This is a genomic window from Actinocatenispora comari (genome assembly GCF_017312725.1).
Taxonomy (GTDB): Bacteria; Actinomycetota; Actinomycetes; order Mycobacteriales; family Micromonosporaceae; genus Actinocatenispora; species Actinocatenispora comari.
The window spans coordinates 55770-96832 of the sequence record NZ_BOPO01000096.1 but is presented as its reverse complement, the minus strand read 5'-3'; the positions used below and the strand labels follow the sequence as shown (position 1 = coordinate 96832).

The window sequence follows — 41063 nt, the reverse complement described above, 5'->3', positions numbered from 1 at the left end:
CCCGGTGTCGGGCTGGGACCCGGTGTCGGGCTGGGACCCGGTGTCGGGCTGGGACCCGGTGTCGGGCTGGGACCCGGTGTCGGGCTGGGACCCGGTGTCGGGCTGGGACTCGGTGCCGAGCTCGGATTCGGTGTTGGGCTGGGACTCGGTGTCGGGCTCGGATTCGGTGCCGGATTCGGGCGCGGTGCTGGATTCCACGCTCGACCTGGACAGCGGGCCGGCCACGAACTCCGAGCCGGATTCGACCTCTGGACTGGATTCGGATCCGGCACTTGGTTCGGCCGCGGCGACTGGCTCGCGGTCGGTACCCGACTCGGGCGCAGTGCGCGGCGCCGAAACACCGTCCGATTCGGGTTCGGTGCGCAGCGCCGGACCGGTGCCCGAGTCGGGTGCAGCGTGCGGCGCCGAAGCGGCGTCCGGATCGCTGTCCGTACTGGGCTCGGGTTGGTGGCCGGATTCCGGCGCTGACACGGGTTCCGGCTGGTCGGCGGGGCTGCCGTCGGCTTTCGTCCCGTCCGCCTCGGGCCCGGTCTCGGCGCTGTCCTGCTCGGCCGGTTCGCGGTCCGCCGTGCTCACCTGGATCTCGGGCTCGGCCGGATCGGCCTCGGCAGCGGCGACGTCAACACCGGAACCGGCGGCCCCTGCGTCGTCGTGGGAACCGCTCGCCCGCCCGGCGGTACCAGAACCGTGCGTGCCAGAACCGCCCGTGCCAGCGCCGTGCGTGGCCGTGCCGTTCGTGGTAGCGCTGACCGGGGGTTCGGCCGGGTCGGGGCCCCCGGTATCGACGCCACGGCTGCCGTCCTCGGGCGCGGCGTCACCGGTGCCGGCCCCGGAATCGGCGGCACCGCGGTGATATCCAGGGTCGGTGCCATCGGCGTGGTCGTCGGCATCTCTGGCGGCAGCGTCGCGGCCGGGATCGCCGGCACCGCCGTGGCCACCGGGATCCGGGGCGCCGGCGTCGGTGGTGGCGGTGCCGTCCGCGGGTTCGGCGGGATCGGTGTGGGGGTTCGGGTCGGAGTTGCCTGACGCGGGGTGATCTTTCGTGTTCTGTTCGACCGGGGCGTTTATATCCGACGCGGGCGAAGCGTCCGAAGAATGGTCGTTAGGGTGTGTGCAATCTCCCGTCACAAGCCCCTCCCGCTGCCTCCCCGGCGCACCTGCGCGAGACTACTGGACGAGTACCGCGTGACAGCCGGCGCCGGGGCCGGCGTCGTGGATCGCCGATTCGGGCAGGCGCACCGCCGCACCGACCGGCCTGGCAGAAAAGTCATTGTCGCCGGTGGCCCACGCTGCCGGGAGCGAACTGGAGGACCGGGGCGTGGAGTTCGACGTCACCATCGAGATCCCCAAGGGTCAGCGCAACAAGTACGAGGTGGATCACGCCACCGGCCGCATCCGGCTGGACCGCACCCTGTTCACCGCGACCCAGTACCCGGCCGACTACGGGTTCGTCGAGCTGACCCTGGGCCAGGACGGTGACCCGCTGGACGCGCTGGTGCTGCTGCGGGAGCCGACGTTCCCGGGTTGCCTGATCCGGTGCCGGGCGATCGGCATGTTCCGGATGACCGACGAGAGCGGCCCGGACGACAAGCTGCTCTGCGTGCCGGCCGGCGACCCGCGCCAGGACCACCTGCGCGACGTGCATCACATGCCGGAGTTCGAGAAGCTGGAGATCCAGCACTTCTTCGAGGTCTACAAGGACCTGGAGCCGGGCAAGAGCGTCGAGGGCGCCGACTGGGTCGGCCGGGTCGAGGCGGAGGCCGAGATCGAGCGCTCCTTCACCCGGTACAAGGAGGCGGTGGCGGCCGGCGAGTACCACGACCCGGGCGTGCACCCGTTCCCCGGCGTCTGAGCCGCACACCCAGCGTCGAAGCCCCGTCGGCACCCCGGCGGGGCTTCGCCGTCTCCACCGGCCGGCACCTCGGCGCCAGCTGCGCCGGTCAGCGTCGCCGCGCCGGCCGCGCCGGCCGCGCCGGTCAGCGTCGCGGCGCCGCCTCCGCCGGGCGCGGTGCCGTCTCCCTGGCCAGGGTCGCGGCGCGGGTGCGGACGATGCCCGCGAGGGCGCCCAGAATGAGCAGCGCGCCGGCGCCCTCGACCAGCCGCAGCGCGCCGGGCAGCCCGTGCCCGATGCCCGCGGCGAGGATCCCGCACCCGGCCAGTACGACGAGCGCCACCGGGGCCGTCCGCCGCACCGCGCCGAGTACCAGCAGGGCGAGCAGCCCGACGTAGAAGACGACCGGGGCGAGCGTGTAGCAGACCAGCTGCACGCCGGGCACCGCGAACATCGCGTCGTACCGGTTGTTCATCGCGGCTTCGGTCGGAACGAACCCGGCGATCAGGTCGAGCACCATCTGCGCGCCGGTGAGTACCGCGCCGGCCAGGGCGACCGTGGTGGCGGCGACCAGCGCGCCGGAACCGCGGCCGGTGAACCGTCCGGGCCCGACGAGGCGGGCCAGGCCGACGCAGCCGATCGCGAACATGGCGAACGCGACGATCCACAGCGAGTGCGCGGTGGTCCAGGCGGCGCCGGGGCCGTGCGTGGTGCGTACCCGCATGACGACCCAGCCGAAGAACCAGGCGGCCGGTGCGGCGACGAGGACGGTGAGCGCGAACTGGCGCGGCGCGCCGGTGCCGGGCGGCGGTGTGGTACCGGACGTGCCGGCTGAGGGCGTTCCGGCGGTGGGGATCCGGGGGGTGGCGGTCATGGCAGGAAGCGTAGGAACGTCGGGGTCGTCACCGATATCGGTGACGACCCCGAAATGCGCCGGTGCCGGAATCCGGTGATCCCCTGAGCGGTCGCTGGGGACCTGCGGCCCCTACTCGGCTGTGTCCTCCTTGAGGTTGCGCACCGCGAGGTCGCCGTCGGCGTACTGGCGGCGGATCACCTTCTTGTCGAACTTGCCGACCGTCGTCTTCGGTACCTCGGCGAGGAACGTCCAGCGTTCGGGCAGCTGCCAGCGCGGGATGCGGTCGGCGAGGAAGTCGCGCAGCTCCTCGGGGGTGGCGGTGGTGCCGTCCCGCAGGACGACCGAGGCGAGCGGGCGTTCCTCCCACCTGGCGTCGGGGACACCGACGACCGCGGCCTCCAGTACCGCCGGGTGCGCCATCAGGTGGTTCTCCAGCTCGACCGAGCTGATCCACTCGCCGCCGGACTTGATCACGTCCTTGGCCCGGTCGGTCAGGGTCAGGAACCCGTCGGCGGTCAGCGTGCCGACGTCGCCGGTGCGCAGCCAGCCGTCGTCGAAGCGGTCGGGGTCGGGCTCGTCGGAGTCGAGGTAGCGGCCGGTGATCCACGGCCCGGCGACCTCCAGCTCGCCGACCGTCTCGCCGTCGCGGGGCGCGACGCTGCCGTCCGGCGCGACGATCCGGGCCTGCACGGAGGCGGGGATCTGGCCCTGGCTCAGCCGGTACCGCCAGAACTCGTCGCCGGTGGCACCGGCCGGCGGCCGGGCGATGGAGCCGAGCGGTGAGGTCTCGGTCATGCCCCAGGCGTGCACGATCCGGATGCCGTGCTCGTCGAACCCGCGCATCAGCGACTCCGGGCAGGCGGAGCCGCCGACGACGACCTCCTTGAGCGTGGACGTGTCGGTGGGGTGCGCGTTCAGGTACGCGAGCAGGCCGGTCCAGATCGACGGCACCGCGGCGCCGTGCGTGGGTTTGGCGGCGGCGATCATCGCGGCGAGCGGTTCCGGGGTGAGGAACCGGTCGGGCATCAGCAGGCCGGCGCCGGTCATGAACGCCGCGTGCGGCATGCCCCAGGCCATCACGTGGAACATCGGCACCACGACCAGCGACCGGGTGGCGGGCGCGAAGCCGAACGACTGCGCCGAGGCGATCTGCATGGAGTGCAGCCAGATCGAGCGGTGCGAGTAGGCGACGCCCTTGGGCAGCCCGACCGTACCGGAGCTGTAGCAGATGGCCGCCGCGTCGGTCTCGTCCCCGTCGTACTGCCAGCCGAACGTGTCCGGCTGCGAGCCGACGAGCTCGTCGAACCGGTGTACCGGTTTGCCGGCGGCGGCCAGCGGTTCGGGGTCGCCGTCCCCGACCACCACCACGTGCTCCACTGTGGACAGTTTCGGCAGGATCGGTGCCAGTGCCGGGATCAGCGTGCTGTCGACCAGGACGACCTTGTCGGCGACCTGGTTCGCCGAGTACGCCAGATGGTCGGCGGGGAGCCGGATGTTGAGCGGGTGCAGCACCGCGCCCATCGCCGGCACCGCCAGGTAGGCGGCCAGGTGCACGTCGTTGTTCCAGCAGAACGTGGCGACCCGGTCGTCGCCGCGCACACCGAGCTCGCGCAGCCCGTGCGCGAGTCGCGCGGCCAGCCGGCCGATCTCGGCGTTGGTGGTGGTCCGCGCCGCCGTACCGGTCCAGGTCAGGATCTCGGTGTCGGCATGCACCGTGCTGCCGTAGTCAAGGACGTGGCTCAGCCGAAGCGGCCACTCCTGCATCGTGCTCCGCATGATCACACGCTAGTGGCCGCCGTCACAATTCGGTACCCGTCGATGCGTCCCGTTCGCCGGCGAACGGTCGGTGCGGAAATTGCGTCGCGCGATCCCGGCCGGTACGGACAGGATTCCGGCGTGGCCGTGATCCCGTGGCGTCGCTGGGCGCTGGATGTGACCCCGCTGCGTACCTCCCGGGACTTCCGGCTCACGTACCTGGCAGCGGGCGTGTCCTTCCTGGGCTCGATGGTCACCTACATCGCCATCCCGTACCAGGTGGCGACGCTCACCGACTCGCCGCTGCTGGTCGGGCTGCTCGGCATCGTCGAGTTCGCGCCGCTGCTGGTCACCGCGCTGCTGGGCGGCGCCCTCGCCGACTACCTGGACCGGCGCAAGCTGGTACTCGGCGCCGAGGTCGGTTTCACCCTGCTCACCGCGATCCTGGTCGGCAACGCGCTGCTGCCCTCGCCACAGCTGTGGCTGCTCTACGCGATCGCCGCGATCAGCGCCACCCTCGACGGCCTGCAACGGCCGGCGCTGGACTCGATGATGCCGCGGCTGGTGCGCCCGGACGAGCTGCCCGCCGCCAGCGCGCTGAACTCGATGCGCAGCACCGTCGGTTCGCTGATCGGCCCGCTGCTGGGCGGCGCGCTGATCGCCTGGGTCGGCCTGCCCGCCGCGTACGGGCTGGACCTGCTCACGTTCGCGGTGTCGCTGGGCTGCCTGCTCGCGGTGCGCGCGGTACCGCCGCCACCGGACGCCGACCGCCCCAGCGTGCGCGGCGTCATCACCGGCCTGCGGTACGCGGCGAGCCGCAAGGAACTGCTCGGCACCTACCTGGTGGACATCAACGCGATGTTCTTCGGCATGCCGCTCGCGCTGTACCCGTTCGTCGCCGACCGGCTGGGCGGGCCGACCGTGCTCGGCATGCTGTACACGGCCGAGTCGGTCGGCGGGCTGGTCGCCTCGGTCAGCTCCGGCTGGACCGGCCGGGTGCACCGGCACGGCATGATGATCATCGTCGCGGCGGCGGCCTGGGGGCTCGCGATCGCCGGGTTCGGCCTGGCGCCGACGCTGTGGCTGGCGCTGCTGTGCCTCGCGGTGGCAGGCGCCGCGGACCAGATCAGCGGCATGTTCCGCGGGATCGTCTGGAACCAGACGATCCCGGACCACCTGCGCGGCCGGCTCGCCGGCGTCGAGATGCTCAGCTACACCAGCGGGCCGTCGCTGGGCAACCTGCGCGGCGGCGTGGTCGCCCGGTTCACCGGCGTCACCGGGTCCATCGTCTCCGGCGGCGTGCTGTGCGTGCTGACCACCATCGCGCTGGCGGTCGCGCTGCCCGCGTTCCGCCGGTACGACGGGCGCGACGGCCTGGCCCACAAGCAGCAGGTCGACGCCGCCCGCGCTGCCCGCACCGCAGCCCCTGTGCCCGACTGAACCGGCCGGCCAGCGCCCGCCCGCGCCGACCGAGCCGGTTCGGACGCGGTGACGCGGTTCGGACGCTGTGACGCGGTTCGGACGCGGTGACGCGGTTCGGCGGGCGAGGCGCGCGAACGGCCGACCGGTGAGTGCGCCGCCCGCTCGCGCGCCGCGCCGGTCGCTCGGGTCAGTCGGCCGGGGCGACCGCCCGGGGCAGGCGGGCGGTCGGCCGGGGCAGGCGTCGGGCCGGTCGGCCGGGGCAGGCGTCGGGGCGGTCGCCCTGTCAGGCGGCGGGGCGGTGGCGCGGCGGGCGCAGCGGTACGACGGTGCCGTCCGGTTCCGGGAGCTGGCGGCGTCGGTCCTCCGGTTCCGGTGTCCGGTGTGCCACGTCCGGTTCGGCGGGTCGCCGCTGGCCCGGCCGGGGTGGGTGCCAGTCGTGGCCGTCCCGGCTGTCGTGCGGCAGCCCGAGCAGCTGGGCCACCGCGAGCAGCACCGCGAACGCCGCGATGAACACCAGCGCGGTCATCGGGCACCGCCGAGCGGTCGGGCCCACGTCTCGCCGACCAGGTCGTACCCGAAGCTGTGGTGCTTCTCGGCGTCGACCAGCTCGAACCCGGCCCGGGTGTAGATCCGCCGGGCGGAGGTGAGCACGTCGTTGGTCCACAGCACCATCCGGCGGTACCCGGCCTCGGTGGCGAACCGCACGCACTCGTCGACGAGCCGCCCGCCGACGCCGAGCCCCCGCGCGGACGGTTCGACCAGTAGCAGCCGCAGCTTCGCGGTGTCCGGCTCGTCGGCCCGGACGCAGAACACGCAGCCGACCGGTACGCCGTCGAGCTCGGCGATCCAGGCGGCCTCCCGCGCCGGGTCCCGGTGCTCGGCGTAGTCGGCGACGATTCGCAGCACCAGCGCCTCGTAGGAGGCGTCCCAGCCGTACTCGGCGGCGTACAGCGCGCCGTTGCGGGACACCACCCAGCCGAGGTCACCTGGTTCCGGCGCCCGCAGCCGTACCGTGGCGCCGCCGCCCGCCCGGCGTTCTCCGCCGTCCGCTCGGCGATCGCCCGCGCGGGGCTCGCCGTCGCCGAGCACGTCGCGGACCGTACCCATGGCGGCCAGCATGCGCCGCTGGGCCGGTTCCGGCAGTCGCTCGAGCAGCGCACCGATCTGCTCGGACGAGCGGCGACTGAGCTCCCCGTACGTCTCCCGGCCGGTACCGGTGAGCCGCACCACCTGGCGCCGCGCGTCGGCCGCGGAGCGTTCCCGCTCGACCAGCCCGGCCTGGCTCAGCTTGGTCACCAGCCGGGTCAGGTACCCGGCATCCAGGCCGAGCCGCTGCCGCACCTCGATCAGGTCGACCTGGTCGGCCTGCCCCAGCTCGAACAGCACCCGGGCCTCGGTCAGCGTGTACGGCAGGTGCAGGTGATCGGCCTCCAGCAGACCGAGCAGGGCGGTGTAGAACCGGTTGAACGCACGTACCTCGGCGACGCGCTGCTGCGACGAGTCGATCATGTCCGCTCCCGTGCTCCGGAGGTCTTTGACTCAGTCAAACACTTCCGCCGGGCGGCCGCAACCACTTCGTGCCGCCCGTGCGCCATCGCGTACACTCACCAGCGCTGCCGCCTTAGCTCAGTCGGCCAGAGCGACGCACTCGTAATGCGTAGGTCGTGGGTTCGATTCCCACAGGCGGCTCACGTTGCAGGGCAAGAGAAAGCGCCCCACCGGAGGTGTCCTCCGGTGGGGCGCTCTCGTCGCGGCGGCATCCGTGCCTGCTCGGCGCACGCCGCCGGGCGCCAGGGCAGCTCGGTCGGATCAGTTCGGGCACCGATCGGGCTGCGGGCTGCTGGTGTGCGGCAGCCAGCCGACCTTGCACACGATGCTGACGACCTTGGGCAGGTTGTTGTCGGCGGTGAGCCGGGAGTTGAAGCCGAAGAACAACCCGATGCGACCCTGCGCGTCGGCATGTACGGCGATGCCCTCCGGCTCGGCCTTCAGGCCCGCCAGCGTCGTCGCCAACGCGGCGGTATGGGCATGCTGGCTGATCGTCGCCTGGGTAGCGGACCCCTGCGAGCCGACACTGTCGAGATCCAGCTCGAACAGCTGGGTCGAATCGGTGCAATCGGCCTCGCCCGGCAGGCACTTCCCGTTCAGCACGTAGTAGTACTGGCCGTAGAGGACGAAACCCTGGGCGAAGCTGGTCTGCGGGATGGACACCCGCAGCAGGGCCGGATCGTGCACGTCGTTCCAGTCGTACACGGCGACCCGGAACGAGGACAGCGACGCGTTCCAGTACCGAATGGCCAGCCGCTGGTGCACCGGGTCGGACGACACCGAGATGTGGTAGTTGCCGACGAAATGGGCGACCAGCCCGGCGGGGCGGGTCGTCGTCGTGATCGCGTTCGGCCGGTACGGGAAGCTGTCGATCTCGGTGCCGAAGATCTCCGTCTCGTTCGACGCGGCACAGGTGTGCTGCCCCGCGCACGGTCCGCTGGCCGGGCCGTCCGGATCGCCCTCCAGCCAGATCTGGGACTGCGACCCGACCGGCACGACGCCGATCGAGCCGTGGCCGGCGTACGGAACGGTCATGCTGTCGATCACCTGGCCGGCGTCGCTGCCCGTCAGCGGGATCCGGTTGATGACCAGGGTGTCGGTGTAGGCCTCGAACGTCCCGTGCGCCGTGTAGGAGCTGTAGACGTTGTGGTTCTGGACGACGAACAGGTAGTGGTGGACGTCGTCGAAGGCGAAGGCCTGCACCGGACCACCCCAGTAGGGGTGCTGCATCTTCTGCTTCAGGAGTACCGGTTGCCGGGCGACCTCGGCGCTGAGATCGAAGCTGTGTGAGGCGGGCAGGGTGTCCGCGACGGCCACGCTGGACGTGCTGACCAGGGCGCATACCGCAAGGCACGCGATGAGGGCCGATCGCCCGACGAACCGACGGGAGCGCCGCGCGCTCCGCTGACCGAACATCTCGTTCTCCCTACTGCTCGGTGGCGCATGGTGGACGGTGCTCTCCGGTCACCTCCAGACCCCCTCCGGCTCGTCGTGTCGCCGGCCGGTCAGCAGCCCGGCCAACCGGTCGACGGTCACCTCCTCCAGGGCCAGCACGACCGCGCCGTGCGAGCCGGACAGCGTCCCCGGCTCCTCCGGTACGGCCACGGTCAGGCAGCCGGCCCGGACCGCGGACGTGATCCCGTTCAGCGAGTCCTCGATCGCAATCCCGTGCCCGGGGTCGACGCCGAGCGCCGCGGCGGCGGTCAGGTAGGGCTCCGGGTGCGGTTTGGGATGCTCGACCTCGTCACCGCAGACGGAGAACTCGAACATGCCGGCCGGGATCTGGGCGAGCGTCACGTCCACCAGGGCGCGGTAACTGGTGGTCACCAGCGCGGTCGGAATTCCCCGGGCCCGAACGGACTCGACCAGGCTCCGGGCTCCCGGTCGCCACGGCACGCCGGCGGCGAACAGCGCACACGTGCGGTCGAGCAGCCAGGTGGCCAAGCGCTGATCGTCCTCGTCGGTCCCGAGATCGTCCTGCACGATCCGGACCGTGCGGAGCAGGTTGCTTCCGACCAGCAGTTGTCGAGCCGTCGGCGACAGTTCGCCGCCGAGTTCGTGCGCCAGTTCGGCGAGGCTGACGTCCCAGATCCGTTCGCTGTCGAACAGGGTGCCGTCCATGTCGAACAGGACGGCGTCGATCCCGGTGTCGTTCACGATCGTTCCTCGACCCTGCCGATGACGGCGGCCGGGTAGTCGGTGGTCACGCCATCGGCGCCCCAGGCCCTGGCGCGTTCGACGTCGGCCCGGGTCGGGGCCGGCCACACGCAGTACTCCAGGCCGCGACGGTGCGCCCGGGCGATGAGCTCGGGAGTGGTGCCCTTCCAGCCGACTCCGAGCCAGGCGACGCCGAGTTCGACGGCCTGCTCGATGAGGTGGTCGGACCCGGAATCGGACAGCAGCGCGCACCGCAGATCGTCGAACGCCGCCAGCAACGGGGTGAGGTGACGGGCATGAAAGCTCATCGGCTGGATTCGCCGGCGCAGGTCGGGGCGCTCGGTCAGGATCCGCTGCAGTTCGGCCACCGCGGCGTCGGCCTTGATCTCGGCCAGAATGGTGACGTCGATGGCATTGATCGCCTCGTAGAGAGTCGGTACGTGTTCACCGTCGCCGGCGTCCAGGCGTTGCAGTTCGGCCAGCGTCAGGTCCGCCACGGCGCCGTGTCCGTCGGTCGTACGGTCGACGGCGGCGTCGTGCATCAGCACGACCTCACCGTCCAGGCTGAGACGGAGGTCGAGTTCGACCTCGTCGACGCCGTCGGCGACGGCACGACGGTAGGACGCGAGGGTGTTTTCCGGCATGTAGCCCATGGCGCCGCGATGCCCGGTGATCCGAAAGCTTCGAAGGTCGGTCACCCAGCGCCACCGACAAGCTTGTCGTACATCGGCTTGATCTTCTTCTCGCCGGCTCTGAGCTGCCGGGCGACGTCGTCCAGGACCTCCTGCGACGGGCGGTTGTCGCCGTAGATCTTCTGCAGCCCGCCGTAGATGATCGGCGAGGCGTTCTGCACGTACGCATCCACCTCGTCCAGCTGGCCGGCATGCGCGAGCTGCGCCACGGCCACGCCCCGGTTCGGGTCCTTCTGCATGGCCTTCCGGTAGTCCGGCTGGTTCACCGCCGCCTTCACGACGGGCAGGTAGCCGGTACCCAACGACCAGGCGGCCGACGATTCCGGCGAGGACAGGAACTTGATCACTTCCCAGGCGGCCTGCTTGCGTTCCTTCGGCACGCCCTTGAAGATCGAGAATCCCGCACCGCCGGTCGGGACACCGCGAGTCACCTGAGTCGGCAACGGGCTGCAGCCGACCTCGAACTTCGCCGCCTCGTAGGTGCCGGCCAGGGCGCCGGTGGAGTTCATGTAGGCGCCGACCAGACCGTTGTTGAAGTTCGTGCCGTACTCGCTGGCCAGGATGGCCATCTTGTCCTGGAAGATCAGCTTGCGCATGAACTCCGCGCACTCGACCGCGCCGCCCTTGTTCACCACGACGTCGAGACCGTGCGAAATCCGACCGCCGAACTCCCAGACGCTCGCCTCGAACTCCCAGCTGTCTCCACCGGACAGCTCGGTCACCTTCGCCGACTTGCCCGCGGCCTTCTGCCGGACCAGCGCCGGCCCCCACTCGCGCAGTTCGGTCCAGGTTCGTGGGCCGCGGTCGGGCAGTCCGGCCTTGGCGAACAGATCCTTGTTGTAGTACATGATCGGCGTACTGCGCGCGAACGAGATCCAGTACGGCCGATTCCTGATCACGCCCGCGTCGTACAGGTTCGGATGGAACGACGAGCTGAACTTCTCGTCCGCGTAGTCGCCGAGATCCTCCAGCGTCTCGTTCAGGAAGAAGATCTGCCAGGCGGTCTGCCCGAAGGCCATGATGTCCGGTACGGCCTTGGCCCGGAGCGCCGCGGTCACCTTCGAGGTCGCGTCGAAATAGTTTCCCTGGTACTGCGCCTGTGCATAGATCTCGTCCTGCGAATCGTTGAACTTCTCCACCAGGCCGTCGAGCACTTTCCCGGCCGAGGCGTTCCACGAGCTCCAGAGAACGACCTTCTGCTTGCGCTTGTCGTACTTCTTCGGCACCTTGACGTCGACCTGAGCGAAGCCGCTCCCGCCGCCGTGCGAACATCCTGCGAGGGCCGGCGCCAGGAGCGTTCCGGCGCCGACGAGTCCGAGCAGCGATCGGCGGCTCAGCGTCGCGCCGGACCCCTGCGAGAGTCTCTGTCCTGACATCGGTCGAAAGTCCTTTCCGTAATGGCCGCGCCGCGGGCTGGTGTCAGCCTTTGACGGCGCCGCCGGAGAAGCCGGCAACGATGTAGCGCTGGGCGAGCAGGAAGACGATGAGCATCGGCGCGGCGACCATGACGGTGCCGGCCATGATGGCGCCCCAGTCGTTGTAGCCCTCCTGCGATTTCAGGTAGAGCAGCCCGATCGGAAGCGTGCGCATCTGGGTGGTGGTCGTGATGATGAGCGGCCAGATGAAGTCGTTCCACACCTCGATCACGGAGATCAGGCTGACGGTGATCATCATCGGGCGGGACATCGGGATGACCATTCGTACGAGAATCCGCAGATGGCTCGCGCCGTCCACCCGGGCGGCTTCGAACACCTCCCGCGGCAGTGCCAGCATCTGTTGGCGCAGCAGGAACATTCCGAATGCCGATCCGGCGCCGGGGACGATCAGGCCCGCATACGTGTCCACCCAGCCGAGGTCGGAGGCGGTCAGGTAGTTGGTCAGCAGGGTGACCGTGCCCGGTGTCATCAGGGCGCCGAGCAGCAGCAGGAAGATGAACCGCTTGAACGGGAAGGGCAGGAACGTGAAGGCGTAGGCCGAGCCCGTTGCCAGCACCATCTTGATCGCGGTGCCCACCGCGGTGACGATCATCGAGTTGACGAAGAAGGATCCGAACGGCGCGTCGTGCCAGGCGTTCGTGAAGTTCGACCAGTGCAGGTGATGCGGGATCCACTGCAACGGATACCGGTAGATCTCGCCGCTCGGTTTGACCGCCGAGCTGAACAACCAGTACACGGGCATGATGAACACGGCGGCGATCAGCACCAACGCCGCGTAGAGCAGGATCCGGCGCACGGGGAAACGATGGGCGGCCTGCGGTCGGGTGGATGTTTCGACCCTCATTGGTAGGTCACTCTCCGCTCGCCGTATCGGGCAATCAGAATGGTGATCGTCAGCAGGATGACCAGCATGACCATGGCGGCCGCGGCGGCCAGACCGGCATTCGAGGCCTGGAATGCCTGCTGATAGATGAACCAGCTCAGCGTGGTCGACGACTGTCCTGGCCCGCCGCCCGTCATCACCGCGGTGACGTCGTACGCCTGGAACGCGCCGATGATCGAGGTCACGACGAGGAAGTAGGTGACCGGCGACAGCAGCGGGAACGTCACGTGCCGGAACCGCTGCCAGCCGTTCGCGCCGTCCAGGGTGGCGGCCTCGAACAGATCGGCCGGCAGGTTCTGCATTCCGGCGACGTAGATGATCGCGCAGAATCCGATGCCCTTCCAGGCGTAGACCATCACCAGCGCATAGAGCGAGTAGTGCGAACTGGTCGTCCACTGTGGCGACGAGATTCCCAGCGGATCGAGAAGGGCTCGCAGCAATCCGAAGCTCGGGTCGAGCATGAACAGCCACAGTGCCGCGATGGCCGCACCGGAGATGATGTGCGGTGCGAAACTGATGGTGCGCACCAGCCCACGGCCGCGCAGTCGCTGGTTGAGCACCAGCGACGTGGCCAGCCCGCCGACGATGGCACCCACCACGATGAGCACGACGAACTTCAGCGTGTTCAGCAGGACGTGGCCGAAGTCCGCACTGGTGAAAAGCTGGCGGTACTCGTCGAGACCGACCCAGGTCGGGGTCGGGGAAATCATGTCCCACGAGGTGAAGCTCAGATAGAGGTTGTAGATCACCGGCCAGTACGAGAAGACCAGAATGAGCGCCAGGTTGGGGCCGACGAGAGCGGCGAACAGCAGGTACTCCTTGCCGTGGCGACGCAGCGCGCGGCGCAGTCGCCGGCGGGGCGTCCGGCCCGGGGAAGTCGACCGCGAGGACGGTCGAGCGCGGCCCGTCAAGACCCCGGTCACCGGCCGACCAGCCAGGGTCGTCTGTGGTCGGCCGGCTCCATCATCGGTGCTCCTTGGTTCATGCAACGCCCTCGCTATCGCTCATCTGATCGATTCGTTTGGCGTCGGACGCACCGATTAACACACGTGGTCCCAGGGCACGGCAAGGTATGGGTCGGGCTGTCGCAACAACCGTGCCGTAGAGTGCTCATATGAGCGAACCGATGCACGGCGCAGGCGTACCGAGAGTGGACGGTCGGCGACTGCGCGGTAAGCACAGCCAGGCGCTGCTGATGGCCCGGGTCGCGCGACTCGCCTACCTGGAGCAACGCACCAAGGTGCAGATCGCCGAGGAGCTCGGCCTCTCCCGGTTCCAGGTCGGGCGGCTGCTCGACCGGGCACGGGCCACCGGGCTGGTTCGCATCGAGATCGGGCTGCCCGACGACATCGGGTTCGACCTGTCCGGCCAGCTGCAGGACCGCTTCGGGCTGCGCTACTGCGCGGTGACCGAGGCGCCCGACGAGTCGCTCCACTCCCTGCGTACCAGCGTCGGCCAGGCCGCCACGTCGTTGCTGGAAGAGCTCGTCGCCGACCGGGACGTGCTGGGCATCTCGTCGACCCGGGCCCTGATGGGACTGGCGGAGCCGCCGCACGGTTTCAGCCGGTGCCCGGTCGTGCAGATCACCGGTGCGGTGTCACGCACCGACGCCTGGGACGTGATGGAGGCCGTGCGGCGGTTCACCCGGGTCGGCGGCGGCCCCGCCTACCTGTACTACGCGCCGATGGTCTGCCCCGACAGCGCGGACTCCAGCATCTACTCCAAGCAGCCCGACTTCGTTCGCTGCCAGCGCCTGTTCGGGGACCTGACGGTGTGCGCCATCGGCATCGGCGCCTGGGGGGACGGGCTGTCGACGGTCTACGAGGCCGCCTCGGAACACGACCGCCGGATCGCCCACGAGGCCAGGGCGGTCGCCGAGGTGGTCGGCCTGCTGCTCGACGAGGACGGCCGGCGGGTGAAGACACCGCTCGACGGGAGAATGATCGGCATCTCGGAGGCGCAGCTGCGGTCCGTGCCGACCCGGATCGGCGTCGCGTTCGACGCCCGCAAGACCGAGGCGGTCCGCGCCACGCTCAAGTCCGGGCTGATCAACGGCATCGTGCTGGACCGTGGCCTGGCCGAGGCGATCCTCGTCGAGGAGACCTGACCACCGGGCCCCGAGCGTTGCTCGGTAGCCGGGTGTCGAGTCCTGCCGGTGGCCGCTCGCCGAACGCGGCCGGCGGGTCGTCGACGTCGATCCCCAGTACCCGCATGTCGCCGAATCTACCGAACGGGCGATCCGGCGGTTCGGGCCCGCGCGGGTGGTGGAAACGCGTCGCGGCGTGCGCCGGGAATCCGGGTCGGGTCAGCGGCGCAGCATTTTGGCGATGAATTGCCCGATGGCCAGATAGATGATCGCGGCGAGCCCGTAGTTGAGCACCAGACCGATCTTGGCGTCGTCCGGTGTGAACACGTCGCCGAATCCGAGCACGAGCACTCGGGCCAGGTCGTAGACGAACTGTACGAATCCGTTTCCCTGGTTCGCGTCGGCCAACGAGAAAAGGACGTGCAGGCCGAAGATCACCGCAACCACGCAGGTGAGGCCGACCACGACGCGGGCGACGACCGCGGCTCCGTCGCCTGGTCGACGTCGTGCCGGCGGCCCGTACTGGTACGGCCCGGGCGGCTGCGGGCCGGCCTGATATCCCTGTGGTGGGTCGTCTCGCCGATAGTCGTGGTAGGACATGGTCGGCGAGTGTAGTTGGCGGCCGAGGCGGGCGAAACCCTACGAACGAAACACATTGAACGAGTGTCTTTCCGCTGTTCCGGAATGACGTTCGGTGGTGATGAATAGACGGCTGTCGATGCATTCAATGGGCCGGCGATGCAACTGCCTTTCGCCCTTCGGAGCAATTCCGTTACACGTTTTCCGTGCTCCGGTTTCCGGCCCGGGTCACCGCCGCTGCGGCGTGCCGACCGGGCCGGTGAGCGGCAGCCGCACCACCGCCCGGCGGGCGACCCCTCCGCGGCGAGACGCGCCGTCCGCCGGCCCACCGGTACGAACGGGGGAACCCGTGCGGGTGGGTGACCCGGCGGCGTGGTGCGAGGTTCCGTACCGGGTGTGTCCGGATGCGGGTGAGGGCAGGCACAAACGTTCGCGATCACGGAGCGCCGCCCCTACGTTCGTTGCTGTGCGTAGCGATCGACAACGACTGATGCGAGGTACGGCAGTCGCGACCGGGGCCCTGGCCGTGGTCGTCGGATTGCTTGGAGCCTGTGGGAAGGGCGAGTCGCCGGACACCAAAGCGGCAGCTCACCCGACCGCGCAGGCCACCAAGCAGTCCCAGCAGCCGTCACCGAGCGTGTCCCCCAGCAGTAAGAAGCCGACCCGAGCGCAGCAGCCGGCGAGTCGCGACAAGAAGCGCGTCACCAACCCCAAGGTGACGATGATCGGCGACTCGATCACGGTGCGTTCGACGCCGTCCCTGCAGGCGGCCCTACCCGGGATCACCATCGACGGCCAGGTCGGCCGGCAGCTGACCACCGCGCCCGGGCTGGTGCAGCAGCACCTGTCCGCGATGGGCCCGAACGACGTCCTGGTGATCGCCCTCGGTACCAACGGCAACGGCGGCCTCTCCGACTTCAACACCGCGATCAGCGAGGCCGGCAACCGCAAGGTCGTGTTGGTGAACACCGACTGCGACCGGCCGTGGACGGCGTCGATGAACCAGGCGATCCAGCAGGCGGTCAGCAGCCACTCCAACGTGAGCCTGGCCGACTGGCACGCCACCATCGCCGGCAAGGAAGGCGCGCTGCTGGTCGACGGGGTCCACCCGGGTACCCAGGGGCAGCAGCTGTTCGCCCGGACCGTGGCGAACGCGGTGCACAAGGCGGTCAGCTGACCCAGCGCCGGTGCGGAGCCCACGCCGGCCCCGCACCGGCCGCGGAGTCGGCCCGGCAGGTATCTTCGGCCCGTCATGACCTTGCGGGTTGGCGCACCTGCGCCCGGCGGACGAGCCGACCACCGACCCGCCTCACCACGAGCTGGGACGGCTGATGGATCACCTGACGGAGCGGATGCGGTACCGGCTGCTCACCGGGCCGGACGACAACGACTTCTGCGCCCGGGTCAGCGCCGCCCTGGACGAGGGCTACGAGCTGTACGGATCACCGTCGATCACCGCCCGCGCGGACGGTCAGGTGGTGGCCGCGCAGGCCGTGGTGCTCCCCGCGTACGAGGCGGTACGGATCCGCAAGAGCCCGGCCAGCGCCGACCCGGTGAGCTGACCCGCCGCACCGCCGCGACCCGCGGCCGCGCCGGAACCCGCCACGAACCGCAGCCGCGCCGGAACCCGCCGCGGGCCGGTCGGGCCCGCCGGCGGGACTACTCGTACTGCTGCTCGTAGGCCTGGCGGGAGCCGCAGACGCTGGCCCGGCTGCACGAGCACCGGCTGCCGTCGGCGTCCAGCCGGACGTTGACCGCGTCGCGCGGCACGCTGTGCCCGACGACCCGCCCCGGCCCCTGCTCGGTCTCGACCCGGCTGCCGACCGCCGGCGCCGTCTCCTGGAACCGCTGGTACAGCGGGTGCTCGTACTTCAGGCAGCACATCAGCCGGCCGCAGGCGCCGGAGATCCGCAGCGGGTTGAGCGGCAGGTCCTGGTCCTTCGCCATCCGGATGGTGACCGGCTCGAAGTCGCGCAGGAACGTGGCGCAGCACAGGTCGCGGCCGCAGGAACCGATGCCGCCCTGTACCCGGGCGGAGTCGCGGGCGGACAGCTGGCGCAGCTCGACCCGGCAGCGCAGGGTCGCGCCCAGGTCGCGGACCAGCGACCGGAAGTCGACCCGGTGCGGCGCGGTGAAGTAGATGGTGGTGTGCGCGCCGTCCTCGACCGACTCGGTGGACGGCGCGGGCCCGGTCAGGTGGTCGACCGCGACCACCTTCATCGGCAGCTCGTGCTCGCGGATCAGCTTCTTCGCGGCGACCTTCGCGTCCGCCTTGCGCCGCCGTACCAGCGCGTCCCGGTCCAGGTCGGCGTCGCCGGCCGGCCCCGCGAGGCGCGGGAAGCCCGTCGTGTCCTCGCTGACCCACTGCGGTGCCCACACGCACTCGGCGACCTCGGTACCGTCCTCGGTCGGTACCAGCACCTTGTCGCCGACCTGCGGCGTGAACTCGCCGGGGTCGAGGTAGTAGAGCCGGCCGTACCGGTTGAAACTGACCGCACAGAGCATGCCCACCCGAGCACCCTACGACGCCGGACGCCCGCCGCGGGGAACCGGAACGGGTACTCCGTCCGGGTGAACGCGCGTCACCGCGCCGGCGCCGGAAAGTTACCCGTAACGTCGGTGGAAGGATGTTTTCGCCGAAAGGGCCGCAGTTCGTACCAAGGGTTCGTAGCAGGCCCACAGGGGGTGCAGGTCGGCCGGGCCGCCCGAGCGGCGCACGATTCGGGTGAGCCCGGCCTTCCGCTTCCCCACCGCCCGCGCCGAAGCTCGGTAGCGCCGCGCGGCCCCTGGTTGCGCCGCGCCATACCGCTTCTTCGCCGCCGCACGCGCCGGCGTCGGCGACGGTCGGCCGCGCCCCGTCGGACGGCACCCGCCCCGAGCCGGCGGTCGCGACTACCCGCGGGGGCCGAACGGCTCGGTGCCGAACTCCTGCTCGGCCAGCTTCTGCCGGGCCCAGTCGGCCGCCGTCCGGGCCTGCTGGCAGGCGCCCAGCACGGTACGGGACAGGTCCCGCGCGGTGAGCGTGCGCAGCGCCGCGTCCGCGATCCGTACGTCGTGGAACGCGCCGTCGGCGCCGACCACGATCTCCACCAGCCCGTCGCCCGAGCGGATGGTCACGTCGGCGTGCGCGACCCGGTCGGCGAGCTCGGCGCGGCGCCGCTCCAGCTGCCGGTAGTGCGTCACCGCCTCCTCGATCCACGTCTCGTCGATCTCGCGCGGCGGGGCACCCGCCGCGCGCTCGTGGTCAGTCGTGGCCGGCATGGAACGCTCCCGAGTCGGTACCGGTGTCGTGGTCCGGGGTGCGCGCGGTCGGCAGCGCCGGCCGCGGGTCGGTGGTGGCCGGGCGCAGGTCCCGGCCGGCGGCGAGCACGGGTCGCAGCGCGGCGAAGCAGGCGCTGGCGAGGTCGGCGGCCGCGACGGCGGCGGCCGCGGCATGATCGAGCACGTCCGCGGTACCGGGATCGGTCCCGACGGGTCCGGCACGCAGCGTGACCGCGGCCGGCGAGTTGCCGTACCGCAGGAAGAAGCCGACCAGCGCCGCCCGCAGGTCGCCGTACCAGCGGGCCAGCGCGGCGCCGTACTCGGCGGTGGCGAGCAGTTGCGCCGGCAGGTCGTCGCTCAGCGTCGTCGACACCGCCGCCCACACCGCCTGGTACGCGCGTTGCCCGGCGCCGGCCCAGCGCAGGTCGTCGCCGTCGGCCAGGACCGGTTCGGACGCGTCGAGCACGGTCGTGCGGTGCCGGGCCAGCTCGACCGCGCGCTGCCACACCGGCTCCGGGTCGGTGTCCACGATGGACTGCGCGAGCGCCCCGGGCAGCGCCCGGAACTCGCGCAGATCGGCCACCACCTGGTGCTCGGGCGGCACGCCGTAGCGCTGCACGGCCCGGTCGACGGCGGCCAGCAGGTCGGTCAGTACCTCGGCCAGTTCGGTGAGGTGGTCGTCGGGCGGCGGCGCCGGCCGCCAGTCGGGCCGCTGCGTTCCGTATCGGGCCGACCCGGCGATCACCGAGGCTCCCCGGCCCGCCGGACCGCCTGCGCCGCCTGGTGGTCGATGTCCCGGTAGCGGGCGGCGGCGGTGCCCAGATCGGTACCGAGGTCGGTCAGCCGGTCGGCGGCGCGCTCGGCCGCCTCGTGTGCCTGCCAGACCGCAATGCCCCAGCGTCGATGCAGGTCAGCGGCCAGGTCGCCGAGCGAACCGGGTGCCGCGCAGCAGGCCGGCGCGGCTCCGGTGTCCGGGCCGGCGGCGGCGCGCACCTGGCCGGCGGCCGCGATCAGCCGGCCGCCGAAGGTACCCAGGCCGACCGAGCCCGACTCGCCCACCGCGCACTCCTCACGCCCGCGTCGTCACCGTCCGCGCCCCGCGAATGATCGCTGAGCGTACGGAAACGGTTGCGCGAGGCGCCACCCCCTGTAAATTCCCGACAGAACACTTGACAAGCCGGCAGATACGACATCAGGTCAGGCCTGACCGCAGAACCGGCGCCGGTACGCGACCGGTGCGGTGCCCAGCCGCCGGGTGAAGTGGTGCCGCAACGCCGCCGCGTTGCCGAAGCCGGCCCGCCGGGCGATCTGCTCCACCGCCAGCTCGGTCTCCTCCAGCAGCGTGCGGGCGAGCAGCACCCGCTGCCCGACCAGCCAGTCGTGCGGGGTGGCGCCGGTCTCGGCCCGGAACCGGCGGGCGAACGTGCGCGGCGCCTGGTGCACCCGGGCGGCAAGCGCCTCCACCGTCAGCTCCTCGGCCAGGTGCTCCTGCATCCAGGTCAGCAGCGGCTGCAGCGACTCGACCGCCTCGGCCACCGGTACCGGCGTCTCGATGTACTGCGCCTGCCCGCCGTCCCGGTGCGGCGGCACCACCATCCGGCGGGCCAGTGCGGTGGCGACCGCCGAGCCCTGCTCCTGCCGTACCAGGTGCAGGCAGGCGTCGATGCCGGCGGCGGTACCGGCGCTGGTCAGGATCGGCCGGTCCTCCACGTAGAGCACGTCCGGGTCGACCTTGGCGGTGGGATAGCGGGCGGCGAGGTCCGCCGCGTACATCCAGTGCGTGGTGCAGCGCCGGCCGTCCAGCAGGCCGGCCTCGCCGAGCACGAACGCGCCCGAGCAGACGCTCACCACCCAGGCGTCCCGGGCCGCGGCGGCCCGCAGCGCGTCGACCAGCTCCGCCGGGATCGGCAGCGGCCCGTCCGGCGGGTTGGTGGTGTAGCCCATCGCCGGCACCGCCACCACGTCCGCGTCCGCGAGCGGGGCGAGGTCGTGCTCCGGCACGATCTGGTACCCGGACTTGCACCGCACCGGCCGCCCGCCCGGCGAGCACAGCGCGAACTCGTACGCCGGGAAGCCCTGCGCGGTGCGGTCGACGCCGAACACCTCGCAGATCACGCCCAGCTCGAACGCGGCGACACCGTCCAGCGCCACCGCGGCGACCTTCCGCAACATGCCTGCCAGCGTACCGGCAGGAAATCGACGGTCAATGGCATTCCTGCCACTGGGCGACCGGTCGAGCGTGGTCGAACATGGACATGTCGATGGCCATCGGCAGTGCAGATTCCCCACCGGCGCAGGTGCGCGCCGGACCGACCCGAAAGAGGATCGTCATGCATGCGCTGCTGTTCATCGTCGTGTTCGCGCTCGCTCTCGGTGCCGCCCAGCTGCTCGGCTGGACCCGGGACAGCCGTGACTCGAAGGACTGGCACGCCCCCGAAGAGGCGCCGGATCGCCGGCACAGCCACGCCGCGTGACCGGACCGTGCCGGTACCCACCCCGGCGGCGTCGTGATCGGCGCCGTCGGGCAGGCTGGGTGCATGGCTGCGGGCAAGGGCAACTGGTACGCCGACGACATCTCCAAGGTCATCGTCAGCGAGGAACAGATCAGGGAGAAGACCGCGGAGCTGGCCAAGCAGGTGGCCGCCGACTACGCGGACGTCGACGGGCTGCTGCTGGTCGGGGTGCTGAAGGGCGCGGTCATGTTCATGGCCGACTTCGCCCGCTCCCTCGACCACCCGGTCGAGCTGGAGTTCATGGCCATCTCGTCGTACGGGACGCGGGCCACCTCCTCCGGCGTGGTGCGCATCCTCAAGGACCTGGACCGCGACATCTCCGGCAAGCACGTGCTGGTGATCGAGGACATCGTCGACTCCGGGCTGACGCTGTCCTGGCTGCTCAAGTACCTGACCAGCCGCGGGCCGGCGTCGCTGGAGGTGGTGGCGCTGCTGCGCAAGCCCGACGCGGTCAAGGTCGACATCCCGGTCAAGTACCTCGGGTTCGACATCCCGAACGAGTTCGTCGTGGGCTACGGCCTCGACTACGCCGAGCGCTACCGCGAGCTGCCGTACGTCGGGCTGCTCCGCCCCGAGGTCTACGAGCGCTGAGGGCACTCGGGCGGCCGCACCGGGCGAGGCCCTCTAGCCGGCCGGCAGGTCATTCACAGCACACCCTCAGTTGGTGAGATGTGCTCTGACCTGCGGATATGCCGGAAGTTGCGCTGGTCACACGCACGTTATGTACCGCTTCGGGGCCGGCCCGGGCCCTCTGACTCCGCGTTGCTCGGCTTCACGGTGTACCGTCGAATGACCGGGGACTAACTGGTTCACGCCGGTCGTCGACCGGCGAGTCGCAACGTCGGTGTGAGAGCGGGAGGGGCGGGGCGCGCTCGGCGGGCCCGCAACGGCATGGAGCGAACTCGATTCTTTCGTAGGCCGCTGTTCTGGGTCGTCTTGGTGATCCTCGGCGCGATCCTACTCAGCTCTTTGATCACCGGTGGCGACGACTACAAGAAGGTCGACACCTCGACGGCGATTGCCCAGATCAACTCGGGCAACGTCAAGAGCGTCAATTTCCAGGACAAAGAGCAGGTCCTGCAGCTGAACCTGAAGAAGGAATACCAGGGTTCAGGTGACAACAAGGTCAACTCGACCAAGATCGAAGCATCCTTCCCGGCGCTGTCCGCGGACCGGATCTACAACCAGATCGAGACGCAGGTCAAGGCCGGCAAGGTCGACACCCTGAACGTCAAGGTCACCAAGGACAACATCTGGATGCAGCTGCTGATCAGCCTGCTTCCGGTTGCCGTCGTGGTGGTGTTGCTGATCCTGTTCATGTCGCAGATGCAGGGCGGCGGCAGCCGGGTCCTCAACTTCGGCAAGTCCCGAGCCAAGCAGCTCACCAAGGACATGCCCAAGACCACGTTCGCCGACGTGGCGGGCGCCGACGAGGCCGTGGAAGAGCTGGAAGAGATCAAGGACTTCCTGCAGAACCCGGCCAAGTACCAGGCGCTCGGCGCCAAGATCCCCAAGGGCGTGCTGCTGTTCGGCCAGCCCGGTACCGGTAAGACGCTGCTCGCGCGCGCGGTCGCCGGCGAGGCGGGCGTGCCGTTCTACTCGATCTCCGGTTCCGACTTCGTCGAGATGTTCGTCGGTGTCGGTGCCTCCCGGGTGCGCGACCTGTTCGAGCAGGCCAAGGCGAACGCGCCGGCCATCGTCTTCGTCGACGAGATCGACGCGGTCGGCCGGCACCGCGGCGCCGGCCTCGGCGGCGGCCACGACGAGCGCGAGCAGACGCTGAACCAGCTGCTGGTCGAGATGGACGGGTTCGACACCAAGGGCGGTGTCATCCTGATCGCCGCGACCAACCGGCCCGACATCCTCGACCCGGCGCTGCTGCGGCCCGGCCGGTTCGACCGGCAGATCGCCGTCGACACCCCGGACATGGAGGGCCGCAAGGCCATCCTGCGGGTGCACGCCCGCGGCAAGCCGTTCACCCCGGACGTCGACCTGGAGACGCTGGCCCGCCGCACCCCCGGCTTCACCGGTGCCGACCTGGCCAACGTGATCAACGAGGCGGCGCTGCTGACCGCCCGTGCCGGCGAGAAGGCCATCTCCGACGCCAACCTGGAAGAGGCCATCGACCGGGTCATCGCCGGGCCGGAGCGCAAGACCCGGGTGATGAGCGACAAGGAGAAGAAGGTCACCGCGTACCACGAGGGTGGGCACGCGCTGGTCGGCTGGGCGATGCCCGAGCTCGCACCGGTGCACAAGGTGACGATCCTGCCGCGCGGCCGGTCGCTGGGGCACACCCTGGTGCTGCCGACCGAGGACAAGTACAACCAGACCCGGTCGGAGATCATCGACACCCTGGCGTACGCGCTGGGTGGCCGGGCGGCCGAGGAGCTGGTGTTCCACGAGCCGACCACCGGTGCCGGCGACGACATCGAGAAGGCCACCGGGATGGCCCGGGCGATGGTCACCGAGTACGGCATGAGCGCCAAGCTCGGCGCCGTCAAGTACGGCACGAAGGACTCCGAGCCGTTCGTCGGCCGCGAGATGGGGCACACCCGCGACTACTCCGACGAGATCGCGGCGGAGATCGACTCCGAGGTGCGCTCCCTGATCGAGATGGCGCACGACGAGGCGTGGGAGATCCTCACCGAGTACCGCGACGTGCTGGACAACCTGGTGCTGGAGCTGGTCGAGAAGGAGACCGTCACCAACGCCGACATGGCCCGCATCTGCGCTCGGGTGAAGAAGCGCCCGCAGCTCGCGCCGTACAACGGGTTCGGCAAGCGTCGGCCGTCGGACAAGCCGCCGGTGCTCACCCCGGCCGAGGTCGTCGCGCTCAAGCAGCGGGCCGAGGCGGACGGCGCCGCGGCGCTGGCCGGCAGCGGCGCCCAGGACCCGTCCATGAACGCCACCGGCACCCCGCGCGACGCCGAGCCGCAGGACGACGTACCGGGCGAGGCGAACGGCGGAGCGCCCGCCGCCGGCACCGACCCCGACTGGGGCCGCACCGGCCGCCAGTTCGGCCAGTCCGGCGGGCTCGGCGAGCAACACTGACCAGCGCATCGGATCGAGCCCGGCCGCACCGGCCGGGCTCGATCCGTGTCGAGGGGAGAACGCGGTGAGCGAGGAGCTCGAACCCGGCATCGACCACCTGGCCGCCCGGCTGATCGGCGGCGAGCACAGCGGTGGCCCGGTGGAGAACACCGTCGACCTCGGCCGGATCGAACGCGCCGTGTACGAGATCCTGCTCGCCATCGGCGAGAACCCGGACCGCGACGGGCTGCAGAAGACGCCGGCCCGGGTGGCCCGGGCGTACGCGGAGATGTTCGCCGGGCTGCGGATCGACGCGGCCCAGGTGCTCACCACCACGTTCGAGGCCGACCACGACGAGTTCGTCCTGGTCCGCGACATCGAGGTCTACTCCAGCTGCGAGCATCACCTGCTCCCGTTCCACGGGGTCGCGCACGTCGGGTACATCCCGGGGGCGCACGGCCGCATCACCGGGCTGTCCAAGCTCGCCCGCCTGGTCGAGGTGTACGCGCGCCGGCCGCAGGTGCAGGAACGACTCACCTCGCAGATCGCCGACACCCTCGCCGAGGTGCTCGACCCGCGCGGCGTGATCGTCGTGGTCGACTGCGAGCACCTGTGCATGTCGATGCGCGGCATCCGCAAGCCCGGCTCCCGCACCGTCACCTCCGCGGTACGCGGGCACTTCGAGCGCTCCGCCGCCGCCCGCAACGAGGCCATGTCCCTGATCCTCCGCCGCTGACCGCCGGGCCCGGCTCGTACGGACGGAGCCAGCGCAGCCGGCTCGACGTCGACGTCGCCGGCGCCGCTGCCCACGGAGCCACCGCCGGGCGCCGAGCGTCAGTCGTCGCCGGGTAGCCGGAGCTGCCCGTGTCGCCGAGTCGGGCGCCGGCGCGATCCGTTGTGCCGCAACAGGTACAGCAGTCGGTGCCGGCGGGCCGGCCGCCGGATCATTCGGCCAGTTGGGTGGAGACGATCGCCGGCGGCTTCCCGCTCCCGCCCGCCCACTGCTGGCCGCCGGAGACGAGACCGCCGGCGGCCATCGCGGCCGGCGCACCGAACGTCGAGGCGTCGTTCAGCGTGGTCGTCACGGTCTTGAACAGGTCGCGCGCATCGTTCAGCAGCGTGGCGATCCGGGACACCTCGGCCACGGTCTTCTCCGTCTTCACCGCGACCTCGACCGCGGCCTCGGTGACCGCCGCGGCCTCCGAGGCGCCGGCGGTGAACGGGGCGGCGGCCGCGCCGACCATCAGCCGGTTGATGACCAACTCCAGCACCTCGGTGATCGCGGTGACCACCAGCGCCTGCAGCGCCTGCATGATGCCGGCGCTCGCGGTCAGGATGGCCGAGACGTTGCCGATCTCCTGCTGGGTGTCGTCGAGTCCCCGCACGAACGTGCTGAGCTTCTTCCGGGCCCTGCTGCCGGCATCGCCGGTCCAGTGCGCGAAGTCGACCCGGGTCGCCTCCCTGATGTCGGAGCCGAGCTGACCGATCTCGCTCTGCACCTTCCCCCAGGCGCTGGCGTGGTCGGAGATCCGCTCCGCGTTCCCGGTCACGTACGAGAGCAGGTCCTCCAGCGGCTGGATCAGATCGATGACGATGGTCACCAGCGAGCCCAACACCCAACCCTCGGGATCGGCCACGAACGTTCCGACGTTGAACGCGAGGTCGGCCGCGGCGCTGACCAGCGCGCCGACGTCGGCATTCGGGATCGCACCGGCGCCGGCGGTGAAGTCGGCCCAGATCGGCAGGTCGGTGTCGGCGTTCCACCGGACCGGCCCGTCGGCGCCGATGCCGTCGCGCCCGACCCCACCGGACAGCGGTGCGCCCGCCGTGGTGATCGAGTCCTCGCTGTCCAGATCCGCGTCGGTGTACCCGCGCCTGGCGTCGACGACGTTCACCGAGCAGTCGGTCAGGAACTTCTCGATCAGCTGGGTGTGCGTCTCGACCGCCGAGGCGACGTTCGCGTAGTACTCGTCGATCCCGACCGTCTTGCCGATCCCACCCCAGTTCCCGTACGAGCCGGAGAGATCGGCGCCGCGAGCGTGCCGACGGATGTCCGTCGCCTGGCTGGCGAACCCCGTGAAGTGGTGCACGCCGCGGGACAGTTCGGTGAGGTCGACGCCGAGCGGCGAGATCACGGCCGCTCCTTCCACAGCTGCTGCGGCAGACCCGCGCGCACCTGGCCGGCGAGCTTCGGCCCGAGGAACTCCTCCGCCCTGTCGGTGTAGCTGGCGGAGGCTGCTGCGGTGGCGGCCGCGGTCGCCGCGAGGATGGTGGCGGCGAGCTTGTCCAGCGGGTACTGCCTGGCCTTCGGGTGGAGCTTCAGGTCGCGCAGCGCGCCGGCCGGCGTGACCGTGACCTCGACGGCGTTGTCGGGTGAGGTGGCAGTGGCGGTGAGTCCGTCGGTGCCGGCCCGGAACCGTTGGTAGCGCGCGATCGTGTCCTTCGCGGTGCGTTCGATCCGGCTCAGCGGGTCTTCCTCGGCCACTGCCACCTCCACGTCGACTCCTGCCGACAGTGACCGTATCGACACCGGTCAACCGCGGTACGCGTCAGTTCTCCGGGATGGTGAGACCGCAGACCTTCCAGCCACTCTCGTTCCGCATCGAGAACTTCCACTTCTGCTCGGGGTTGTTCGTTGACGACCCCGACGCCGTGGTCCTCGCCCGTACCTGTGCCGTCACCAGGGCCCGGTCCCGGCGCTGCCACACCTTGCGGATCGACCACTCGTAGGTCAGGAAGGTCCCCGGGTTCGACTTTTCGAAGGCGTGGATATCGCCGATGAGCTGCCGTGTCTTCTGCTTGACAGGTGGGTTGCTGCAGAGATAAGTACTGGCGAAGTCCATGCTCCGCTTGTTGAGCGTCGCGTCGAGAAACTCGTCCACCGCCTCGGTCGGGCTGGTCTGGTGGCCGGCTTTGTAGGCGTCTTGGCCGATGTAGATGATGATGGTGGCGGCGAGGACGGCGACCGCGCAGGCGAAGCCGGCGAGCAGGAACAGCAGCAGGGTCAGCGGGGTGCGGCGCAGGGGTGGCTTGACCGGGCGCGTCGGGGTGGGCGTGGCGGTGCGGGATGGGGTCATGGTCACTCCGCCCAGACGAGGTAGACGGGTACCTCGGTGCAGTCGGCCGGGCGACCGGCGAACGCCCAGCGGTACCAGTCGGGTTCGGCGCAGACCGACAGGCAGATGGTGCCGTCGTCGTTCTCGTACGGCTCGGAGGCCGCGCGGACGTCCCGGCGTGCCGCCTCGGGGGAGACGACGACGATCCGCCGGCCGGTCAGCGCCGGGACGTCCCGTGCCGGTACCGGGATGCGCAGCGGCGGCGCGTCCATCGTGACGAGCCGGGACAGCAGGTTGGCCGCCGGCTCCTCGGCGCCGGCCACCGCGTCGGGCTGCTCCACCCACACCCGCTCGACCGGTACCAGCGGCGCGAAGACGTCGGTGTCGTCCAGCTCGGCGCGGTACCAGTCGTGCTCGGCGAGCACCGGCACGAAGGCGCGGCCGTCCTGCTCGACCGGGTCGTCGGCGCGCAGGTCGTACCGCCAGCCGCGGCCCGGCGTGCCGGTGACGACCCGCCGCCCGCGCAGCGATCCGCGTCGCGTCGCGGGCACCGTGCGGACCGGCCCCGGCGCGGCCGGGAACCACAGGTCGGAGTCGGCCGGGCCGGTCATCGCGCCGGCACGGTCCGGTCGGTACTGGTCACCCCCGCGATCTTAGAGCGTGTTTCCGTTGCTCCGTCCGCGCGAGCCGGCGCTGTGGAGACCCGCGGCACCGATTGCCGCCGGCATCGGTCCCGCCGCTTCGGAACGTGCGGCGGAACGGCGCGTACCACGCCGGAAGGAGCAGGGTGGCGGATCGGCATCTCCGGCGCGGATGCCGCCCGGATCAGAGGTGGCGCATCCAGAGGTTGGGTTCGAGGTAGCTGCCGTGATCGGCGTCGCGGTCGATGTGCACGGTGGCGAGCGCCTGCGGTACCACGTAGTCGCCGGTCTGCGGGAACGCCAGCCCGGTCCAGGACTCCCACTCGGCGACGCTGCCCTCGATGACCATCGACCGCAGTGCCGGGGCGAGCACCGTCGCGCCGAGCCGCTGGTGGGTACGGATCCAGGGATCGAGATGCAGCCCGTCGTCGCGGTGCCAGGTGGCGAAGTCGGCCATCGACTGCAGCGCGTAGCTGGTCTTCAGGGTCGGCCGGACCGGGCAGATCACCGCGGTCAGGCCGGTCTCGGTGGCGCGTTCGCGCAGCGCGGTGAGGACCCGGCCGGCGAGCCCGCCGCCCTGCCGGCCGGTTGCGACGGCGGCGGCCATGATGCTCAGCGTGTTCGGTTCGACGCCCTGCTCGTGCTGCTCGACGGAGCGCACCAGGCCGCCGTCGTAGCCGTCCGGCAGGTCCTCGACGGTGCCGTCCCAGCGCAGCGGCACGCCCCAGCCGCCGGCGACGACGGCGCCGTCGTCCAACAGCCGCAGGTCGTACCGCGGGAAGTACTTCTCCACCCGGTCGATGCAGGCACCGGAGGTCGGATCGTGGAAGATGAACTCCGGCCACACCTCGCGCAGCGCCGCGGCGGCCTGCTCGTCGAGTTCCGGCGTGTCGGCGCTGGTGACCACCTGGAAGGCCATGCCCGCAGGGTACGGAGCAGGTACCGGCCCGACAACGGATATCCGGTCGTGGATCATGGGCGGATGCCCAGTACCCGACTCGTCGGTACCGACGACGCCGCCACCCTGGCCGACCTGGTCGTACGCAACCGCGACTTCCTCGCGCCGTGGATGCCGCTGCGCGACGCGGAGTTCTTCACCGAGGCCGGCCAGCGGGCGATGATCGAGGACGAACTCGACCGGTACGGCCGGGGGATCACCGTGCCGCGGCTGATCGTCGACGACGACGGTGCGGTCGTCGGCCGGATCTACCTCAACGGCATCGTGTACGGCGCGTTCCGGTCGTGCAGCGTGGCCTACTGGGTCGACGCCGGGTGCAACGGCCGTGGTGTCGCCACCGCGGCGCTGCGCGAGCTGATCCGGGTGGCGTTCGACGAGTTGGGCCTGCACCGGGTGCAGGCCGAGACGCTGGTCGCGAACGCCGGCTCGCAGCGGGTGCTGACCCGGTGCGGGTTCGTCCGGATCGGGTCCGCACCCGACTACCTGAAGATCGCCGGCCGCTGGCAGGAACACATCCTGTGGCAGCTGATCGCACCGGCCGAGGGCTGAGCGCCCGGTCGGTGTGGCGGGCGCCGGCATGCCAGCGACGATGCCCGAGCGCCGCGTCGGGGTGGACGGGCCGGGCACCGAACGGCCCGGCCGGGTGTCAGGACCTGCCCAGCGGGGCGCCCTTGTCCTGCATGAACGGCACCGGATCGATCGCGCCGTTGAGCGACAGGTCGTTGTGCAGGTGCACCTCGAAGTGCAGGTGCGGGCCGTCCGCGTTGCCGCTCATGCCCTCGTGCCCCAGCACCGTACCGGCCGCGACCGTCTGTCCCACCTGGACGGACGGCCGGGATTCCATGTGGCAGTAGCGGGTTTCGACGCCTCCCGCGTGCTTGATCTCGACGTACCAGCCGCAGCCCTCGGTGGCGATGCTGCCGTCGTGGTCGCAGTCCCTGGTGGCGGGGTCGCACTCGGCGGTGACGACGAGCCCGGCCGCCGCCGCCCGGATCGGGGTACCGCGCGGGCCGGCCAGGTCGACGCCGGCGTGGAAGAAGCCGCCGCGCGGCCCGAAGCCGGAACTGATCGGCGCCTTGACCGGCTGCACCCAGCCCGATGCGGCGATCTGCCCGTTGGCCGCGCAGGTACCGACCGACTGGGCGCCGGACGCGTCCGCCGCGGTCCGGGCCGCGCCGCCGGTCAGCGTGTTCACCAGGTTCGTCGCGTCGCCCTCCCACTTCGCGTACGCGTCCGGGTAGGCGCTGCCCTGCACCGCCTGCGCGGCGATGGTCAGCGGATCGTGCTGCCAGCCGCTGGTCGTCAGCAGCTTCCGGTAGAACTTCTCCGCCGAGATGGTCGGGTTCATCAGCTCCTTGACGGTGCCCCAGCCGCCCTCGCCCTCCGGCGGCTTCGGCCGCTGCTGGAACAGCCCGACCGAGTCGTGGTCGTGCCCCACCGCGTCGTGCGGCAGCGCCAGGCTGTGCGCCTTGACCAGCGGGTACAGCGGGTTGTCGTTGGCGTAGACCTTCAGCCCCGACTCCTGCAGCGCGGTCGCGACGGCGATCACCCAGCCGCGCGGCGGCACCTTCAGCTTGATGCCGGCCTTGATGATGTCGTACGCCCGGCTGCGCTGCGCGTCGTTGTAGCCGGACACCGCCGGCAGGTCGTGGTACGCGCGGAGCTTCTGGCCGCAGCCGCTCAGGTTCACCGCCGGCGTGCTCGGCTGGTGGAACAGCCCGGACAGCGCGACCGCGCCGCCCAGCCCGCAGCACAGCAGGACGGCGGTCGCGGCGATCCCCGCCACCACCCAGACCCCGCGCCTGCGCCGGCTCATGACGCCGGCGCCCAGTCGATGCCGTCGACCAGCCAGCCGTTGCCGTCACCGAGCAGCCGCAACGTCAGCGTGCCCGAGTCGCACGGCACCGCGACCTGCGCCCAGTGCGCGCCGTGGTCGCCGAGCTTGGCCGCACCGGTACGCCGCTGCGCCGGCACGGTGGCCGGATCCATCGTGTCGAGCTCGCCCGCGAGCCTGTCGGTGGCGTACCGGCGCAGCGCCGTGCGCCAGGTCTTCGCCGGGCCGTCCGAGGCCAGGTACGCGGTGCTGAACGAGGTGGCGACGGCCGCCGGCCCGGGCTTGCCCGCCGGTACCACCGGGCTCGGGGTCGGCCGCGCACCGGTCGGCCCGTCGTTCGGGGCGCCCGACTCGGTGCTGCCGACGCCCGCCTCGGTGCCGCCGGTCACCGGCGCACCACCGCCGTCGTGCCCGGACCCGCCGCCGACCACGCCGGCGACCCGGCCGACCACCACGATCACGATGATCAGCAGCGCCACCAGCCCGGCCAGGCCGTACCGGCTGGTGACGAACGCGAGCACCCGGCGCATCTGGAACTCCCGTCAGGATCGGTCGGTCACGGGTTTCTGGCCCGGTTGGCGTCCGCGCGCTCGTACCCGGCGAGTTCGCGGTCGACCGACCCGGCGTTCTCCGAGATGCGGGCATCGGCCCGGCCCACGCTCGCCGCCAGGTCGTCGTAGCTGTCGCTGCCGTCGGCGTACCGTCCGGTCTCGGGCACCCACACCTGGCTGTCCCGGCGCCCGGCACCACGCGGCGCGCCCGCCGGCTCGGGGGTACGCGGAGGCTCCGGCGCTCGGGCCGGATCCGGCGGCGCACCGTCCGGGGCGGGGCTGCTGCTCGGCGCGTCCGGCACCGGGCCGGTCGTCGCGGGCTGCTGCCCGTCGCCGCCCGCCTCCGCCGGCTTGCCGCGCTTGCGCCTGCCCTTCTGCTCCTCGTCGTCCTGCGACTCGATGTCGCCCAGCGCCGCGGCACCGGCCGCACCGATCGCGACACCCTTCAGATCCGAGAAGAACCGCTTGTGCCAGGAACCGATGTGCGCGATCTCGCCGATCGGCGACTTGCCGCCCAGCTGCGTGATCCGCCGGAACGGCCGCAACAGCAACCACCCCACCACCCCGCACAACCACACCAGCGTGATCTGCAACCAGCCCGGCAACGTCGCGGTGTTCATGATCAGATCCACCGCGAACAGGTAGATCGACGCTCCCGCGCCGAAGATGACGATGTTGAAGATCGCCGCCACCACGATGTTGATCAGGCGCTTGAACCCGGCACTGGCCGGCCGCAGGATCGCGATCGTGCCGATCACCGGGATCGCCACCACCGCCCAGCGGAAGATCAGGAAGCCCAGGATGATCAGCAGCGACGCCGCGATGTCGAAGAACGCGAACGCCAGCGCGCTGATGATCGCGATCAGCCCGGCACCGACCCGGGCGCTACCCTCCTTGCCCTGCAGGTAGTTGTACGCGTCCGGATCCTCGGTCTTGATCTGCTGCGCGATCCGCTGAAAGTTCTCCGCCTTCTGCTTCAGGATCGTCTGCCGCTGACTCGGATGCCGTTTGATGTCCTGGGCTTCCTGCCAGCTCAGCGAGGACGACTCGTACAGCGCCATGCCGTACTTCTGGGCCGTCGTGCTGGTGGCCGAGCCGAGCGTGCCGCGCAGCCAGTTGTTGTACAGCACGGCCTCGGTCGCCGTGTCGCTGGCCCGCAGCGCCGGCTCCCGGTGGTCCTTGCACAGATCCGGGTCGTACGGGATGCCCGGCGGGCGCTGCCGTTGCGCGTTCGGGCACTGCGCCGGTGACAGGTCTTTCGGCTGCGGTCCGACCGCGTCGTGCACGATCCCCAGTGAGGAGATGAGAGTCTTGTCGGCGAGGTGCGCGGACAGCACCGGCCACGCGGCGACCGCGGTGACCACGACCATCACCAGTACCGCCCAGCCGGCGGTGGTGAGCGCGTCGCTCATGTTCGCCTGCCGGGATCGCCACAGCAGGTAGAGGCCCACGATGGCGATCGTCACGACTCCGAAGACCGTGAAGACCTTCTGGTAGATGGACTTCGTCGCGCTCTGCACGAGCTTGTCCGCCCACCCCCACATGCTGCCCGGGTTGTATGCCTTCTCCCGGAAGGCATCGGCGGCGCCGACGATGCCGGTCGCCACCATCATCTCGCCGTTCGCGATGGTGGTCGTGGTGGAGGCGGAGGACGGCAGCGGCGACGCGCCGGAAACGCAGTCCGGGTTGTACAGGGGATAGTCGTAACCGGAATAGCCGTAGGAGGAGTACAGGCCGGTCACACCCGGCTTGACCTTCGGATCCGAGGCGAACCAGCCGCCGAAACCACTGTCCGGTGCACTCGGCGTCGGAATCCCCATGCAGTCGTTGATCGTGGTGCTCGATGCGGGCAACTGCTTGATGCAGTTGGCGGCCTGGTTCGGATCGCGCCACTGACGCAGGCTGCAGTGGGAGGGGTCGGCGGCGGCGGGTTGGGCGGGCCAGAAGAGTACGGCGGTGGCGGCGACCAGGACCGCCAGTACCAGGGAGACGACGCGTTCCCGGCGGCTCGCCGGCCGGGTGGGATCGAGGCCCGCGCCGCGGGCCAACCGGGCGATCATGACTCACGCCTCCCGACTGGCTGCTGGTACGGCGGTGTGCTCGACCGGCGCCGCCTGGGTCGGCGTGGTGTCGAGGTAGGTGAGCAGTTCGGGCACGTACGAGAGGTCGACCCGCATCCGCTGCACTCGGGCGTCCACGTCGCGCATCACGAACTCGCGGTACGACAACCGCTGGTCCGATGCGGTGTCCCCGGTGGACAGGGTGCCGAGGATCGCCTCGTACCCGACGCCGCGGGGCACCCGGAGCAGTCGCAGCGCCTCGGCCGCGATCTCCGGGTCCTCGGCGATGCGGCCGACGAACACGGTGGACACCAGGTTCTGCACGTCGAGGCCGAGGATGTCCTTCGGGTTCTGGGAGGCGACCAGGCCGGCGATGTTCCACTTCCGGGAGTCGCGGGCGAGCCGGACCAGGAAGGAGCGGCCGGACCGCCAGCCCTCCATGAAGTGCGCCTCGTCCAGCCCGACCAGCTTGCGGGCGTTCATGTCGCCGGAGTAGCAGCGGCGGACGGCGAGCCGGTGCGCGGTGTGCAGCATCGGCAGGGCGAGCTGCTCCTCGGCCGACCAGTACTCGCGTTCGATCTTCAGGTCGGGCAGTCGCAGGCCGGCCATGGTGATGACGGTGAGCACGTCGCGGTGTTCCGGGTCGGTGAGCGATTCCGGTGGCTTGCCGAAGAACAGCCGGGCCAGCGGCATCTCGGCCGCGTCCATCAGCAGGTTGGCCAGCTCCACGCCGTCGTCGTCGGCACCGCGCAGCGCCTTGACCACGTCGTCCAGTGTGGACGTTTCCTCGGCCGGTACCTGCCGGGCCGCGTGCCGCAGCAGCGCCGCGGTGGACGCCTCCCGGGTGACCTGCGGCGGGATCAGCATCGAGCAGATGTCCTGGACCAGCATCCGGCGCTCGGCGCGGGCGTTGGACACGCCGATCTCGTACTCCCGGTCGCCGCCGGGGCCGGCCGGGAAGTGCGACCGCATCGGCGTCGGGATCAGCCCGTACGGGGCGAGGGTGCCCTCCTGCGAGCCGGTCAGGTTGAGCACCCGCGAGTACGGCTTGAGTTCGGGCATCTCGCAGATCCGGGCCAGCGGGCCGGACGGGTCGAGCAGCGTGGTCTGCACCCCGCGCCGGGCGGCCAGGTAGCCGAGGCCACCGACCAGGGTGGACTTGCCGCCGCCTGGCTCGGACACGAAGACCGCGAGGCCGGACCGTTCCCGTACCTCCATCGGGAAGTGCAGGTCGAGGAAGACCGGCCGGCGGGAGGTGCCGGCGGTGCGGCCGATCAGGTCGCCGCGCCGGTCGCCGACGTTGGACGCGCCCTGCGGCAGCGCCGCGGCGAACAGCTTCACCGGCATCCGCCGCACGTACCCGGTGTTCGCGATCGGCTCGCCGGGGATGAACTCGCGGGCCAGCCAGTCCTGGTTCTTCGGGTGCTGCAACGAGATCCGCATGTCCCGGGAGTACAGCTTGGTCAGCGCGCGGGCCCGCTCCAGGCACTCCTCCCGGGTACTGCCGCCGATCGCGATCCGGTGCCAGCCGTGCACCCGGCTGGCGTCCAGCGGCAGCCCGGTGGTCATGTCGTCGCCGACGACCAGTGCCCGGCGCGCCAACCGTTCCAGCTCCGGCGGTACGTCCATGCCGTGCTCGACGTAGTCGCTCTGCTGGGACCGGATCATCCGCAGCCGGTGTTCCAGGTTGCGGAAGGTGTCGCCGGGGCCGAGCACGTCCACGTGCGAGGAGATCTCCATCGGCCACGGCAGCCGCTCGTGGAAGTGCATCCACGGCTCGTGCCGTTCCGGGATCTCCAGCGGCTCCATCCGGCCGACGGTCAGCACGCAGGCGTGCCGTTCCTCGCCGGTGAGCCGGTTCACCAGCTTCACCGTCGACCCGTACGGGGTGCGGTACCGCTCGATCTGCTCGGTCAGCGCCAGCAGGTCGGACCGCTCCCACTCCGACTGGCGTACCGAGGAGAGCAGTTGCGGCGGGTCCATGCACAGCGCGACGCTGCGGTAGATCAGCCACTCCAGCTCGGTCGGCGTCACCCGCCGGCCGCGCATCCCGAACGCGCCGAGCACCTCGTCGAACTGGCCGACCATCCGCGCCACGCGCTTGCGCTCGGCGGTGCCGGTACCCTTGCCGCGCAACGCACCCAGCCGCTCGGCGAGGTTGTCCTTGAAGGTACGGCGGGCGAACGTGATGCCCAGGTAGGTCTGGCCCTCGGCGTGGTTGACCTGCAACAGGTGCCGCTGGGCGTTGACCAGGTGGTCCGACCAGGTCGGTGCGCCCGGCGGTGTCGGCAGCGGGTGCGGCGTGTTCGCGTTGATCGTCTGTGCCCACGCGTCGGCCGGGAACGGCTTCGTGGTGCGCCGCAGGTGCAACCGGAACCCGGCGAGCCCCGCGTACTGCTCGGCGATCGCGACGATCATCGCCTCGCGCTCGGTGTCCGGCCGGAACGCCCACCGCATCTCGGGCAGCCAGTACCAGGCGGTGACGCTGGTCGGGCTGAACGTCAGGTGCCCGGCGATCTCGGTGATCGCCAGCTCCACCGGCGCCGGCCGGTCCTTGTGCTTCGGGGTGCGGTTGCGGGCGACCGGCCCGGCCGCCCTGGCCTGCTTCTGCGGTACCGGCTTACGCTGCTTCGCCGGCTTGCCGGGCTTGCCCGGTGCGGCGGGCCGCGTCGCCGGTCGTCCCGGCGCGGCGGGTGGCGCCCCGACCGACGGTGCCGCGGTACTCGCCGACTGCGCCGTCGCCGGTCGAGGCGGCGGGCCGGCCGGTGAGGTCGGGTGGGTCGGGGGCGGTGTCGGCCGTGCCGCGGGTGGCGGTGTCGCCGGCGCGGGCGGCGCCGATCGCGGTGGCACGGTCGGGTACTGCCCGCTGGGCGGGTCGGCGGCCGGGGCGACGGTCGGGAACTGGCCACTGCGCTGCTCGGTGGCCGGTGGAACCGTCGGGTACTGCCCGCTGGGCTGGTCGGCTGCCGGTGCCACGGTCGGGAACTGGCCGCTGCGTTGGTCGGTGGCCGGGGCGACGGTGGGGTACTGGCCGCTGGGCTGGTCGGTGCGGGGCGGTGCGGTCGGGTACTGGCCCTGCCGCGAGCCGACGGTGGGGTACTGGCCGCTCGGCTGTCCGGTGGGTGCCGGGACCGTCGGGTACTGCCCGCTCGGCTGGCTGGGGCGCGGCGGCACCGCGCCGGGCTGCCGGCCGCGCTGGTCGGTGGGCGGCGGGACGGTGGGGTACTGGCCGCTGTGCTGCGCGGTGGGCGGTGGGACCGTCGGGTACTGGCCGCTGTGGTGCGCGGTGGGTGGCGGGACCGTCGGGTACTGGCCGCTGTGGTGCGCGGTGGGTGGCGGGACGGTGGGGTACTGGCCGCTGGGCGGGTCGGCGGGTGCGGGGCGGGAGGTCGGTGGGGCCGCTTGGCCACCCGGACCGGCGGGGGCCGGTCGCGTACCCGGGGTCGCCGGGCTGGGGGGTGTCGGAGCGGCGCCGGGTGCGCGGAAGACCGCGAGCGGTGCTGGTCCCGTCGTGGCGCCGCCGGCGGGACCGCCGGTACTGCCGGGCGGTCGCTCCGGGCGTTCCTGGTCCGGTCGGGCCGGCGTGGACTCGTCCGGTGCGGTCGACTCGGCGGACTGGCGGGCGCGGTCGGCCCGGGACGGGGTGGTGGTCATGTCAACTCCTGGCGGACGCGGACCCGGCTGGCGACGAGCGACGGCTCAGGCCGTTCGGTGTGCGGTTCGCGGGTGCGGCGCCAGTCGGTGAGCGCGGTGCGCAGCACCTGCCGGGCCGGGCGGTCCGGATCCACGTACCGAAAGACCAGGGAGGTGGCGACCATCGACAGCGCGATCTCCCACGCCGGGAACAGGTCGACGGTCAGAGTGAAGGCGTAGTGGATGAGCATGAACACCGGGACGAGCAGGGCGAACAGCCCGTATTGCGCGTACGGCAGCTGGAACGGCAGGGTGTAGCCGGGCGGGCCGAGGTAGAGCAGGCGTGCCCGGTAGATGTCGTCGTCGGTCCGCAGCCGCATCGGAGCCTCACTTGAAGATGAGGTCGACGAGGTAGCCGCCGAGGAACAGCAGGGTGACGGCGCCGCCGATGAACACCAGCCCGACGATCGCGATCACGGAGCTGGTGAGTACCCGGGACACCTCGCCCTTGTTCGCCCGGCCGATGAAGATCAGGCCGAGCACGGCGAGCAGGATCGGTGCGATCTTGGTGGCGAGGAACCCGATGATGCCGTTGGTGTCGATGTTCTTCGGCGCGGCCAGGCCGCCGGAGAGGGCGCCGCCGGCGAGGTGGAGCACGTGGGCGTCGGGGGCGGACAGCGGCAGGGCGCCGAGCGCGGCACTGAGCGGGAACGTGCCCAGCCCGGCGCTGATGAGGTCGCTAATCATCGACCCGTCCCCCGTCGCTCTCCGTGTTCGTCACGAGTCTCATTGCTTCCAGCTTCCTCGATATCCCCACTTAGTGGTACTAGGTGATCACGGTGTGTCTCGTAGTAACGCGTAAAGTGTCCCTGACTGTACATTGCACTCAACTATGCGACAAGGCAAGTTGCATGTAACATTAGTGCGCTCGTGGCGCGGCGGTGAGGTCGAGGGAGGCGCGGCATGGTCCGGACGCTCGCGACCGGTGCGTTGCTCGTCGTCCTCGGTGTCGTGCTGACCGGCCTCGGTGTGCACCAGCTCGGCGTGGTGCGCGCGGCGCGCAAGTGGCCGTCCGCGCCGCGGCCGCGGATCGGGCGCGGCCTCGCCGGAGTGGAGCTCGCCGCCGGGCTGGTGGCCATCGCCGGCGGCGCGGTGGTGCTCGCCACGATGCTGCCGATCACCGGCTTCGCCGAGGTCGCAGCCTGCACCGGGGCAGCGGTGATCGTGCTGGTCCTGGGCATGATCATTGCAGCCAAGGTGGCCGATCGGGTCGAACTCAACGCACTCATCCGGTCGCCTTCTCCCCTGTACCGCACGACGGCACCTCGACCGGGCGGGCCCCACCAGACTGCCACCATTCCGCCGGCGAAAACCAGTCCCCCCATGCATGAATCGGACAGGCCCGATCCGGCCGTTCCGGCGGACGTGCAACCGGGCTGGGTGTTGACCGATCCGGCGGGCGGCTGGTACCTCTGCGTGATCACCGCCACAGGCCGCCGGCTCGTCCGGCTGCCCGACTTCCGGCTCGAACCGGCCGGTGCGAGCGGCCAGCTGTCGGTCGCCGGCACGGTCGAGCTGTCGGTGTGGCCCCTCGACGCCGCCGACTCCGGGCCGCCGGCGACCACGGAGAGTCCGGCGGCGCCGGCGCGCTGACCGGCCGTACCGCCGGCGCACCGGCCGGCCGGGCGGTGCCGGGCCCGCCGGTACCACCGATCCGGACCTGCCCCGCGGAAGATCGCGGCACGGAAGGGAGCAAGCACAGCGTGGAGATCCCCGGTGCAGCACCCGACCCCAACCGGCTGCCGGCCGGACTGGGCATCGACCCGACCGAGCGGACGCCCCGCTCCTTCCACCTGTCCCGGCAAGTGCTCGAGCGCGCCCGCGCCGCCGCGTACTGGCTGAGCAGCACCGGCGGCGCCGGCCCCACCACGATCTCCGAACTGGTCGAGCGGGCCGTCCGGCAAGAGGTGGAGCGGCTCGAGGCCGAGCACAACGACGGGCAGCCGTTCCCTGCCGTCGTCGGCCGGATGCGCACCGGACCCGGCGCGGCCGGCGCGGAACGCATCAGGCGCGCCCAGCGGGCCCGCCGCCGCGCCGCCGGCGGCTCCGCCGGTACCGGCTGACCCCGACCGCCGCCGACCCGATCGCCGTCCCGCGGCCGGATGAACGCCGGCCGCCGTCACAGTGACCGGATGGATCCCGGTCGCCGTCCCGTGGCCCGATGGATCCCGGTCGCCGTCCCGCGACAGGGTGGACGCCGCCACTTTCCCGCAATCGGATCGGCGCCGCCGCCGTCCCGTGGCCGGTCCGGCGCCGGGCCGCTCGGTCCGGCACCGCGGGCATGAGGTTCCCCACCGGCTCGCTGGCCGCCCGGACCGGTAGCGTCGGTGCGGTGAGGGAGCACAGTGGGGGGAAGTTCGCGGTGCACCGAACGAGTGCCGCGCCGGTCGTGATGGGCGTGCTCAACGTGACGCCGGACTCGTTCTCCGACGGCGGCCGGTACTCCGACCTCGACGACGCGGTGACGCACGGGGTGCAGATGTGGCGCGACGGCGCCGATCTGGTCGACGTCGGCGGCGAGTCGACCCGCCCGGGCGCCGACCGGGTCGACGCCACCACCGAGCGGGCCCGGGTGGTACCGGTGATCCGCGAGCTGGCGGCCGCCGGGGTGCCGATGAGTATCGACACCACCCGCGCCGAGGTGGCCGCGGCGGCGCTGGCCGCGGGCGTGTCGGTGGTCAACGACGTGTCCGGCGGTCTCGCCGACCCCGAGATGGTACGGGTGGTCGCCGACGCCGGCTGCCCGTGGATCCTGATGCACTGGCGGGATCACTCGAAGCGGATGTACCGGCTGGCCAGCTACGACGACGTGGTCGTCGACGTGCGGGCCGAACTGGCCGAGCGGGTCGACGCCGCGGTCGCCGGCGGGGTGTCCGCCGATCGGATCGTGGTCGACCCGGGGCTCGGCTTCGCCAAGACGCCGGCGCACAACTGGCAGCTGCTGGCGCACCTCGACACGTTGCGGGGGCTGGGGTTCCCGGTGTTGGTCGGGGTCAGCCGCAAGTCGTTCCTGGGGTCGCTGCTCGCCGCGCCGGACGGTACCCCGCGGCCGGTCGACGACCGGGAGGCGGCGAGCCTCGCGGCGAACCTGTTCGCGGTCGACGCCGGCGCCTGGGGCATCCGGGTACACGAGGTGCGCTCCACGGTGGACGCGGTCCGGGCCTGGTGCGCGGCGCGGGCGGGAGCCGCACGGTGAGCGAGTGGATCACCGGTACTGCGCGGCTCGGTGTCTCGTCGCCGGTCGGGCGAAGGGGGAGCGGTGATGAGTGACCGGATCACGCTGACCGGGTTGCGGGTCCGCGGCCGGCACGGGGTGTACGACTTCGAGCGGGAGAACGGGCAGGACTTCGTCGTCGACGCCGAGCTGGAGCTGGACCTGTCCCGTCCGGCGCGTACCGACGAGGTGACCGACACCGTGCACTACGGTGAGCTGGCCGACCGGCTGGCGGAGATCATTGCCGGCGAGCCGGTGCGGCTGATCGAGAAGCTCGCCGATCGGCTGGCCGCCGCGTGTCTCGCGGACGAGCGGGTCGACCGGGTCCGGCTGACGGTGCACAAACCGCAGGCGCCGATCGCGCACGGCTTCACCGACGTGTCGGTCACGCTGGACCGCGACCGCGACCGCGACCGCGACCGCGACCAGGACCGCGACCAGGACCGCGACCGCGACCGGGACCGCGACCGCGACCGGGACCGCGACCGCGACCGGGACCGCGACCGGTTCACGCCGGACGCCGCCGCCGACGATGCCCGCGGGGACGGGAGCGCCGACGCGGCCGGGACGGGCGGCGAGCACGACCGGAGCCGGGGGAGCCGATGAGCCAGTCGCCGCAGCCGCGGGTGCGGCCGACCAGCGTGCCGACCCTGGTGGTGACCGCGCTGCTCGCCGGGGTGGCCGGCTGGCTGCTGTTCGCGCGGTTCTACGGGTCGTTGCCGCCGCTGCCGTTGCTGCCGGCGCTCACGCTCGCGGTCCTGGCGATCGTCGAGGGCCTCGCGGCGCTGAGCACCGGTCGGCGGATCGCGCACAAGCCCGGTACCGAGCCGGTCAACGCGCTGACCGTGGCGCGCTACGTGCTGATCGCGAAGGCGTCGTCGGCCGCCGGCGCGCTGTTCGCCGGGCTGTACGGCGGGGGCCTGCTGTGGGTGGTGCAGAACCGGGGCCAGCTCGCGTCGGCCGCCGCCGACGTGCTGCCCGCCGCGTCCGGTGCGGTGGCGTCGCTG

At 71.5% G+C, this 41063-nt stretch carries 41 protein-coding genes, 1 tRNA gene and 3 pseudogenes (1 of these 45 only partly in view); 16 read left to right on the top strand and 29 right to left on the bottom strand.

Annotated elements, in window-relative coordinates; all coding sequences use genetic code 11:
- Nucleotides 1-1128, bottom strand: a pseudogene (locus NUM_RS24450) (MSCRAMM family adhesin SdrC); the annotation flags it as partial.
- Between the two features lie 190 nt (nt 1129-1318).
- On the opposite strand from NUM_RS24450, the gene NUM_RS24445 reads away from it, so the two are divergent.
- Nucleotides 1319-1852, top strand: coding sequence for an inorganic diphosphatase (locus NUM_RS24445; RefSeq protein ID WP_030446983.1), 534 nt, complete (start codon nt 1319-1321; stop codon nt 1850-1852).
- A gap of 124 nt (nt 1853-1976) precedes the next feature.
- Here NUM_RS24445 and NUM_RS24440 read toward each other — a convergent pair whose 3' ends face one another.
- A complete protein-coding gene (locus NUM_RS24440; RefSeq protein ID WP_207127260.1) occupies nt 1977-2705 on the bottom strand; it encodes a hypothetical protein in 729 nt (242 codons plus the stop codon).
- 111 nt (nt 2706-2816) lie between these two features.
- Nucleotides 2817-4463 carry a long-chain fatty acid--CoA ligase gene (locus tag NUM_RS24435; RefSeq protein ID WP_207127259.1) on the bottom strand — a complete coding sequence of 549 codons (1647 nt, stop codon included), beginning with the start codon at nt 4461-4463 and terminating at the stop codon, nt 2817-2819.
- 120 nt (nt 4464-4583) lie between these two features.
- On the opposite strand from NUM_RS24435, the gene NUM_RS24430 reads away from it, so the two are divergent.
- Nucleotides 4584-5882, top strand: coding sequence for an MFS transporter (locus NUM_RS24430; RefSeq protein WP_308440589.1), 1299 nt, complete (start codon nt 4584-4586; stop codon nt 5880-5882).
- Nucleotides 5883-6147: 265 nt separating this feature from the next.
- Here the strand turns inward: NUM_RS24430 and NUM_RS24425 are convergent, their stop codons facing one another.
- Nucleotides 6148-6390, bottom strand: a complete 243-nt coding sequence (locus NUM_RS24425; RefSeq protein ID WP_207127257.1) for a hypothetical protein — start codon at nt 6388-6390, stop codon at nt 6148-6150.
- The gene (locus NUM_RS24420; RefSeq protein ID WP_207127256.1) at nt 6387-7373 is read right to left on the bottom strand and encodes a bifunctional helix-turn-helix transcriptional regulator/GNAT family N-acetyltransferase; all 987 of its coding nucleotides are present in this window, start codon (nt 7371-7373) and stop codon (nt 6387-6389) included. Before NUM_RS24420 ends, NUM_RS24425 begins: the two co-directional genes overlap by 4 nt.
- 106 nt (nt 7374-7479) lie before the next feature.
- On the opposite strand from NUM_RS24420, the gene NUM_RS24415 reads away from it, so the two are divergent.
- Nucleotides 7480-7553: transfer RNA gene (locus tag NUM_RS24415), tRNA-Thr, on the top strand.
- 120 nt (nt 7554-7673) lie between these two features.
- Here the strand turns inward: NUM_RS24415 and NUM_RS24410 are convergent.
- The 6 genes from NUM_RS24410 to NUM_RS24385 form a co-directional block, all read right to left on the bottom strand.
- Entirely contained in the window at nt 7674-8729 is a 1056-nt protein-coding gene (locus NUM_RS24410) for a hypothetical protein (RefSeq protein ID WP_207127255.1), read from the bottom strand.
- Between the two features lie 147 nt (nt 8730-8876).
- Entirely contained in the window at nt 8877-9569 is a 693-nt protein-coding gene (locus tag NUM_RS24405) for an HAD family hydrolase (RefSeq protein WP_225918821.1), read from the bottom strand.
- On the bottom strand, nt 9566-10267 hold the full coding sequence (locus NUM_RS24400; RefSeq protein WP_207127254.1) for a glycerophosphodiester phosphodiesterase: 702 nt from the start codon (nt 10265-10267) through the stop codon (nt 9566-9568). The genes NUM_RS24405 and NUM_RS24400 overlap by 4 nt, the downstream gene beginning before the upstream one ends.
- Nucleotides 10264-11637, bottom strand: coding sequence for an ABC transporter substrate-binding protein (locus NUM_RS24395; protein WP_207127253.1), 1374 nt, complete (start codon nt 11635-11637; stop codon nt 10264-10266). The genes NUM_RS24400 and NUM_RS24395 overlap by 4 nt, the downstream gene beginning before the upstream one ends.
- A gap of 43 nt (nt 11638-11680) precedes the next feature.
- Nucleotides 11681-12493, bottom strand: coding sequence for a carbohydrate ABC transporter permease (locus NUM_RS24390; protein ID WP_207127252.1), 813 nt, complete (start codon nt 12491-12493; stop codon nt 11681-11683).
- Nucleotides 12494-12537: 44 nt separating this feature from the next.
- On the bottom strand, nt 12538-13503 hold the full coding sequence (locus NUM_RS24385; RefSeq protein ID WP_207127251.1) for a carbohydrate ABC transporter permease: 966 nt from the start codon (nt 13501-13503) through the stop codon (nt 12538-12540).
- Nucleotides 13504-13694: 191 nt separating this feature from the next.
- On the opposite strand from NUM_RS24385, the gene NUM_RS24380 reads away from it, so the two are divergent.
- On the top strand, nt 13695-14687 hold the full coding sequence (locus tag NUM_RS24380; RefSeq protein WP_207127250.1) for a sugar-binding transcriptional regulator: 993 nt from the start codon (nt 13695-13697) through the stop codon (nt 14685-14687).
- Nucleotides 14688-14885: 198 nt separating this feature from the next.
- Here the strand turns inward: NUM_RS24380 and NUM_RS24375 are convergent, their stop codons facing one another.
- A complete protein-coding gene (locus tag NUM_RS24375) occupies nt 14886-15266 on the bottom strand; it encodes a hypothetical protein (RefSeq protein WP_207127249.1) in 381 nt (126 codons plus the stop codon).
- Between the two features lie 616 nt (nt 15267-15882).
- Here NUM_RS24375 and NUM_RS24370 point away from each other — a divergent pair.
- Nucleotides 15883-16422 carry an SGNH/GDSL hydrolase family protein gene (locus NUM_RS24370; RefSeq protein WP_207127248.1) on the top strand — a complete coding sequence of 180 codons (540 nt, stop codon included), beginning with the start codon at nt 15883-15885 and terminating at the stop codon, nt 16420-16422.
- 154 nt (nt 16423-16576) lie between these two features.
- A complete protein-coding gene (locus tag NUM_RS24365; RefSeq protein ID WP_207127247.1) occupies nt 16577-16807 on the top strand; it encodes a DUF1737 domain-containing protein in 231 nt (76 codons plus the stop codon).
- Nucleotides 16808-16904: 97 nt separating this feature from the next.
- Here NUM_RS24365 and NUM_RS24360 read toward each other — a convergent pair whose 3' ends face one another.
- From NUM_RS24360 to NUM_RS37715, 6 genes are all read right to left on the bottom strand, one after another.
- Entirely contained in the window at nt 16905-17756 is an 852-nt protein-coding gene (locus NUM_RS24360; RefSeq protein ID WP_207127246.1) for a PSP1 domain-containing protein, read from the bottom strand.
- A gap of 381 nt (nt 17757-18137) precedes the next feature.
- Nucleotides 18138-18506 (bottom strand): YbaB/EbfC family nucleoid-associated protein, encoded by a 369-nt coding sequence (locus NUM_RS24355; RefSeq protein WP_207127245.1) that lies wholly within the window; start codon nt 18504-18506, stop codon nt 18138-18140.
- Nucleotides 18490-19251, bottom strand: coding sequence for a hypothetical protein (locus NUM_RS24350; protein WP_207127244.1), 762 nt, complete (start codon nt 19249-19251; stop codon nt 18490-18492). The genes NUM_RS24355 and NUM_RS24350 overlap by 17 nt, the downstream gene beginning before the upstream one ends.
- Nucleotides 19248-19565: a hypothetical protein gene (locus NUM_RS24345; protein ID WP_207127243.1), complete on the bottom strand. Its 318-nt coding sequence runs from the start codon at nt 19563-19565 to the stop codon at nt 19248-19250. The genes NUM_RS24350 and NUM_RS24345 overlap by 4 nt, the downstream gene beginning before the upstream one ends.
- Before the next feature lie 138 nt (nt 19566-19703).
- On the bottom strand, nt 19704-20678 hold the full coding sequence (locus tag NUM_RS24340; protein WP_207127242.1) for a GlxA family transcriptional regulator: 975 nt from the start codon (nt 20676-20678) through the stop codon (nt 19704-19706).
- A 31-nt stretch (nt 20679-20709) separates the two neighbouring features.
- The gene (locus NUM_RS37715; RefSeq protein WP_263975140.1) at nt 20710-20838 is read right to left on the bottom strand and encodes a hypothetical protein; all 129 of its coding nucleotides are present in this window, start codon (nt 20836-20838) and stop codon (nt 20710-20712) included.
- Here NUM_RS37715 and NUM_RS24335 point away from each other — a divergent pair.
- From NUM_RS24335 to folE, 4 genes and pseudogenes are all read left to right on the top strand, one after another.
- The gene (locus tag NUM_RS24335; protein ID WP_207127241.1) at nt 20837-20980 is read left to right on the top strand and encodes a hypothetical protein; all 144 of its coding nucleotides are present in this window, start codon (nt 20837-20839) and stop codon (nt 20978-20980) included. The genes NUM_RS37715 and NUM_RS24335 overlap by 2 nt on opposite strands.
- Nucleotides 20981-21043: 63 nt before the next feature.
- A complete protein-coding gene (hpt, locus tag NUM_RS24330; protein ID WP_203959665.1) occupies nt 21044-21610 on the top strand; it encodes a hypoxanthine phosphoribosyltransferase in 567 nt (188 codons plus the stop codon).
- 300 nt (nt 21611-21910) lie between these two features.
- Nucleotides 21911-23932 (top strand): annotated as a pseudogene (gene ftsH, locus NUM_RS24325) (ATP-dependent zinc metalloprotease FtsH); the annotation flags it as partial.
- 202 nt (nt 23933-24134) lie between these two features.
- Nucleotides 24135-24785 (top strand): GTP cyclohydrolase I FolE, encoded by a 651-nt coding sequence (gene folE, locus NUM_RS24320; RefSeq protein ID WP_225918820.1) that lies wholly within the window; start codon nt 24135-24137, stop codon nt 24783-24785.
- A 208-nt stretch (nt 24786-24993) separates the two neighbouring features.
- Here the strand turns inward: folE and NUM_RS24315 are convergent, their stop codons facing one another.
- The 5 genes from NUM_RS24315 to NUM_RS24295 form a co-directional block, all read right to left on the bottom strand.
- On the bottom strand, nt 24994-26184 hold the full coding sequence (locus NUM_RS24315; protein ID WP_207127239.1) for a WXG100 family type VII secretion target: 1191 nt from the start codon (nt 26182-26184) through the stop codon (nt 24994-24996).
- Nucleotides 26181-26546 carry a YbaB/EbfC family nucleoid-associated protein gene (locus NUM_RS24310; protein WP_207127238.1) on the bottom strand — a complete coding sequence of 122 codons (366 nt, stop codon included), beginning with the start codon at nt 26544-26546 and terminating at the stop codon, nt 26181-26183. Before NUM_RS24310 ends, NUM_RS24315 begins: the two co-directional genes overlap by 4 nt.
- A 52-nt stretch (nt 26547-26598) precedes the next feature.
- Nucleotides 26599-27126: a hypothetical protein gene (locus tag NUM_RS24305; protein ID WP_207127237.1), complete on the bottom strand. Its 528-nt coding sequence runs from the start codon at nt 27124-27126 to the stop codon at nt 26599-26601.
- Nucleotides 27127-27128: 2 nt separating this feature from the next.
- Nucleotides 27129-27716, bottom strand: a complete 588-nt coding sequence (locus NUM_RS24300; RefSeq protein WP_207127236.1) for a hypothetical protein — start codon at nt 27714-27716, stop codon at nt 27129-27131.
- A 214-nt stretch (nt 27717-27930) separates the two neighbouring features.
- Nucleotides 27931-28665, bottom strand: a complete 735-nt coding sequence (locus NUM_RS24295; protein ID WP_207127235.1) for a hypothetical protein — start codon at nt 28663-28665, stop codon at nt 27931-27933.
- 63 nt (nt 28666-28728) lie between these two features.
- Between NUM_RS24295 and NUM_RS24290 the strand changes: the two genes are divergently transcribed.
- Entirely contained in the window at nt 28729-29253 is a 525-nt protein-coding gene (locus NUM_RS24290; protein ID WP_207127234.1) for a GNAT family N-acetyltransferase, read from the top strand.
- Nucleotides 29254-29350: 97 nt separating this feature from the next.
- Here the strand turns inward: NUM_RS24290 and NUM_RS24285 are convergent, their stop codons facing one another.
- The 6 genes from NUM_RS24285 to NUM_RS24260 are packed head-to-tail and all read right to left on the bottom strand — an operon-like array spanning nt 29351 to nt 37529.
- A complete protein-coding gene (locus NUM_RS24285; protein ID WP_207127233.1) occupies nt 29351-30520 on the bottom strand; it encodes a M23 family metallopeptidase in 1170 nt (389 codons plus the stop codon).
- Nucleotides 30517-31068 (bottom strand): hypothetical protein, encoded by a 552-nt coding sequence (locus NUM_RS24280; RefSeq protein WP_207127232.1) that lies wholly within the window; start codon nt 31066-31068, stop codon nt 30517-30519. The genes NUM_RS24285 and NUM_RS24280 overlap by 4 nt, the downstream gene beginning before the upstream one ends.
- Nucleotides 31069-31094: 26 nt before the next feature.
- Nucleotides 31095-33149, bottom strand: a complete 2055-nt coding sequence (locus tag NUM_RS24275; protein ID WP_207127231.1) for an MFS transporter — start codon at nt 33147-33149, stop codon at nt 31095-31097.
- Between the two features lie 3 nt (nt 33150-33152).
- Nucleotides 33153-36803 (bottom strand): ATP-binding protein, encoded by a 3651-nt coding sequence (locus NUM_RS24270; protein WP_225918819.1) that lies wholly within the window; start codon nt 36801-36803, stop codon nt 33153-33155.
- Nucleotides 36800-37162, bottom strand: a complete 363-nt coding sequence (locus tag NUM_RS24265) for a hypothetical protein (RefSeq protein WP_030446944.1) — start codon at nt 37160-37162, stop codon at nt 36800-36802. The genes NUM_RS24270 and NUM_RS24265 overlap by 4 nt, the downstream gene beginning before the upstream one ends.
- A 7-nt stretch (nt 37163-37169) precedes the next feature.
- Nucleotides 37170-37529 carry a hypothetical protein gene (locus tag NUM_RS24260; protein ID WP_308440588.1) on the bottom strand — a complete coding sequence of 120 codons (360 nt, stop codon included), beginning with the start codon at nt 37527-37529 and terminating at the stop codon, nt 37170-37172.
- A gap of 363 nt (nt 37530-37892) precedes the next feature.
- Between NUM_RS24260 and NUM_RS24255 the strand changes: the two genes are divergently transcribed.
- The 5 genes and pseudogenes from NUM_RS24255 to NUM_RS24235 all read left to right on the top strand — a co-directional run.
- Complete coding sequence (locus NUM_RS24255) at nt 37893-38435, top strand: hypothetical protein (protein ID WP_207127230.1); 543 nt, start codon at nt 37893-37895, stop codon at nt 38433-38435.
- 110 nt (nt 38436-38545) lie between these two features.
- On the top strand, nt 38546-38905 hold the full coding sequence (locus NUM_RS24250; RefSeq protein ID WP_207127229.1) for a ParB family protein: 360 nt from the start codon (nt 38546-38548) through the stop codon (nt 38903-38905).
- Between the two features lie 329 nt (nt 38906-39234).
- The gene (gene folP / locus NUM_RS24245; RefSeq protein WP_225918823.1) at nt 39235-40038 is read left to right on the top strand and encodes a dihydropteroate synthase; all 804 of its coding nucleotides are present in this window, start codon (nt 39235-39237) and stop codon (nt 40036-40038) included.
- 66 nt (nt 40039-40104) lie between these two features.
- Nucleotides 40105-40455 (top strand): annotated as a pseudogene (gene folB / locus NUM_RS37350) (dihydroneopterin aldolase); the annotation flags it as partial.
- 203 nt (nt 40456-40658) lie between these two features.
- On the top strand, nt 40659-41063 hold the 5' portion of the coding sequence (locus tag NUM_RS24235) for a DUF3180 domain-containing protein (RefSeq protein WP_207127226.1). Its footprint extends 84 nt past the window's final position; 405 of the gene's 489 nt are visible here — the first part of the coding sequence; the start codon lies at nt 40659-40661; the stop codon falls past the right edge of the window.

What these genes read in the sequence shown, in the direction of transcription:
- NUM_RS24440 (WP_207127260.1), bottom strand. Translation starts at nt 2,705, where the DNA reads ATGACCGCCACCCCCCGGATCCCCACCGCCGGAACGCCCTCAGCCGGC.
- NUM_RS24435 (WP_207127259.1), bottom strand. Translation starts at nt 4,463, where the DNA reads ATGCGGAGCACGATGCAGGAGTGGCCGCTTCGGCTGAGCCACGTCCTT.
- NUM_RS24425 (WP_207127257.1), bottom strand. Translation starts at nt 6,390, where the DNA reads ATGACCGCGCTGGTGTTCATCGCGGCGTTCGCGGTGCTGCTCGCGGTG.
- NUM_RS24420 (WP_207127256.1), bottom strand. Translation starts at nt 7,373, where the DNA reads ATGATCGACTCGTCGCAGCAGCGCGTCGCCGAGGTACGTGCGTTCAAC.
- NUM_RS24395 (WP_207127253.1), bottom strand. Translation starts at nt 11,637, where the DNA reads ATGTCAGGACAGAGACTCTCGCAGGGGTCCGGCGCGACGCTGAGCCGC.
- NUM_RS24380 (WP_207127250.1), top strand. Translation starts at nt 13,695, where the DNA reads ATGAGCGAACCGATGCACGGCGCAGGCGTACCGAGAGTGGACGGTCGG.
- NUM_RS24375 (WP_207127249.1), bottom strand. Translation starts at nt 15,266, where the DNA reads ATGTCCTACCACGACTATCGGCGAGACGACCCACCACAGGGATATCAG.
- NUM_RS24365 (WP_207127247.1), top strand. Translation starts at nt 16,577, where the DNA reads ATGGATCACCTGACGGAGCGGATGCGGTACCGGCTGCTCACCGGGCCG.
- NUM_RS24355 (WP_207127245.1), bottom strand. Translation starts at nt 18,506, where the DNA reads ATGCCGGCCACGACTGACCACGAGCGCGCGGCGGGTGCCCCGCCGCGC.
- NUM_RS24340 (WP_207127242.1), bottom strand. Translation starts at nt 20,678, where the DNA reads ATGTTGCGGAAGGTCGCCGCGGTGGCGCTGGACGGTGTCGCCGCGTTC.
- NUM_RS24335 (WP_207127241.1), top strand. Translation starts at nt 20,837, where the DNA reads ATGCATGCGCTGCTGTTCATCGTCGTGTTCGCGCTCGCTCTCGGTGCC.
- NUM_RS37715 (WP_263975140.1), bottom strand. Translation starts at nt 20,838, where the DNA reads ATGACGATCCTCTTTCGGGTCGGTCCGGCGCGCACCTGCGCCGGTGGG.
- hpt (WP_203959665.1), top strand. Translation starts at nt 21,044, where the DNA reads ATGGCTGCGGGCAAGGGCAACTGGTACGCCGACGACATCTCCAAGGTC.
- NUM_RS24305 (WP_207127237.1), bottom strand. Translation starts at nt 27,126, where the DNA reads ATGACCCCATCCCGCACCGCCACGCCCACCCCGACGCGCCCGGTCAAG.
- NUM_RS24300 (WP_207127236.1), bottom strand. Translation starts at nt 27,716, where the DNA reads ATGACCGGCCCGGCCGACTCCGACCTGTGGTTCCCGGCCGCGCCGGGG.
- NUM_RS24295 (WP_207127235.1), bottom strand. Translation starts at nt 28,665, where the DNA reads ATGGCCTTCCAGGTGGTCACCAGCGCCGACACGCCGGAACTCGACGAG.
- NUM_RS24290 (WP_207127234.1), top strand. Translation starts at nt 28,729, where the DNA reads ATGCCCAGTACCCGACTCGTCGGTACCGACGACGCCGCCACCCTGGCC.
- NUM_RS24285 (WP_207127233.1), bottom strand. Translation starts at nt 30,520, where the DNA reads ATGAGCCGGCGCAGGCGCGGGGTCTGGGTGGTGGCGGGGATCGCCGCG.
- NUM_RS24280 (WP_207127232.1), bottom strand. Translation starts at nt 31,068, where the DNA reads ATGCGCCGGGTGCTCGCGTTCGTCACCAGCCGGTACGGCCTGGCCGGG.
- NUM_RS24275 (WP_207127231.1), bottom strand. Translation starts at nt 33,149, where the DNA reads ATGATCGCCCGGTTGGCCCGCGGCGCGGGCCTCGATCCCACCCGGCCG.
- NUM_RS24270 (WP_225918819.1), bottom strand. Translation starts at nt 36,803, where the DNA reads ATGACCACCACCCCGTCCCGGGCCGACCGCGCCCGCCAGTCCGCCGAG.
- NUM_RS24265 (WP_030446944.1), bottom strand. Translation starts at nt 37,162, where the DNA reads ATGCGGCTGCGGACCGACGACGACATCTACCGGGCACGCCTGCTCTAC.
- NUM_RS24260 (WP_308440588.1), bottom strand. Translation starts at nt 37,529, where the DNA reads ATGATTAGCGACCTCATCAGCGCCGGGCTGGGCACGTTCCCGCTCAGT.
- folP (WP_225918823.1), top strand. Translation starts at nt 39,235, where the DNA reads ATGGGCGTGCTCAACGTGACGCCGGACTCGTTCTCCGACGGCGGCCGG.